Raw genomic sequence first — 56,144 nt, 5'->3', positions numbered from 1 at the left:
CATTGATCATCGCGTAAACCGTAGCGCCGCATCTGTTTCTCTCCCCCAAAACCGGGAAAACAGTCAGAACAGAGCAACAGAAAGTACAACCCTCACACAATACTCTCAGCGATTTACTGACGATACGCCGTAGTATTTCAACAATATAAAAAATATGATAACTCGATATATAAAATCAATTTTCGAATATGCCGTAAATTGTAACGTGGGGGATCGCATCGACCTTTCCGTATCTGGCGATTGCGCTCGGCACACATTCTTTATGGTAGAGGATAAAGCTTGCGGCGAAGTGGTTTGTCGACGTGACTGTATGGTGCCGCTCCTGTACAGAGGCCAGTTGCAAGACGGGGTTGATTTTTTGCTCATCTTCGGTGGATTGCGGGTGGCGATGCTACGTTCGACGAGCGCCTGTCTGGTCTGGTTGCTGTCGTAACTCCGGTCGCCAATGACCACTTCTGTCTCGTCGGGAAGGCTGCCAGCGGTATATCAGCCCCCCCCTTAAAGTCACTGACCGTTTGGAGGTGGCTAGATGCCGACGGGGGGGCGAATTGACCCTCGACGTCACACACGGCATGCTGACTGGTGTTCAGTCCCCCATTTGTGCACCCAATATGACGGGGAAAAGCCCTTATTGAGCGAAGAAGCTGCTTGCGATGAGCCTTGAGGCGTATTGCGTCAATCCTCGGGCACCTCTAGCGGTCAGCCTGTTCTGTCAGCGCTGTAAATATCCGGTCGAAAACACCTGGGAAGCTCCAGAGGAAAAGCCGTTGCATAAAATCTTGTGTGAGCCTCATCCTTTCCGGGCGTCTCTGCTGAAAATCGTCAGGGACCATATAACCGATCCCGTTCAAAACCCGTCTGTCGTCCACTCGTGACAGGCCATGTGCCAGAGGAAAATACGGCTTGATCAGATCCATCTGGCGTTCAGACAGCAAAAACAAATCACTCACAGGCCGTCCCGCCATCGGTAAGCCTGTGAGCCACAACACACAGCTCAGCTCAGCTCAATGAATTAACAGATCCTGAGCGTAGACTTGTTTGCCGAGAGAAAAATCGTCACGCGTATGCTATGAAGGCGACACTGTAAATAACAGTTTACTTATATGCCAATTCAACACAGAACGATATTATTTCAGAATATATTAATAGAGCAACAATATATAGCATGGCGCGCGATGCCTAACGATCTGTCACCGTGGACTGCGGTTTATCACCAATCCCGGCGCTGGATGGACGGAGGATGTTTCGAGGCTGTTGTCCACGATCTTCGGGCCGTGCCGCTTCTGGCTGAAAGAGAGCAAGCCGAGCCGAAAGCGGCGAATCGACAGCCGGACACTGCGTTCGACCGCTGAGAGTGGTTTGCGCGTTGGGTATGATGGTGCGAAAAGATGGCAGTCGGTGCTCTGGAGCATCTTTTGGCCCTGCACGTCATCCCGGCAAACAGGATGGCCAGGCAGAAGCCGGTCCGCTCGCGCAAGCCATTCAGCAGGCAACAGACGGTAGCGTGGAACTACCATGGGCTAATCAGGGCTACACCGGCTCAAAACCAGTGAAAGCGGCGAAAGAATAGGATGTAATTCTAGAATTTTCCAGTATAAATAACGAACAATGTGTTTTTCTTTGCAATGCGTATTCGTGCCGGGATATCTATCAAACGCTCCGATTCAGCTACAAGTTGAGTGGCAACGAATGGCAACAGGGCCCTACTCTTTAAATTCTGGAAATACGGATAGATTTTAGATCGCAGACGAGTGACCCATCCGCGGAGAGGCAAGTTTCCGTATCCTTTATATCGTGGCCTATATTGAAACGTATTTTAATACTTCCGTCTAATCTTTTAATGTCATTCATATCGAAAGTGCGGGATGTTAGCTCGCTACGTCCGCAATCTGCTGTGATCTTCAGAATTCCTGCACCCTTAAAACTGTGAGTATCGATGGTTAGTTCGACCTCATATAAACCTGACGTTAACCGAATGTAAGGGCCGTATAAAACGTTTTCCGATGCGAAGCATTCAATATAAAAAGACATATCTTTGCGTTTTACAGCAGTTTCAGAAATTTGAATTTCCTCATTTTTACTACAGTAATAATTATCGTGGTTTATTTTTGATACGGTATCTCTATTCAACTTAAGATTCATTTCCCTATTGTTTGTACTGAAAGATATACACTCGAATAAATCGTCCCACTCTTTGTCGTTTCCTCGCCATTCATTCGCTCCGTTCAGGAAGTGAGCCGAGCAAATATCGATCTCGTCAATAACGTTATGTTTACTCCCAACAAAAACATAGATATTCTCTCCTTGAGGGTATGCTTTAGAAATGGAGTGACAGACAGAAACGATATCCTCACGAGTAAACTGCCAGTCAATCGATCCATTGAGATATCTATCCCATGAACGCGGCTCCAGATCCGCGTTTCCAAAAATAAAAACCCGTTTTTTTTGTGTTTTAATGCTCTCATTTTTTCAAGTAGGTACGAGTATTTTGACCTTACATGCAAAATAATTTCATCAATACTTCTAACTACTCCAGTTTCTCGCGATAATCTTTCTGGTTCGTCATGAACAAACCATGTTCCCGTTTCAGGAATGTACGGAGCCTGAGATGAATGATTCTCTATTAAAATATCATATGATGAGATATTTTCTTCCAAAAAAACATATTTTTCAAAAAATTTTGATATACCTTGGGGATTTTGGTATATAAAACGAAAAAAAGAAGAAGTTTCAATCAAACTGCAACCGAATTTCTTCTCGAATCTATTTTTTAGACGAGCAATCTGATACCCGTTTATGCAAGAAACTCCTACAGGAACCACTGCAATTTCATCCGATATAAGCATGAATACCTACTGGAAAGTTATTACGCATTCATCATTAGACTGAATTCTTTACCCCGATGCTAATAGTCCAACAGTCAGCGTTGCGCCAGCCCCACGAGCCAATACACACCGCTTATTCGTTCCGGTGTCTAACAAAACCCTTGATTCCTAATAAACTTATTTTCATAATAATTTTATTTAATCTTTTCAGAAAATAAACACATTGTTCGAAGGCGCTCTAATGACCCTATGGATGTTGCCCAAGCGGAAATATGATGCGCGCATATTCAGGGATGCTCTACAGAAAAATCGTGGCCTAGTCTATCGCTGCCTCTGCTTATCGAACCCTGACTGTGGCCGCCGCTCCTCGTCCTTGAGCATCGACCACCGCAACATGCGCAAATCCCGGCCCGTCCGGTAACCATGAAGGCGTAACGCCAGATTCCACCGACAAAGTGCGACCGTTGATGATCCAGCGATAGGGTTGCGCCCCACCGGATGCTTCCAATCCGATCGGCGTCGCTGAACCATCGTCCGCAAAGCTCTCCACAACAGCGCCATCTGGTGGTGACACTATATGCGGTCCCTGCCGTTCCGGTAAAATCTCAAGAGATGGCGATAATTCACCCAAAGCTGGCAAGGGCGCGCCCATTTCTGTTGGCTCGATTGGCAAGGTATTCATGATCTGCACCATTAACGGAGCCGCAAGGCGAAGGCCTGTGATACCGGGGCTTGGAGCGCCGTCAGGCCTGCCGCCCCAAACGACCACGGTCCACCCGCCACACACGCCCGCAGCCCACGCATCGCGCTGCCCATATGACGTGCCAGTTTTGAACGCGAGGTCCCGATCCCGGGCATTGGCTAACCCGACAGGCATTGGCGCGCCGCGGAGAATGGACAAAATCTGCCGCGCCGCGCCGGTACTGAATAAGCGCGTGGGCTGGGATTTGGGCGCAGGCCATGAAATGGTGGGAGGAGAACTCAGACCCCCGCGAGCGAGCGCATTATACAGTTGCCCCAAATCGAGCATGCGCACGCCCGCGCCGCCGAGCGCTATGGCGAGACTGGGCGACGTTCCTCCGGGCAATCTTAAATCGACGCCGTTGTCATGCAGCGTCGCCGCAAAGTAGCGTGCGCCAATCAGGTCAAGCGCCCGTACCGCAGGAAGGTTGTAGGATTGCTGCAACGCCTTGCGGACTGTGATCGCTCCGTGGAAGACGCGATCGTAATTACGAGGCGTATAGTTCGAAAATCGTTCCGCGTTGTCGTGGACGATTGTGTCGGGAGTCAGAAGTCCCTGCTGAAACGCCAGACCATAAATGAACGGTTTCATTGTGGATCCGGGTGAACGCCACGCTGTAACCATATCTGCATCGCAGCCCGGGCACTCGTTGCCCGCATTGCCGACCCATGCCATGACGCTTCCATCACGACGGAGCACGAGGGCCGCCCATCCTCCGCGACGCGGCGGCGATACAGCGCGGAGGATACGTTGCACGGTCTCCTGCCGGGCGCGGTCAAGGCTCGTTCGCAAAACCCCACGGACACCGCCTCGCCACTCATGCGCGAGCAGGGAAGGGGAGTCATGCGGGATACGGGCAGCCTCAAGCCGCAGAGCCAGGACGCTTGGTGGGGCTGCGTTCACATTGGCGAGAACCCTGGCGGTCGCTCGTAACGCCGCGTCAGGATGCCGATCGGGACGCAGAGCTGTCGGACGGCGGGGCAGGGCTACGAGCAGAGCGGATTCAGCCAGACTGAGACGCTCCGGCTCATGCCCAAACCAGCGAAGGGAACCCGCACGCACGCCTTCAATAGAGCCTCCTTCGGGCGCGAGCGTCAGATATAAATCGAGTACGCCCGCATGACCGTAACGCCATTCGAGCTGGATCGCGCGGAAGGCGTCTTCAATTTTACCACGCCACGTATGGCGATGAGGCGTGAGCAGGCGCGCAGTTTGCATCGCCAGCGTCGATCCTCCGGACACGATATGGCCGCGCAAGGCAAGTTGCCACGCTGCACGCATGACAGAAAACGGGTCTACCCCAGGATGCCACCAAAAGCGTCGGTCTTCGGTTTTCAACAGCAGGGTGAGATATGCCGGATCGACGTCGACGCTTCGTGTCGTCAGTCTCCAGCTTCCATCTGCGCTGACACGTGCGTCAAGGTTTAAGCCGTTGCAGTCCCTGAGAATCAGGGCTTGCTGTTTCGCGCGCGACAGATCGGGCGGAAAGAAATAGTCCGCCGCCACGGCAAGCGTGCAAAGCGCGACGAACCCGGCGGCTGGAAAAAACAGGCCACGCCGTGATTTACTGAATCGCGCAAGCGTCGTGAACGCAACACGTCGGCCTCGCTGAACGAACGTCATCGCGTCGCTATATCGGTCGTCCCGGCGGCTGAGCGTGCGGTTAACGTCGGACGATAGCGGTCTTGCACGATCGTTTCCGGACGCAGGAAATGACCCGGCGTCACAGCCCTCACAATGTAAGCCAGTCGGAATTCCGACGCCTTCAGCGCACCCTCTTTGTTGGCGTTCGCCATTCTGTCTCCATGCAGATCGAATGCGGCGATAAAGCGATCATCCTGCAGCGAGACGGAACGCGTTACGCTTGTTTCGCCAAGAAACGAAAAACCACCGTTATCTTTGCTCTCGTCGCTGTCATCGTCATTTGACGCACCTTTTGCGAGGCCCTCGATCTCCCATCCCGCTGGCAACATGTCCGCGATGACACAGTGATGAAGGTCGTGATCGTCCGCGGCGCCCTCTATAACGACCAGAAATCGGTCGTTCTGTCGCAGGTGAGCGATATCAACCGGCTCCCCGCTCATCGTCCGCGAGGTGACAGTGAGCGTAAAGCCTTGCATTAAAGGTTTTGTCACCTCCTTGGGTGAACCCGTCGTCGTAACCGCCAACCAGAGCGGGGTCGAACCCGAGTTGGTGACTTTATAGCCCTGCAGCTCCGACGAGTTCGGCGTGAATGCGAGCGGCAACTGCAAAGGCGTCGGCTGGACCTGCCCGTTCACGGTTATGCTCCTGCCGGCGACGTCGCGGTTCATGGCGGCGGCGGTTTCCAGAAGGCCTGTCTTGGTCTGATCAGGTAGTTCGGCGGGGCTTAACGTCAGATCGGCAAATCGATCGGCGAGTTTCTGGGCAAGACCACCGTTACCGCTCTCCGCAGCAAGCGGGGTCAGGCCCGCCAGATCTCGAACGTAGGCCCAGTACGTCCAGTCGAACAATCCTGGGCGGCCGACGCGCGGCGGCCCCAATGCGTCTACAGCCATTCCGAAAACGTCGTCACTCGACTTACGCTGGCTGGACAAGGCAAGTCCGCCCGCAAGGTGACCTAACGCCAACGCATCGGCCTGCGTGGCCTCAGCCGCATCGCCCCCGCCCCAGAAAAGTCTTCGCGCGCCATGTCCTCCCACCGTGTCGACGTTGTCGTACAAGGCGCGCAGCGCGGGAGCGTCAAGGCGTCCTGCTCGCGCTAGAACGTAAAGCGCATAAGCTCGCGTATCGGGCGTAACGGAGTTGTCCCGTGCATTTTCACCATCTTCGGAGGCACGCCCCTGCGCCTGCTCCGTATCGAGCCAGTCCAGTGCATGCCTGAGCGCGTCGTCGGGCACAGCGTATCCTGCGACTTTCGCACGGGTTAGGAAATCGACCAGATAAATCTGCGTCCATGGCAAGGTTCCGCCGTCGTTCAAACGCCAGTCGCCGATCCGTCCACCTGCGTCCTCACGGTCCAGAAGCGTGGCGACAGCGTCGCGTATGCGTTTGTCCGGGCCGCCAGCTATGGTTTCCAGACCGAGCTGCTTGTGCCCCCTGAAGAGCAGCAGCGGTCGGGCCGCCGACGCCAGACTTTCCGAATCCCCCCACGCAAAACCTTCCAGAGATTGCAAGAGTCCGATCGTATCTACGCCACCGATACCCGAATAGCTCACTGTCACCGAAGCTCCGGGCTCGAAGGCGGCGAGCGCCGCAGGATCGACGGTATAGCTCTCGCCCGGCGCCTGCTTGCGCAGCATCGACTGCGTCAGGGGAAGGTGGCCCGAGCGGACCTGCATGTCCCAGTTACGGGTAAGCAGTACTTTTCCACCCACGTCGCGCAAGGTCGCCGTCATATGACCAACACCCGACGCGGTAGCAGTCAGAGTGGTCGAAAATCCCTGCCGCGCGCCTTGCGCAAGATCGGCCGAAAACTCGTGCGGCCCTGTGGCGACAACAGGCCCATCGGCCTTGATACTCACGGAATAACGCCCGGGCGCGCCATCCGTGTTCACAAGTGAAACCAGACTGACTGCAGCGTCGCCTGGCGCGAGGAACCGGGGTAACGTCAGATCGGCGAAAACGGGATCCCGGACGACGGTTTCCGCTTCTCCACCGCCGACGGCGTCGTCACGCCATGCCGTCGCCATAAGGCCCAGCGCGCCCTCAAAATCAGGCACGTCCAGAGTGACCGAAGCACGGCCGTTGGCGTCCGGCGTGACCTCCCCGGAGAACAAGGAGACGACCCGGGTTGAGGTCACGCCTAACCCCGTTGGGCCTCCGCCCTCATCGCCGCCTTCATGAATTGCGCCGACAGAACCCGTTGGCGACAGCAGTTGCGCGTAGGTGTCGGTGACGTCGACGGCCAGCTCCCTTCTCCCGTAGAGCGCCTTGAATACGTCGGGTTGCGTCCAGGCGGTCAGACCAAGAATTCCCTTGTCCACAGCAGAAAGCGTCAGATGAATCGGTCCAACGGCGCCACCATGAACCGTGACGGGCACAGTCAGCTTGCCTTGAGGTCGAATCACGCTCGGAGCGTCCAGCGTCACCGCCAACTTGTGCGCCGACTGATCCAGACCAACGTAGGTCAACCCCACGGCGCGCGTCGGCTCATGGGATCGTGCAGGAGCATTAAGCGGACGGTAGAGCGTCGCGAGGACATAGGCGCCCCCCGGCCAGTCGGCGCTAGCCTTTACAGGCACATCGACGCCGCCTTTTGGAACATCAACGTCGCGGACGCTTTCGATACGGTCGGTCGCCACGACAATCTGGGCCTTGCCGGCGAAAGGTGCGTCAATATGGACGGATGTAGCGCCCGTTTCGGGAAGGATCTTGTCCTTTGCGGTTACGACAAGGCGGTCGGGGGCGGTCGGTTTGTCATCTCCCGCGGACCACCACCCGACATAGAACTCGCGCGACGACGCCGCTCCGGTAGCCGGATCCGTGACGACCAGACGATATCGTGCCGGGGGCAGGGACTCCGACAGCGCGGCGTGACCATCTGCGCCGGTATCCGTGGCGCCATGCTGAACCGGTTCATCAAGAACATGTTCACGGAAACTCCAGCGTCCATCATCGTGAATCCAGTCATAAACTATATTCTCACGCACGACGCTCCAGGCCAGCCCCTTCACCGCGACAGGCTTGTTGTCAGGCCCGAAGGTTACGATTTCGGCCGGAACAGTTTGGGTGTCGCCATCGCCACCGCTGTCATGGGTCTTGACGCCGATGAGCGGCCGCGTACGCGCGAGAGGTAGCGTGAGCGTCTGGCCGACACTGCGACCGGCGGGATCTTGCATCGCTGCGTTGATCTCGACCTTAAGGGGCATGGTCAGTCCGGAGGGCACGTCCGGATGAACGGAAATCGTTGCATGCCCCTGCGGATCAGCATCCGGAACCGTCAGTTTTTGCTCGTCGCCTTGTACTTTTTGCGTGTTCAGCCCGAAGCTATAGTCGGACAAACCCTCAATCGGAGCATCATCCGCCACAATTTTCACTGTGCCGTCGCCATGTAGCCCTGCAGCGGGCGTCCCATATAGATACCGGCCGTCAAGCTTGACGTTCATCGGACCATCAACAGGGAATGTTTTTGAATCCGCAGATACAGTGACCGCCAGCGTCTGCGGCACAAAGTCCTGAACGTCGAAACTGGCAGAGCCAATCGGTGCGGAGGTTGGGTCTGCATATGCCTTGAGCGTCCATGATCCCAACGGCGCGCTGTCGGTCAATGCCTCGGTCGTCACAAATCCGCCGCCCGAACGCGCAGGCAGCGTGGCGCGGCGCGCTTCCACGCCGTCAGGGCGCGTCAACACAAGGATCAATGGTTGTGACGACAGGGCGTTGCCTCTGTGATCGCGCAGCAACGCGGTCACGTTAACCGTTTCTCCCGGGCGATAGATCCCTCTATCCGTAACCAGTTCAGCCTGTTGTTCACCGGGCATGGGCTGCCCATCGGCGCCACGATCGGAGAGATCGAACCAGGACTGGTTAACGCGAATCATCGCGAAGTCGCCGTCCGGCCCGTTGGCGGCGACTGACGTCGGCGTCTCCGCGCGCGCTCCACGCATCAGACCCGGCGCAAAAATTGCCTGACCCGTTTTATCGGTCCTCACGACGCCAAGCTCATCGCCGCCCTGGGCGGTCAGTGTAACAGTTACGCCGGAAAGCGGCGTCGCCGTAGCGAGTGAGCGCGCAAAGACATGTAGTCCGTCCTGCCCTCGTATGGCCGAGAGGCCAAGATCTGAAACATTGATCCAATGCGCCGCAAGCGAACCGTCATTCGCGCCCATCCCATCTTGTGACGCGTCGGGCGCGAGAAGACTACGCGAGGAAGGCGTCGCCGCATTCTCCGCAGTCACAAGGTAAAGCCCAGGCTTCTGCCCCTGGATAAGCCCGGCAAGCGGGAAAGCAGTGGTGACCGTTGCGTTGCGGCTATTGTCGACGTCCAGCACGCCCGACCAAATTTTGGTCAACTGGGAGTCTCGCAGACGCGTGAACTCCCACGAATTCATCGCACTTGTTGAGAGATCGACGCGGGGATAATCGTCGCTGCCGTTAGTCAGACGCAGGGACGACGCCTGCGACATGCGCCAGACCGCGACGCGCACATGATCCATGTTGACTGTCTGGACATCAACACCAGCCGCGGTCTTGCGTGGCAGAACATAGCCCCCACCGCCCAGCGCAAGTTGCGGCGTGCGGTCGCCCGTCGAAACTGTAACATGGACAGGCGCGGCGAGCCGTCCGCCGTCGGCGTCATGGACACCGCTGGACAATGCAATTTGGTAACGCGCGCCCCACGCGAGACCGCCAATACAAAGATCGTGGTCGTCAACCCGGACGTCGGGACGCAGGCTGGGCGTCAGCGTCAGATGGTCCGCATACTGTGGCGTTGCTGTGCTATCGAGAGGACGATCAAATTTCAGGCACACCTCAGGGCGAGCGCCGCCAGTGCTTAATGTCAGGCGCTGGAAATTCAGCACTGGCTTCACTGATTCCGCCTGAACGTTAGGCGCATCCGCGTAAAGCGGCGTCACGTAATAAATAGACGCAAGAGCAAAAAGGGCGAGGCGCTTGTCCATGTCTTAGGCGGTTCCCGTAGTGGGGGAGCGCGAATTCGACGACGCCCTCCAGTAAATATCGTGCAGGCAGAGTGCTATTATTTGAAAATAAAATCAATGACTGGATAGAATTATTGTGTAGCTGTAGATACGACGAGGCTTGGTCGACGCGGTTCCGGCAGCGTATTAAATAGCCAGCTTCATGGATATATGATTGAGGCGTCTTGTTTCGTCGATAGCGGCATGAGGGCAGGGCACGTTTACATTTTCACGTAGACTATCAATGCCTGCAGCACGAAAAATCGGTTAGCATCGAACGTCGCCTAGAATTTTTTACAATACTTTTGCGCCCAGGACGGTTTTGGCCGACTAAGGGCTCTCCGCAGAAGCACGCTTCTTATGGTACCTCACAGGCTACCAAGTCGCTCCGCCAGCAGGTAAGACGCAAAAGAGACAGTTTTCGCGCACGAACAGATTGGCCGTCCCAATCTGCATGAAGATGGCGCGGTGCTGCGGGGACGGAAAGGTAGGTAGCGCGGCTCACGCCGCCCATCCGTAAGCCGTGGCAGGTCTGAGATGAACACTCGGCGGGGCAGGGGGGGATTATCTTCTTGAAACGCATTGCACGCTGGTGTGATGCGCTGAAGGGGCATGGTCCGCGCCAGACGCTCTACGGTCGCTAAAAACGGCTATCTTCTGCGCGTGAGGACCACAAGACACCGCCCCTGAGTTGAGTTTGCAGATGACGGTGTCGCAACCGCCTATCAGATTGCGTCAAAATAATTTTCTTAATTCTCAAATTTCACCTAGAAATCTCTGACAGCGCACTGGCTGCAAAAGTGAGGACCTGGGTGAAATGGCGGACACGATACCTACTTCTGGCACTTATACCCTCAGCGTGGCCAAAATTGCCTCGGGCACATTCGGAACAGCCTTATCGCCAAGCGACGTGGTCACGACAGATGTCACATTTAATAATGGCGTTCTCACATACGTGGATTCAACAGGTAGCACCGTAACTTTAACTATAAATTATTCGTGGGGCGCAGATGGGGAAGAAGTTATCGTAGTTTCCGGCTCTGGTGGTGGGAATTACTATTACGCAATTTCGGACCCTTCCGTGGATTTATCCGATTACACCTATACTAATAATACGGGTTACGCCGCCAGCCAGTATAGTAAAATGAATTGGATCCTTACATCTTCCAGCGATTCTAACAACAAGGTCACACTGACGACAGATTCCAATCTAAACGCAAACGGCGATTGGACAGTATGCTTTCTCGCAGGAACCTTGATTCGTACCGCAAATGGCGATCTTCCTGTCGAGCAAATTTCTGTAGGCGACGAGGTGTTTGCCTACGAAGCGGGTGACGCTGTTAAACGCAAAGTAGTCTGGGTAGGGCGGGCTGAGACTAACGTAAAGCCATGGCTCCCTGATGATATGGCCGGCTATCCAATAAGAGTGCTTAGAGACGCTCTAGCGGAGGGAGTGCCCTATAAGGATATGTTAATAACGCCCGAGCATAGTTTATTTTTTGGTGATTTCTTCATACCCGTTCGCATGTTGGTCAACGGGCGTTCTATTATCTATGACAAGACTATCACCAGTTACGATTATTATCACGTTGAAACTGAACTTCATTCGGTCATCATGGCCGATGGTATTCTTACGGAAAGCTATCTGGACACTGGAAACAGAAAGAACTTTCGATGCGAAAACAACGTAAGCAAAGTAAACTTCACAAACAAAACTTGGACGCAGGACTCAGCAGCCCCATTGGTTAATGACAGGCTAACCGTAGAGTCTATTTTTCGATCCATTGAATCGAGGGCGGTGCAAGCTAATATTCGTGATGTCAGCGTAGTGAATCAGCTGATTAACGATGCGGATTTACAGATTGTGACACAAACGGGCGTCAATATTCGAAATATCGAGGAAAAAGACGGCTGGATATCCTACGTAATTCCCCCCGCAGTCGATTCAGTAAACTTGGTGACCCGCGCCTCTCGTCCGTCCGACGTTACTGGCCCTTTTGTCGATGACCGCAGGTATCTGGGCGTACTAGTCGGCGATATTACGTTGACAGAAGCAGGGAAAACTCAGGAAATCCGATCGCACCTGAACGAAGACACCGTCGCCGGATGGCATGCATTGGAATCTCCCGATTTTCGCTGGACCGACGGTAATGCGACGTTGCCCCTACCCAAGAGAGGATCAGGGAACGCCACACTCTCACTAAAAATTCTGGCTGGCGGTCCATATCTTGCCTCCGACCGGATTGAACCACGACCTGCGTTAAAGGCATAAAGCGCTCTACCCACAACCTGCCCATCGATGTTGCTACACGATGCGCATTGCAGCTCGACCAGCCCGAGGCGATGCTATGACAACGGCTAACCTCGGGCGTGATCTCAAGCCGGTCGCCCCAAGCCTTAACAGGGAGGAGCGCGATCAATCGTCGACATATTCAAGCGGTACGGCGCGATGTTCGCGGGATGGCATGATGGGTCGACGACATCATTATTCTTTGAGCGACCAGGCGGGGTCCTGAGGGTGGTAACGCGCTTGGCCAAAAAAAAGAGAGATACCAGGACAAGGAGATACAGGTTCCGCTGTCCGCGTCCAACGAAGAACTCGGTCTGGCCATTTGTGAGGCGCTCTCGCGGTGCGAGGTTCCGGGATGGCAGAAAATCAACTGACCGAAGTCAGAGTGACTACGAACATAACGCCTGTCTCTGCCAGGGACGATAGGGTTTTAAACAAGCGATGAACCTACGATCTGGGGTTTGAGCGTGTGCTCCTCCGGCTCCATTCGGTTTTGTGCCTATATTAGGCGCCTGTTCTGCTGCACATTCTTTGAGGACAATCAGCGAGCGAACTCGGGATTGTAGGCTTTTCATTCGAAACCGTACCTTCCACTTACCCATCAAAGTGACCAATCAGCGAGCTTCGAGAGATCGCCCCTCCGATTGGTTGAGCCGTGCAGATCCGGCCCATAAACATAGCCAGCTGATCATCGCATCCATCATCGCCGACGCCGGCAGCGTCATCTGGCTGCACTGCTACTCCGAGCCACAACGTGTACACGGCCGCCGCGTCCTCAGGGCCCTGGCTGCGGCGCCTCTTCAAAACGGATCTTTGAACGACCGGCACTACGTCCTCATAACTGTCGCGAATAATGTCGTCGGCCCGGCGCCCCTGCACCATGGTTTTCCTCGTCATTGATCGTAAGTCACGCGCCTTGGAACAAACCCGCTGTTGCCTTGCCTAATTGCGATGCGACTACGTCCAATAGCTTCACAATTCCCGAATAGTTCTGACTGCGACAATGTGGCGGCCGCTGTCAGGAATTTTTATGATCTCGCGCACGACTACGGATAAGGTCGATAAAAAAACGCAATTTCGCAGGGATGTGCCGGCGGCCAGAATAGTAAAGACACAAGGGGGGCTCGTGCGGCATCCAGGCGGTCAATAGACGGCAGAGACGCCCTTCCTTAACGTGGCGAGTGACAGTGTCTTCCGCCAAGTAAGCCAGTCCCATTCCTTCCAGTGCGGCGTCAAGCATCAAGCCGCTGTCATCGAGGACAAGGCGGCCAGGCACGTCCAGTGCGATGCGTTCGTCTCCTCGGACAAACTCCCAGAGGTAGATGCCCCCGCTACTCCGGCGATAGCGGATGCAATCATGCCGCAGAAGATCATGTGGAACCAGGGGTAATGCGTCGCGATGCAAATAGGCTGGCGAAGCCACGACTACCATACGCACCTCCGGGATGATCGGAACCGCGATCATGTCGGGGGGAACCTGGTCCAGCAACCGCACTCCCGCGTCGAACCCCTTGCCCACGATATCTACTAACGCTGCTTCGGTGACAATCTCCACCCTCATCCGGGCATACCGCTCAAGATATTCGCGGATCAGCGGCACCATTACGAAGCGCACTGCCCCGGGCGCCATGTTCAGTCGCAATACGCCAGAGGGTTCACCGAGATGCTCCCCCGCATTTTCGATCGCGCTATCAATCGCAGCCAAGGCCGGAAGGACTTCATCCAGAAACTGAGATCCCGCTTCCGTCAACACGACACTACGGGTCGTGCGGTTGAACAGCCGCACGCTCATGCGTTCTTCCAATGCTGCAATTGCGTGGCTCAGGCCGGAAGATGAAACCCCTAACTCACGAGCGGCAGCGCGAAAGCCACCCGTGCGTGCGACAGTGGCGAAAGCGTCCAGTTCGGCAAGGCTGGCCTTCGGCATTGCGCGATTTTCCTCACCATACTGTACTTTATTGCGCTTCTTATCAGATCAGAAGGTGGGCGCCATATCCTCGATCAAGAACGGAGACGACAATGCGCAACATCGACAGAATCTATATCGACGGCGCCTTCGTGGCGCCGCACGGCACTGAGCACTTCGACCTGTTCAACCCGGCAACGGAAGCGAAGATAGGCGCCGTGCGTCTGGGCGACGCCGAGGATCTGCGAATGGCGGTAGCGGCAGCCAAGCGGGCCTTCCCGGCTATGGCAGCTACCTCGAAGACAGAGAGGATCGCCATGCTTCACCGCCTGCGCGACGCGGTGGAAGCTCGTACCGCCGATCTCGTGGCCGCGATGACTGAGGAATACGGCGCGCCGGCCTATTTCACCAACTTCTCAGTAAAAAACACGGCGTCAATCTTCGACGTGATGGCCGCTTCGGTCGAGAATTACGCCTTCGAGCGCACCGCCGGCTCCAGCGCCGTAACGATGCTACCACTGGGTGTCGTCGGAGCAATTACGCCATGGAATAGCAACTTTGGCTTCATAGCCACCAAACTGGCCCATGCGATCGGTTCGGGGTCCAGCATCGTCATCAAGCCTGCCGAGCAGAGCGCCATCCAGACGCAATTACTGTTGGAATGTCTGCATGATGCCCGGTTGCCTGCGGGCGTGCTCAATGTCGTGAACGGTACTGGCCCTGAGGTCGGCTCAGCTCTGACCACGCACCCCGATGTGGCATTGATATCATTCACCGGATCAACGCGGGCGGCCAAGCTTGTCCAACGCGACGCTATAGAAACGATGAAACGACTGGTTCTGGAACTGGGTGGCAAGAGCCCTACGATTATCCTTGACGACGCCAATCTCGACACCGCCATCCCAGCCGCGTTGATGAGCGGTTTCGCCAACAGTGGTCAGGCTTGCGTCTCCGGGTCTCGCATCCTGGTCCCACGGTCCCGTCAGGTTGAAATCTCAGCGCGACTGAAACTGGAAGCGGAACGGCTGAAGGTTGGCGCAGCAACTGATCACGGCGTACACATCGGGCCACTGGCCAACGCCGCCCAATGGGAGCGTGTGCAGCATTATATCCGGCTTGGGCAGGAAGACGGCGCCACACTCCTGACCGGTGGCGAGGGACGACCTGAGAGGCAGGGTAGGGGCTGGTTCGCAAAGCCGACAATATTCGTGGATGTAACGAACTCCATGCGCATCGCTCGTGAGGAAATCTTCGGGCCCGTCCTGTGCGTCATCGCCTATGACAACGAAGCAGATGCTGTGTCGATCGCCAACGATTCCGACTTTGGATTGCAGGCTTACGTCTTGTCCTCAGATGAAGATCGCGCGGTGCGGGTTGCTCGGCAGCTCGTCGCTGGTCGCGTCGTCATTAACGGCGCGCCGCACGATCCCTACGCGCCATTTGGCGGCTTCAGGCAATCCGGCCTTGGGCGCGAGATTGGAGCCTACGGCCTCGACAGATTCCTTGAGCCGCGAGCGATCCTGAAGCCGATCAGATGAATATTTCTTAATTTTCCGAAAACCCCACCAACCGATTTGCGCTAAAGTGCGACCCGTGATCAGTGTTGAAAACCTCCGGGGCGCCAACGTGTGCCGGGCATCCATCATGTCAGAGCAGTATTTCGCGCGTGCTTGGGTCGTGATCGCCACCTGATGGAGAATACCCTTACGTATTGACATGCCGATGATATCGAATCACCAGATGGTCGGGTTTGTTAATGATTCGATCTCGCAACAGATAAAGCTAACACCAGCAGGCAGAATGCGGAGCCGTCTTTCTCGGCACCTGATGAGTCACCGGTTAGTTCCGGCGTCTTCGGCCTCTCAGAAACCGCGCGCCAATCAGGCGCAGGATGAAAAAATCCGCGTCTCTTTCTGGCCTACTAACGGCGGTAACAGACCGCAAACCTGCAACCGCCGTATCTGATTACGTTCAGCCGAAGTGGGGCATTGTACAAAAAATTCTACCCGCAACGACATGTTTGTCAGGCCGCGTTCGCTGTCTAAGGAGCATAGGAACGGCGTTTACAAGGGTTTGTACGAAAAGCGCATATCCCAAATGGAAGCCGCGCCTATTCCAGGTGGCGCACTCGACACGCCATCGCCTCAGCCGGCAGATCAATCAAGGCGCGTAATGCGTAAAAACGTAATCTCGCTCCCTCACATGCCCGCTGTGACAGGCAAAGCAGGTCGCTTGCTGTGCCTCTGGGGCCGGAATCCCATTGGCGAAACGTCCGTAACCCCACCCCCCGGAGGCGGCATAGCGCCTGGAATCCTTGACCATGACCTGCACTGTCGTGGCCGCTGCCGGGATCGTGGCGGGCGCGAAATCGGGTGATTGCGCTCTTTTCCACGCTAGTTTCACCAAAATGGAACCGTTCGGAAACGGCAGTTTTCCAGATTTGTAGGCATTGATTGCGACTTTATTGCCGACGATCACGCGTAATTCATTCAAGGGAGCCGCTTCCAAAGATGGCCCCACCAATTCCCAACTACGATAGCCGTCTGGAATGGTGACGCCATAGATCGGTGATGCTGGGCCCATCGGGGCCGCCAAGGCGGCGTGGTCGATGATGCGCCACCAAATGCCGCCTGCGCCAGCGGCAGCAGCGAGAGAAAATGCGATCCAACGAAGGCTGGTGAGAAAAGGGAGGGGCATGGCTCGGGTCCTCTCGTAGTGACGGATCAGCCGAATGTGACGGAAGGGGCGTCGGCGCCGGGCTCGCCTAAGCGGATATCGAACGATCGATCCATGAAGGCTCCAGTCCGCGGGACAAGCTGATAGAGGCGCCAATTCGTGATCACATCGTGCCCGTCGGCATCCGTATTCACCCCATGATCGGCAACCCGTGACATGCCGTCGATCAGAACCGCGGTGATAGGGCATGTGCCGGACCCGATGACGCCGGTCGCGGCCATGATGGACGCCACGAGACCAATCCGGCAGCGAAGGCGACGCAACGTATCTAACATTATGTTCTTCTCTTTCGATTTTGTGGGGTCAGGCAGCCACGTCACGCACGGCGGCGGCGAAAGCGTGCGGCGCTTCCTGCGGCAGGTTGTGGCCGATGCCGCCGCGAATCAGGCGATGCTCGTATCGACCTCCAAAACGGGCGCGATACGTGTCCGGCGCCGGGTGGGGTGCGCCGTTTGCGTCACCTTCCATGGTGATCGTCGGCGCTGTGATGACCGGGCCCGCCGCGAGGCGGGCTTCGAGGGCATCGTATTGTCGCTCGCCATCGGCCAGACCAAGACGCCAGCGGTAATTATGGATGACGATGGCAACATGATCGGGGTTGTCGAAGGACTGCGCTGAACGAGCGTAGGTCGCGTCGCTGAATTGCCAGCGCGGCGAGGCGTTCTGCCAAATCAGCCGGTTGAACGCCTTTGTGTTTTCCATGTAGCCCAAACGGCCACGCTCGGTCGCGAAATAAAACTGATACCACCACTGGTATTCCGCCGCCGCCAAGAGAGGCTTGGCATTGCCCTTCTGCGTGCCGATAAGATAGCCACTGACAGATACGAGACCGGCGCAACGCTCCGGCCAGAGCGACGCCACGACATCGGCCGTGCGCGCGCCCCAATCGAACCCCGCAAAGATGGCGCGCTTGATTCCCAAAGCATCGAGAAAGTCGATCGCATCCTTGCCCAGCGCCGCCTGCTGCGCGTTGCGCATGGTCGAGGCTGAACGGAAAGTGGTGGCGCCATAGCCGCGCACATAGGGCACCAGCACGCGAAAGCCGCTGGCCGCCAGCACGGGGGCCACCGCGTCGAAGGCATGGATGTCATAGGGCCAACCATGCAGGAGCAGGACGGCCGGGCCGTTCTCCGGTCCCATCTCCATGTAGCCGACGCGCAATGGGCCAGCATCGACATAGCGCAAGGGCGGCAATAGTGCGTCGAGAGAGGCTGCCCTCGCTCCGGTTAGACCGATCAGACCCGACAACTCCAGGGCGGTGGTGGACGCGGCGGCAAAGCCGAGAAAGTTGCGGCGGTTCGGGGCGCCCAGAATGCTGTGCGGCATGGTCAGGTTTCCTTTCGGTTAAAATGTGGGCCGTGGATGCTGTTAAGAGAGCGTCTCAAGGACGGGTCCGCCCGGCTGTCGGGCGGGGCAGGGCGTCGCCGATCTTGATCGAGGGGGCGACGTCTATCTCGGGGTCTGACGTGATTCGCCGTGGCGGCGAGACGGATAGCGTCGGTGAAGCCTGCGCGGAAAAGCTGTTCGGGGTTGGTGCCGGGACCGTGTGACCCGGCGAGCGAAAGACCGGTCTCGATACGACGATCGTCGCTGACAGAAATGCCATCACGACCGCCATTGGTGTGGGCGCCGCGGGTGCAGAGAGCCGTCAGAAAAGGAACACACATCGCCAACCTTCACATAAATCGTATACGATTTAATCGGATACGATTACAATAATGACACAAATCCCCGTGTCAACACTTCCGATTAAATCGGATACGATTTATGTGAAGCCACAGGATCATGAGAAGGAGAGTCCCGTCATGGGTGTCTCAGCGCCCACTGTCGCATACCCGAAGCTGGCCGATTTTATGTGCTTTGCCATCTACTCGACGAATTTGGCCTATGGCCGCGCCTACAGGCCGATCCTGGAGGAATTGGGGGTGACCTACACGCAATGGATTGCGATCGTGGCGTTGTGGGAGGAAGACAACCAGACCGTCGGCAGTTTGGGGGAGAAGCTGTTCCTCGAATCGAATACGCTTACGCCGATCCTCAAGAAACTCGAAACCCTGGGTTTCCTTCGTCGCGGGCGCGATCCGAAGGACGAGCGGCAGGTGATCATCAGTCTGACCGACGCGGGTCGCGCGTTGAGGGAAAAGGGCGCGCAACGTACGCTGGTCAAAGCGAGCGGACTCAACCAGGACGAATTTCGGGCCTTGCAGCGATCGATCACTACTCTGCGCGACAACCTCGTGCGGCATGCCACGAACGACAACGAAAATAGTCTTTGATCGAACGGTCCGTAACGGTCATGTATCCCGGCACAGCCAAGCGGGCCCGATCACGAGACCGGCTGGGAGGTCTATGTGCCTCCCAAAATCTTTTCGATCACTCAGGGACGTTCGCCGAACGTGGGCACTCTCGTCGCGTTTTTCGCAAGGTTGGGCCTCGACCTGCATGATGGGCGCCAGTTTGACCATCGACGGCGAGTTCATCTTGTAATCCGGCCTTAGACGCACCCGATTAGAAACTGGCATCCTTGCACTACTTGACTTAATAAAGAATTTTTTAGAATCGATCCGAAGCATAATTACGACGCGGCAAATTCCGCCTCGAGCTTTAAACGGGCTTCATTTTCATGCACATCGCCCGCAGCAAGGACTTTGCGGGGATAGTGCCGTGACTCCACCCTGTCGCACCACGTTTATGGTCGAGACAAAGCAGATTTCAGGCCCGCAACGTCCTTCTTCACTTCAAAAGCTGGGCCGCCGGACTGAAACATGACCGAACTGGCGAGGTCGCCCGTAACGACCGGATCAAATCCCGCCGCACTCACAAGCCCCGAGACACTGTCTACAGCTGCAGAATCATCCCCGGCGATCGGAACCGCAAGCCTGGGCTCTGCACGATGCGCTTCGGACCGCAGAACGCTCATATCAATCGAGTTGAACCCGCGTACAACATGTGCGCCGGGGAAATACCGCTGGGTTGTTGGGCCAGCGCCATCGTGGGCGGCAGTTTCGGCAATCGCTCCATCACGAAAGGGGTAGAAGTTGCTTGGATCGAGCAAAGTCTTTCCCTTCACCATCGTAGCCAACTGCTGACCCAACGCGGGAATAGCGCGATACGGCACAGCCAGCACAACGACGTCGCCAAACTTCGCCGCCTGCTCAGGTGTGCCAGCAGATGCCAGGGGACCGAGTTGCCCAGCCGCCTGTTTCGCCTCATCAAGCGAGCGGGCCGAAAGCATTACGGGATATCCAGACCCGACCCACAGGCGCGCAAGCGTCGTACCCACCTGTCCGGCCCCGATAATACCAATCTTTAGGCGAGAAGCCTCTGCATACCCTTGATATGCGAAAGCAAGAAGGGCCGGGGTCAATATCATGCTGAGCGCGGTACGGCGCTTTATTGAATTCATTAGTATTTCCATAATCTGCTGACTGCACCGCCGGTCCCCTGTACGGGGTCCGACGAAGGAAAAGGCAAACTTGCCAAACGGGTCCGCTGGTCGCCGTCAGGCGCTTGCCTGACAATGTCGAACTCCTGACCCGGAGGGTAGGCGCCCACAACCTCGAAGGCCGCATCAGACGCAAGATTCATATGCCCGACGCCCGCGGGCAAGACAACGATATCCCCCGCCTGCACTTGCACTTCACGGGCGTCTGGTCCGCCAAGCATGAGTCTGGCCGATCCCCCCGAGAACCCCAAAACTTCATGGCCTAGCGTGTGATAATGGTGAAAAGAATAGACGCCATTTCGCCACCGAGGCGGCCATCCGTTAGCCTGAAACAACGCCTCGAATGCGGCTGCAGGATCCTCCCCACCCACCGACAAGGCGTTACGATACATAATGACCGGCAATGCTGGATTGTTCGGCACCCAATCATTCGCGTGTAGAACAAAACTCTCCACGTTCGCCGGTGTCGCCCCGGCGGTCGGTCTGACATACCCGCCGCCAAGGGAAAGGCCCAGACCCGCCAGAACCGAGTTGAAGGCGCGTCGCTCCATGGCTCATGCTCCTTGCTTGACTCCCGCAGTATTATTCGTTTTCCCGGCGAATTCAACACATGCAGTCAGTGCTTATCCCGGTTAGAGCGTCGTCACGTACAATGAGGCGTCATAGTTCTATAGAATGAGCCGAGATTCATGCCTTGCGTGAAGCGCCATACTCACCTGAATCTAACCACAAAGCCGAAAATTCACCTTCACTTCGGGAAGGTCGCGAATGTACCTTATAAAAAACAAACCACCCAGAAATCCTAATTACCACGCCGTCGGCCCGCGCTTAGCCCACTGGATAGTGCCGCCGCGCTCTTCGCCTCACAATGCCGGATTGCGGGCGTGCGCCGTATAAGCGCAATTAGCATCACAGCACCGATACAGCACGATAACGCGCGGATTTTATCGAGACCGCTGTCAGTCTATGATGTGTAGCAACTACTTTAATCGGATGCTTATTTGACCTCACGGGCATACAGTGGAATGTTCCGTATCGGTTTAAACGGAGTTCAGTGTGAAGAATATTTTTCTTGTCGCCGCCATAATCTCTCTTCCTGCATGTACTGAGCGGTCTGCCGTAAATGAACATAACAAAGCGTACGCGGAGTGTGACAGAATTCAGAATAATATTCAAGAAAATTACTATTCTCATGCAAAATGCCTTAATAATGCAGATAATATTATGGCGACGAAAACTGGCTACGATCAATCCGTGATTACGTCTATAAACTCGTCGAGAAACGTTATTGCAAAAAAATTAGATTCTGGAACGATCGGGAAAGAACAGGCTCAGGCCGAATTTCAAAAATCGGTGTCCGAGGCGAAGGCTCATGCTGCTTCGGGTGACGCCGAACAGAGCAAGCAGAGCGCGGAAGTGACAATCGGCGTCAACTCGAACCTTTCCAAGAGGCATAATATGGCAGGCGACGCTGGCAAAGTTGCCGCCACTCCCGGAGGCGGTGTCGCAGGTGAAGCAGACCAGAATGGCGGCGGCTGACCAGGCTCAATCGGGTGTAATCCCCGTATCTTCCTCCAGTGCAATCGAAGTCCTTCTGGTTGGCTTTCATTAAGGAATGCCGGGAAAGTGGGGGCCACGATCGTCAGTGATTCCGCACCTGCTGCGCTAGTACGTCGCGGCCGCGAAAAATCCAAGCCTCGTCTGCAAGCTCCGGCTGCACGTCGCGCTTGGGACGTTTCGTCTCTGTCATCGGCTTCCGAGACCCTGAGTGCTGGGTGGGACATCACCTGACGGCGCAGGGACCGGCATTGCCCATTCGCTGATTGTGTGACGCGGTCCGCGGGCTAGGCCTGATGCCGTGGATGTTGGACGTGCACTGGCAGCAGCTCTTTTGCACTGCCGAGGGGTGCGACGGGAAGTATCGGCGCGCGAATATCATGCGCTTGCGCGTTCTATGGGGCTGGCGCATACGACCGAGGTAGTACTTCTTCCTTCGACCTCAACCCGCTATCGCCAATCCTGCTCACCACGCTGGATGAAGAGAAAAGCGACCCGGACCCGCCTGCCTCGCTGCGGCAGCACCCGGGCGTTGTGGCGACCCTGCGTCGAATATGGTCGACCTGACATTCCGGCTCGATGTTAACCCGGTCGTCTGATCGTCCCGGTCGAAGAGCGTGAGGAACGACGCGACCGACAAACTGACTCAGCTCGAATCCGCAGCATGCGGTCTTGGGGGAATGAAGTGGGCGGCTGTTTGACGCTTTCGCGTGGACACATTGCAAGAGGTCTGTCGCACGTTATGAGGCGTCGACGGGACGGCAAATGCGCTGACCGATACCACGACGCTCTGCATGACGGTCCGGCACAGGTTCCATGAGTCTGCACCATGGCTGACCTTTACGCGCGACAGTCGGCGGCGCGAGCGGCAAATTGCGTCCCGGCGAACCGGCGTCCGACTGGTCGCAGCACCTGGGTGCGGAATGATGTTTACAGCTGGCCGGCCGCGCTTCGAGGACGGAGTAACCGGATATCTCCTCTTCTCGACTGATCCGTGGTTTGCCTTTATAGTTTGGGACGCTCCACGCATGCCGCTGCATGGGAGATCTTATAATCGCATGATAGGAAGGCGAGTTTTTTAATCAGATTTAACAGGCCTCCGAAAAGGCAAAGCCACCCATTCGCTCGAAAGAGGGCAGGAACACGACCCGAGAAGCTAGCGTCACTTGTAACCGAGAGTAAGGTATTTTTAGAATATTACGAATAGATCAATTCCGGTAAAATATTTCCGCGACCTGCCTAACGATATACCGTAGAAATATTGCTTTTCCCCAGTTTAAATTGCCACATCATAATTTTTCCTAACTGATGACACGTTTGCAGCTTAGCGCACCCCAATAGCCTCCTTCTCTTCAAACCTGAAGACAACCACCAGTGCGCACAAAAGTAGTGCTGTTGCTGTCCATGGAATAGCGGTCGCGCCGACATAGTTGATGAGAATTCCCCCGATAATCCCGCCGCCGGCGATAGCCGCGTTCCACCCGGTCACGATCATCGACTGGGCGATATCGGCGCCTTCACCCGCCCTGCGTGCGGAAGCCGTTTGGAACAGCGTAGCTGCGCCACCAAAGGACAGACCCCACAGAACGGCGCCAGCGTAGATCACAGGCGGGTTGGTCCCAGCGAAACCTAAAATGCATCCCGCGCAGATAAAAAAAACGATGCTCATCAGGATCAATGTCCACAGCCAGTGATCGATAAGGACGCCCACGATCCAGATCCCGACCAGAGCAGTCAGACCGAATACAAACAGAACCGTATGAACCTGTCCGCTCATTCCGGCCTGAAGCAGGAAAGGTGCTATATATGTGTAGAGAATATTGTGAGCAAGAACGAACAATGATGTGGTGGACAGCACTGCCCGTACGCCCGCCATTGAGAACACAGAGACGAGCGTCAGGCGCTGTTCCTGAGGTTGCCCCGGAAAATCCGGCACAACTGTCAGGATCCAGCCAATCAGTAAGACAGTCAGGGCGGTCATGATGCCGAAAGTATAGCGCCAACTCATGACCGTCCCCAGAAAGGCGCCAAGAGGGACACCAAACGACAGGGCGAGCGGCGTCCCGACCATTGCGACAGCAATTGCTCGTCCTTGCAAGTCGGACTCCACCATTCGGCGGGCATAGCCCGCCAGAAGCGCCCATAACAATCCAGCTGACACGCCCGCAAGAAAACGGGCGACGAGAGTCAGGATATAGCTGGTTGAGATCGCCGTGATCGTATTGACGAAAGCAAAACCACCGATTGCCAGAAGCAGCAATCTGCGCCGTCGCCACCCTTGCGTAGCGCTGGTCAGAGGGATGGCCGCGACAAGGGAGCCTATTGCGTAAAAGGTGACAAGCTGCCCAACCATCGCATCCGAGACGTTCAGGCTAACGCCCATCTGAGGCAACAAGCCCGCAGGCAGGGCTTCGGTGAGAATGGTGATGAACCCTGCAGTGGCCAGAGCCAGAAGGCTTCTCAGTGGCAAGCGTCCCGGCGTGGACAGGCCACACTCGATCGTTTTTGAAGTCATGGAGCCGTCCATTTCAAAGCGTGCCATGGCGCAAAGCTGTCGGTGCTTCGCCGCCCTTTGTTGTCCGCACCATAAGATGGTTCTCACTCAGGATTAATCAGGCTAGAGTTCCGTACACAACCGACATAAATGTCCGCAATAATTGGACCGAGCAATGGATAGTCTGGGCGCTCTTCCCGTTTTCATACAGGTTGCGGAAACACGCAGCTTCACGGCCGCCGGCCGGCACCTGGGTATATCCGCCTCTGCCGTCGGCAAGGCGATTGCACGTCTTGAAGATCGCCTCGGCGCCAGACTATTTCATCGCAGCACGCGGACGATTACACTAACCCACGAAGGGCGCCTCTTTCTTGCGCGCTGCCATCGGATCCTAGGAGAGGTCGAGGCAGCGAAACAGGAACTGGCTGATACGCACGCCAAACCATCGGGACGCCTCCGTGTGAGCCTCCCCATGGTCGGAATGCTGCTGATGCCTGCTGTCAACGCCTTTATCCAGACCTACCCGGAGATCGAACCTGATCTCGATTTCACAGACCGCCTGGTCGATGTCATCGGCGAAGGTTTCGATGTTGTTATCCGCAGCGGAGATGTTGCGGACTCACGCCTGATGACCCGCGTCGTCGGCATGTTCCATCACTTGCTTGTTGCAAGTCCCGCTTACCTCGACCGACGTGGTACACCGACCAAACCTGCTGATCTGGCGCAGCACGCCTGCCTACGGCATAGATACCCAACGACCGGAAAGCTGGAAGCATGGCCTTTGCGACAGCCGCAGCACGTGTCTGGAGCGATCGAGCCGCCGGCAACCGTTGTTGCTTCGGCCATTGAACCTCTGATCAGCATGGCCGAAGCCGGTCTAGGCATCGTCAGTCTGCCGGACTTTGCGCTTCGGGAACATCTCAAGTCCGGGCGCCTCACTCAGGTGTTGTCCGACTGTACCGAGCATTCCGGGGTTTTCCGTCTCCTGTGGCCGTCGAGCGATTACCTCCCATCAAAGCTTAGGGTGTTCGTCGAGTTTATGGCGAAAAATCTCTTTTCATCTTGAAATTTCAAGATACACGACCCCAGTAAATTCGCCGATCCTAAAAACTGCCGCAGTAACGCTTAAGCTGAGGTTCCATTCTCACGAGGTTTCGGTGCGCGCCGGATGATCCTCAACTCCAAAGAAGTTCGGCTGATTCAGGATCCAATCTCTTATCGCACGAGAAAATAGCATCGAGAAAAATAGTAAAAACCATTAATATATTAGAAGATTCTAGACTTTTCCCGTTAGATGAAGAAAATTCAACTTACGAGTTTGTAATCTTTGATAGACAGATTCGAGTCCCTCAATAAGAACGCAGATGTATTCATCGGGGGGTATTGTGGGTTCGTTCGAATTACCGACGCACGCTCTACGGCAGCGCTCGCATGCATTTTCTGCTGTATTAGCAGCTGCGACTTCGCTTTCAGTGTTGCTGCCGCTACAGCACGCGCATGCACGGAGTGTGAAGAGGTCGGTAATACCGAATTCTCACCCTGCGGCGAACGCGGACGCCGGTAAACGTAAACCCGGTGTGACGTCGAGAGTTGGCGAGGCATATAGCGTTTCTGCGTCACGAACGACATCGCATGGGTCCGAACAGAAAATCACAAAAGAAGCTCTGGATCACTTTGTACCAGGGACGAATCCTTTGAAGATGCTCGAGCAGGTCCCGGGAGTAAGCTTCAGTTCAGCAGATCCTTTGGGGGTAAACACCTGGGGTGCGAGCCTTTATCTTCGTGGATTTTTCATGAGCCAACTGGCCGTGACGCTCGATGATATTCCACTCGATAGTCAGCAGTTTGGCATGTTGAGTGGAATAAATGTAAACGGTCTCGTCATTCCCGATGATCTCGAGCAGGTGTCGGTGTCTCAGGGAGGGGGCTCCGAGGAGACACCGTCCGCAAGCAATCTCGGTGGATCGCTGCAGTATCGGACCAGTGATCCCGATCATCGTTTGGGCGCCCGAGTCACCCAGACATTTGGTAGTTATGGAACGTTCCGAACGTATGGCCGTATAGACAGCGGCGACCTCAATCACGCAGGTACACGATTTTTCGCATCATATGCCCGTACAGATGAAGGAAAATGGAAGGGGACTGGAACACAATTCGCTCAGCAGATCGACGCAAAGCTGATCCAGCCAATTGGCCAATCGAGTCAATTGACCGCGTTTTTCAACAGGAGTTCGGCGCAGCAACAGGATTTTGGCGATTTGACTCTTGCGACATATAAAACCCTGGGCGGTAGTATTGATTCTTTCTATCCGAACTATGCTGAGGCGTACGCAGTTGCAGCCGGAACTTACGTGCCACCTGGTTACGGGTCGGTATCAGGCGTCGATCCCAAGGGGATAAGCTTTTACGACTCCAGTCACAGAAATAATGATTACGTGGGCGGTTTAAGTCTCGACGCTACACTGACGAGTCGTTTGCGGTTGAAAAGCACATTTTACGGCTATAGTGATTCCTTTCTTGGCACGTACGGCGATCCTTTTTTGCCGTCTCCCAATGGCGCGCCCCTCTCGGAGCAGGTCGCCAGACGTCAATTGCGGAGCTTTGGAGTCAGGACAGATTTTCTGTACCATCTTCCAAAGCACGATTTTGATGCCGGAGTGTGGTACGCGAACCAAAAACAAGGCGGCAATCAGTTTCAATATACTGAACCGCTTTTAGGTGAGGGGGAGCCTCTTTACGCGCCGAACGGCCCCTTTACCTTGTATGGGCCTCCCTTCCAAAAAAATTATGGCTTTGAGTTAAACACCAATATTTTTCAATTTCACTTGATGGATACCTTTCACTTAACTCCTAGTTTAACGCTCCACGCTGGATTCAAATCGCTCTTGGCTACGACGTCAGGCGGTGCGAATTACGTAAATCAGAGCTACGAAGGCGTATCGGCGCTGCCCAATGGGAGTCTCACCAGCGCCGCCGCTGCTCTTCCCCATTTCAGTATCAATTGGCGTCCTTTTCGGGGGCATGAATTTTACGTCGACATCGCTAAAAATATGAGAGCTTACGACGTCGGCACGACCGGGTCCGCGTCGCCATGGGGCGTGTCTGACCAGGCGACATTCAAGAGTCTACAGAAGACAATTCGTCCGGAAAAAGATTGGATTTATCAAATTGGGTATCGCTATACCGAAAAATTGGTCACTACCTCATTAAGTGTATATCATGCTGATATACTTCATCGGCTGCAGTCTGCCTCGATAGGCACGTTGACGCAGGCCGTGTCTACCCTGGTGGACAGCGGCGATATGTCGATGTATGGCGTTGACGCCGCCCTGATCGTTCGTCCAGTCAAGGGCCTGTCTATCTTCAATTCTGTCAGCTATAACCATTCAACGTATGGCGCGGATATCCCCGGGGCTGGGATGACCTATGCGACAAGGGGAAAGAAGCTCGTCAATTATCCCCAATTCATGTTCAAATCTTCAATATCTTATCAATACAAAGGCCTTTCTGGCGCGTTTCACGCTAATTATTACTCAAAGAGATATTTTAGCTACGTCAACGACACGTCAATTCCTGCATACTGGTTGACGGACGTAACAGCAACGTATGATTTTGGACGTTATGGAATAATTCGCGATATGACTTTGTCGTTTAGCGTTTATAACCTTTTCAACCACTCGTACATTGCAATGATGGGAGAGAACGGAAATCCGATGTCGGGCGACTATCAGTCTCTGGAAGTCGGTGCGCCTCGAACTTTTTTTGGTACGCTGAGTGCGCGTTTCTGATCGAATGCCTCGGATTCTAAGGTGCTGTCGCGCTAATTGTATCGGTGTACTCGGATTACTTTTCGGGCGAGGATATCAGTTTCGTCATCCCGATGGGAGAAACCCCAGATACAATAGCTGTGGCGACAAAGAGCATTCCTGACAGAGGCGGGCGGAATAAGCAGTTTGCGTACAGCAACAAAGACAGCGAGGAGGCGCCGACACCCCGTCGGAGGGCGAAGCGTCTACATGACGCACTCGTATTTTCTCCGAAATATATTCGAATTTTATACAGTTTTTCTTAGATTTTTATGAGAACATTATCCCATGCGCAGCATGACCTGGTAGCTTCGCTGCGCCGTATAATTTCGGCAAGTCAGTAATTATGCGCTCCGGTCTGACACCCTACTTCTTGAAAAGGCCACATCAACAGCCGTCTCACCGCTTTCTTGTTGCCCCGTGTTAGCAGAATTTCATCCAGAATGTTGCTCGATCGCGTGCCACAACAAGTGAAATCAGCCATGGATCACGATCCTCACCTCTTCCAGATGTCAGACGTCGCCTGGAGCAGCGCTCTTGCGACCCAATCTACATGCAAATGCCGTCCCAAATTTCAGCTCCAGCGGCGGATCGCTTCATACCAGACAAGAACAGCGCGCTCGAGCAACATCTGTTAAAGCTCCGTGGAAAGAGAAAGTGCAGCCTCACAGCATATGCAATCACCTCACACGGAAAACAAAGACGTTTGTAGATTACAGGCCGCTTACTCGTCACCGCCACCTAACACGTCCGAATAATGCGACATTACCGGGGGAGGGTGGCAAAGAGACCGCCTCAAAGCCGAAGAGTTTCTGGAACTCTCTATCTAGTAATTAGTTTTTCCAGCCAAATCTCTGGTCGTAGGTGGCGGCCGATATCGGATTGCTTGAAGCAAACGCTGCATCTTCGGTAGTCATAGTCTGAGGTCTAATGTCTGAGCAGGCTGCGCAGAACGAACAAACGAGAGATAGGAGCGCCAAGACGGCATTCGTTTGATATCTGCTCCGAGAAATGGTCATATATCTTCTCCAGGGGATACATATTTGTCGAATCATCGCAAAATTCTAGGCCATGTCGCAATTTGATCTCGTTAGGGTCCTTCTGGTGTAGCAAGGGACCAACCGTGAACATGAGAGTGCAGGCATTTGGGTAAAGCACGAAAAAGACTGCATTGAAAATTCGAGCACGCCGCTCCTCAAGGTACGAAAGTGCTTCCCACGACTACGGAAAGTCTTGCTAGAGATACGCTCAGATTAAATATCTTCCGCGAAAATAAATGCGGTTTGTACAGGTGTCATCGGTCAGCGCGTTACGATTGCCATGAAGAGGGTTTCATGATTCATCGGCAAGAGTGGTTGCTGGCGAGCCTCTAGCTCATTCGTCACCCAACCAATCACTCATCACAAGACTCGTAACGAAGTTAGAGTGAAAATCTTCCTCGAAAACCGCTGATGCTTGCATCGATCAGGCAGCGAGGTCGCCCCCTGTCTTCACAAGATTAGAGGTAAGAAAATTTACAATTGCCTCCACTGCAGGGGGGCCATCATAAGTACCTACAAGCATGCCGTCACCCAATTCTACATTGAACGATGGCCTCTTGATAGGGACACAGAAGCGGCTAGTTCTAACCCGGCTAATCAGCTTGATATTCGGCACCTTTGCAGTGATCAGACTCAATGACTGCTCGTAGGCCGATGAAACAGGCCTGTTGTCGAGGGCTATATCGATAACGATGACTCGCCCCTTGAGAAACTTTGCCAGCAAGGAGAGTTCATTTCCCGTTTTTCCCAACATGTTTCCGTCTCCCTTCTGACGATTTGATATTGAATGTATTTTGTTTTCTGTGAATATTGTGAGATTAAAGTTCGGAATTCATCGCGAAGCGAGGTCGATTTGCTCGAAAATCGTCGTGAAAGCGCTTGCCGCCATACCGCTGTGTGAAACCTTCTTGACGGCGCCCTCGTTCCGGATATCCCCGACAATGACGACGCCAACCATTCCTATCATGTAATGAGGACCACATTTATAGCCGTATATTCCCGGTTTCTGAAAAGTCACCGTCAAATCCTCACTCGCGTTACTCGAAAACGCTTGCGCACCTTCAGGAACCATATTCGGTATAGATTGTACTGTGTGCCCTGGACTGCTCGCAACGAAATGAACGCTGTCACCTGGGGCGATCCGAACGATATCGGGGCTAAAACCCGGTCCTCCGTCCGATGAAGTGTTGACCATCTGAACGTCGACCGTACCAGCGAAGGCCGCTGCCGGCGACGCACACAGGCACGCCGACAGAGCAATTGCGATTTTCATCCTGTTTCTCCTGCAAACCCGCCGTCGGTCCGGCGGCGGGGTATTGCGGTCTGCCTCAGTGCTGAAGATCGAAGCGATCAAGCGTCATGACCTTGGTCCACGCCTTGACGAAATCGCTATAGAACTTCTGCTGTGAGTCTGCGGAAGCATAGACTTCGGCCGTCGCGCGCAGTTCGGAATTCGCACCGAACACCAGATCGACATCCGTCGCCGTCCAGCGCTTCGTGCCGGTCTTTCGATCAAATCCTTCATAAACACCTGGCTGATCAGCCGCCTTTTCCCAGCGCGTGTCCATGCTCAGAACATTGACGAGGAAGTCGTTGCTCAATTGGCCTGGGCGGTTGGTGAGAACCCCGTTTGGAGAGTGGCCTGTATTGACGTCGAGTGAGCGCATGCCTCCGAGGAGAACCGTCATCTCCGGGATCGTGAGGTCTAACGTGCTGGCACGGTCAACCAGCGCGTCAGTGGGCGACTTCCCATCCGGCACGCTGCGGTAATAGTTACGAAACGCGTCCGCCGTCGGTTCAAGCACGGCAAAAGAAGCGACATCTGTCTGCGCCTGCGTGGCATCAACGCGGCCAGGGGCGAAGGGTATGTGGATAGTCACGCCAGCCTGATGCGCCGCCGCTTCGAGGCCGACATTGCCCGCCAGGACGATCACGTCGGCCAGAGAAACTTTATGTCCGCCATGCTGACCCGCGTTGAAGTGATCCTTTACTGTTTTGAGTGTCGCCAGAACGCCCTTCAGTTCTTCTGGATCGTTCACCGCCCAGTTGTCTTGGGGCTCCAGAGCAATGCGGGCGCCATTGACGCCGCCGCGATGATCCGTCGTGCGATGAGAAGCTGCAGCCGCCCATGCTGTCTTGATCATCTCTCGGTTCGACAGGCCGGAAGCGGCGATCGCAGACTTCAGGATCGTAACATCAGCTTGACTGATCTGCCCGTATTCCGCTTTCGGCAAAGGATCCTGCCAGAGGAACGTCTGCGTCGGCACTTCGGACCCGAAATAGCGCGACTTCGGCCCCATGTCGCGAACAACGAGCTTGAACCAGGCGCGAGCGAACGCATCGGCGAACTCATTCGGGTTCTTGGCCCAGCGCTCAATAATGGCGCGATAGGCCGGATCAGTCTTCAGAGCGATGTCGGTCGTAAACATCATCAGCGGGTGCAATTTTGCGCGGTTGGTTGGTTCACTCGCATCTGGAACAACGTTCGCCGCATCCGTGGGCACCCACTGCGTGGCCCCAGCCGGACTTTTTGTCTGGACCCACTCATGACCCAAAAGATTATCAAGATACTGACTGGTGAAGTGAATCGGATCGGACGACCATGCGCCTTCGAGGCCACTGGTGACTGCGTCCGTCGCCTTCAGCGGGCCCTTAACGCAACTATTTTTCCAACCGAGACCCTGCTGCTCAACGGATGCGCCCTCCGGCGCGGCTCCGATGCAGCGTGCCGAGGCCGCGCCGTGGGCTTTACCAAAGGTGTGACCGCCAGCGATCAACGCGACCGTCTCTTCGTCATTCATCGCCATTCGACCGAACGCAAGACGGATCATCTTGGCCGCCCCTGCGGGGTCTGGAACGCCACCTGGCCCTTCCGGATTGACGTAGATCAGGCCTTTATTCGTTGCGCCGAGCGGCTTTTCGAGGTGTGCCGCGCCCTGCGCGTCGAACTTGCCCTGAATGGCAGATTTGTCCGGGAAGAACTTCGTCCCGGGCCCCCAGTAGACCTGCTCCGACTGCCAATCATCTGGGCGGCCTCCAACGAATCCGAGGGTCTTAAAGCCCATGGACGTCAGCGCGACATCACCCGTCAGAACAATCAGATCGCCCCAGGAAAGCTTTTCGCCATATTTCTGCTTCACTGGCCACAACAGGCGCCGCGCCTTGTCCAGGCTCGCATTATCGGGCCAACTGTTGAGTTCGGCGAAACGCTGCTGTGCGCCTTCCTCTCCACCTCGACCATCCAGGACGCGGTAGGTCCCTGCATTATGCCACGCCATACGGATGAAGAACGGCCCATAATTACCATAATCCGCAGGCCACCAATCTTGGGAAGTGGTTATAACCTTCAGGATATCCGAGCGAACGTCGGCGAGATTTAGCGTCGAGAACTTCTTCTGATAATCACGCGCGTAGTCAGATCCGTAAGGATCTGACTCAATATTGTGAAACCGGAGCGGGCCCAGATCGAGGGAGGTAGGCCAGTAAAACTGGTTCGATTTTTCAACTCCGTCTGCGCGTGCGTAGGAGTTCATCGAACCGCAAATCGTTCCGCATAATATAAATGCGATAAATTTTTTCTTTTTTGTCATTACAGGGCTCCCAAGCCTAGACGTGACGCCCTCGTCTCTTAATCGATGGCGCCTTTCGGGCTATAGCCATATCCAATAGTCTGACGCTTTGATATCAGGTTTGTTTTATGCCTCTGATCGGTTTTGCCTATTCTAATACTCATTATTATTTCGAAATTAATTGGACTCCTTGGCGCGCGACAAAAAATGGCAATCGTGCCTTGATAATAGTACACGCGATTAGATAGAATCCGGACTTTATTAATAATGGCGGCATGCTCATTGCTTACTCATGAAGGGTAGCCTATCCGAACTCATCAAGTGAGGGGTCCGATTGAATCACGTGTTAAGGTTCATACATCAGAATCCGGCACTCCCATGTTCAGTGGTGAATATCGTCCTACAATCAGCTCTAACGGCCCCGTCCTCCCGCACGATCACTATCTGATCCAGCAGAGAGCCGCACTTGATCATGAGATCATTGCTGACCGTCAGTCCCGTGCTAAGGGGGGGACGTTTGGTCGCTTTGATCTTGCTCATGGCGTCAGTCGTTATATGTCTGCGGATTTACTTTGAATTCTTACGGGCGGATAACAGTGCTTCGTCCTCGCTTTCCATTCATGACGCAGATTAGCGATTGAAATATTCCGCTCTTTTGTACGACAATCGAATATCGTCGCAAAGAACCATCAAGACGTGCATGGTGAGCTGAATTAGGACACTGCAGAATCAATCAAATATTCTTCGATCGATCACGATTGCAGATTTGTAATCGCAAAGTAATGGCCCGCAGACTCGGGCACTGCGACGGATGTGTCTCACAGGAGCCGAATCCGCGGTGACGGTAAAACATATTGAGAGAATTCGTATAGAGTCCTCACCGACAAATGTCGAAATTTAGACAGTTAGAATCGCCTTATGAACTTTGGTTCTCGGCTCCCGATGCGGGATTTGCGTCGGGAGCGCCACTTTCGGAAGAAGAGGAATTTTGCTTTTCAGAAAATGAATCCGCCGACATTCCGAAATTGGCGAGGGCGGTAAGCTGGGAAAGCAGAGCCGTGCTGACGGTGAGTGGCTTCAGGCTCTTATCAAACCGGTCCCCAAAGTCCATGAGACTTTCACCATTATGTTTCTTGAAGATGCCTAGTAAATTATTATTGTCCTTCGGGTTCATTTCGAGTGCGGCGCCGCCTTCTTCCGCAACTTCCCCTGCGCCATCGGCCAGAGTCGTTAGCGGATGCACGGGTGTTGCAAGCCCACTCTCCGTGCGATGTTCATGCGATCCTGTCAATAAAGGACGTGGCAGTTCGAATCCTTCACCTTCGTTCCCCGCCGGGGCCGACGTTCTGGCAGAATGAAATGATTCGAGAGATGCAGAGCTGTTGCTTCGATGAATGCTACTGGTCATTGTGATCTCCCGCTGATGTGATTCTGTCTATCAACATGATTGTTTATTTGGGCAACGCAAATTGCAATTTCTTCCTCGATGGATATGACACGTCAGGCTGTCGATAACCTGACTTGAGCATCATAATGGAGAGGCTGAAATTCGCAGCGCCTTGGGTGTTTGGAAAATCAGGCTTCACCGAACTCAACGTAGTACGTTGCCGATGAATCCTGCTCCATCGTCATAGGATTTTTTTCCGTTGCATTCCGATCGTCGTCAGGATGGATGTAAGCGGCGCCAGTTCCGCCAAGCTTGTCCTGTATGTAGGCGCCCCCTGCCTGCATCGCTTGGGTGCTGCCATCGTACCATCCCGTTATAGTCGGAAGTCCCCCAGAGTCGCGTGAGACGATATCGGATGGCGCAGAGAATGCCATGCTCTGGGTTTCCCCAGCGAAACGACCGTGCCCGTCATTGACGGAAATCGCAGCATTGTCCCCGTCGATATAGCTGACGTCGTCGTTATTCATGCCCTTGCTGTCCGCGTAGAACTCCAGGCGACTGGCGGTAGGTTGGAATTGTCCAGAGGAATTGGCCTCGGCATCGAAGCCACCTTCTCCGTTCTGGTATCGCAATGTGCCTGTCTGGCCCGGCTTGAGGTCTATTTCGGCCGCGGGTTGGGTGATAGAGCCACCATTTAGGAATTGGCCAATTTTTTCATCATGATTGCTAGTGTTTGTAATGACCATGGCATTATTGCCCGAGCCCGCCGAGGTACAGGAGGCCCCAGCGTCTGACGATCCGGCGGTTAGCGCCGAATTGGCCAGGGTCGTCTTGTCGAAAGGCGATAGTGGCAAAGCAACCTGCACCATCGCAGGTGGTGTCGCGTTCAGGGGCGTCGCCGCCAAACCGGCGGGGGACGGAGCCGGTGTATTGACAGGTGTCTTGCTGATATCTGCAAATGGTGCAACTGCGCCTAATCCCTTCGCCAGGGATGATTCTGCGGGGTCACCGCCATTTCCGGTCTTTTGACCACCTTCCTTGGCAAGAATTTCCTCAAAGAGTTCGGTCAATTCCTGTATTTCCCGTAGAAGACTCTGTGTGTCATTGGAGTTCTTGTCTGAAATGGCCGTGTCGGCGATGCGCGCGAGCGCCACACCATTTGTCATATTGTCGATCATGGAACCTGCGTCTTCCGACAAGTAGCCCGAGAAACGACCCGACTTTGTCGGGATTGTGCCGAACAGTAATCTGCTTAACTGATTTCATCCTGACCGCCGCGACTGCTAGATATGCTCACGGCGGGGGTGTTGTCTGAATCACCCGGGCGACGGATGTGAAGTACGCTTGTGTGATGGTCATACCGGGCTTGAACTCACGAGCCAGATTCTGTGCCAATTCCTGATCCCAGCAGATCGGTGTGCGATTTTCATGGGCGATCCGCCGAAAATCAGCAGATCGTGCGGCTCGTCCGATGCACACGATCCGTGGGACCGATGTTTCGCCAGGCTTGTAGCGCAGTCCCACGCTCAGATCCGGGCAGCAGATCATCAAAGTTGCGCGGGCCGGACCGATACGGGCCGGATTCCGTCGATTTTCTGCAGCAAGTCGATGTCGCTGACGCTTGATCTGGGGGTTGCCCGTCATGTCCTTGCGTTCGTTTTTCGCTTCAGTCTGCGTCATGCGCATTTCCTTGAGAAAAAGCGCACGTTTGATCAGCATGTCGACGATTCCGAAAACAAGGTAGCAGCCGCAAGCCGGTCCAATCATCGGAAGCAGCATATCGTGCAGGACGCTCGGTAATCCGGCAAGCGGAAGTTCCGGAACGCGCATCAGATCGTCAACAGTGTGCAGTCCAATGACGATCAGGGCCGCGCCGAATAGAAAGGCCTTCAGCACGGCCATACCGAGATCGACAAAATTATTGATTTTAAAAAGATTCTTGAAGCCCGTCAGGGGATTGATCTTGTCGGGCGTGGGAACGACCGGCGTGAGGGCGAAAATGAAGCCTCGGTTGTTAATGAAACCTGCCAAGAAGGCGGCAACAAAGGCAATCGACAACGGCAGAAGGGCAAAGTGTAGCAGGAGCGTACGTGAAGAAATCAGTATCGTATTGATGGCTACCGGGAATTCTAATTGCAGGGCCTGCCCTGTCGTTTGAAACAGATCCTGGGCCGCCTTGCTTAGTGACGGGGCTGTCGATACTAGCCATCCCATCAGGGTGATCGAGACGATGGCCGATTGCATCTCTGGGGCTCTGGCGACATGGCCTTTTTTGCGTTGATTAGCAAGCTTCCTGGCTGAGGCTGGGAGCGATTTCTCTTCGCTGCTGGCGACGCTCATGGCGTGAGGATCGTCCTGAGCAGCTCGATGATATGATGCTCGCCCCCCATGCCTCGACGCGCATAGGCAAGTAACCAGCCTGAATACAGCATCATCATCATGACGAATGCGAGGTTTCTCAAGGTCGGCGCAATATCGTAAAGATGCAGTTTGGGAATCGCGCGCATCAGGAGGATCACACAGGCGTCGCACAAGATCATGGCTAACATGATCGGAGCAGCGACGGTCAGCGAGGTCCGTGTCAATCCGTCAAGCAGTCCCAAAAGCGACATGCCGAAGCCGGGTTGCGGGATTAGGGTCAGGGAAAGAGGTGGCCACAACAGCTCGGATTCGATCAGCGTCCGATTCAGTAAGCCCAGCCCGTTTTCCATGACGAACAACGCGATGGCCATCATTGACAGCAGCACTGCGGAGAGGGATTCCTGCCCACCAGTGCCGGATTCCGAGGTCTGACCCTGCGTCGCGCTGCGCTGGGTATCAATAAACTCGCCAATGCTCTGAATGGCCCAGATCGGCAGGCCGACGACCAGACCGACCATCAGTCCGATGACCATCTCCCTGGCGGTCATAAGGGCCAGGGCGGGCGTCGATTGTGGCGTGACCATCAACGATTCATAGATGCCTGGCGCTGCGGGCAAACAGAGCGCGAAGGCAAAAGCCCCCCGGATCGGGCCGCCGAGCTGCGCGCGGGTGAAGATTGGCAGGACCAGTGCGGCGCCGGTCGGACGTGCCATGGCCAGGGTAAGTGCAGCGAGAAGATCTTCCCAAGTCGAGGAAAGCATAGCCTCAAAACTTGGTCATGGCCGGAAAATCATCAAACATATTCTCAGTAAATGTTAGAAGTGGTGGAAAGAGCGACGTTGCCATAATCAAAAGCGTCGCGCAGACGGCGACGACCTTGAAGGTCAGCGGCATTGTCTGATCTTGAAGCTGGGTGACAGCCTGCAACAGGCCAATGATCAACCCGACAACGACGGCAACGGCCAGCGGCGGACCCGCGATAGAGGCAAAAAGAAACAGCGCGTCCGAAAGCTGCTGCGTGAGGGTGCTGTCATCCATCGACGACGCCCATTGCGATACCCCTAGACATAGCTGAGTACGAGTCCGTGAAGCAGCCGGGACCAGCCACCGGCCAGGACAAACAGCAGGAGCTTCAGCGGCGTCGCGATCGTGTTGGGCTGCACCTGTGACATGCCCATGGCAATGAGAATGGTGGTGACGACCAGATCGATAACGATGAAGGGCAGGTAGATCAGAAAGCCGATTTCGAAGGCGCGCCTCAATTCCGCTGTCAGATACGCTGGGACCAGGACGGGAAGGGAGTCCGCATTCAGGCCGGATCGCATGTCCTCGGGCCACAAACGTTCTGTCGCATTCAGGAAGAATGCACGCTCCCGCGGCTGGGTATAGTGCAGCAGGCGCTGGGTGAGGGGAGCCTGCGCACGGTTATAGGCATCGAGATAATCGGTGACGGTTTCGTATTTCCGATCTGTTTCCGAGATTGCTTGATAAATATCGCGTCCCATGGGGGCGGAGATAAAGACGGTCAGGATCAAGGCAATCGAATACAGCACGACATTGGGCGGAGACTGCTGGATTCCCAGAGCGGTGCGTAGCAGGAACAAGACGACAGAGATCTTGACGAAAGCTGTGACGGAAATTACCGCAAGCGTCAGGATAGCAAAGGCAAATGTCAGAGCGAGAGCCGTGACCAGATTAGCGGATGCAATCATCTCGCGACGATCCGTGTCAGCCGGACGGCCAGAGATTGCCCGATCTCGACCAGTTCGCCCTCACCGACGCGGTGACCATTGGCGAGGACCGTCACGATGTGATCGCCCAGCGGGCCTATATCGACAAGGTGTCCGATACCGATGCCCTCCAGTTCGGACAGTGTGACATATCTGCGGCCGACCTCGAATGTCAGGGTCACGCGAAGCTCCGACAGGATCGTCGTCTCCACTCCGTCGTCATGGCTGGGCTGATCGGAGGCTGGTTCTGCCGTCATGTCATTGTCTTCCGTCGCCTTGAGCAGGCGAAAAGGGGTCGTGCAGGTAAGGTTTCCGCTGTTTGTCTCGATACGGGCGTATAAAGCCTCGCCCGCGACGAGCATGGTGTGCCGGGGCGGGTTTGCCCCGATGACGACTGCCCACCCAGGGCCCAGGCGGCGGAAATCGGCGGCGTCGAGCGCGACCTCCGCCAGACGTACCGCCAGCTTGACAGGCGGTACGGGCAAACGTTGCGTCAGAGGCGGAGCTAGCGTGACAACATGGCTCATGAGACCTGACGGCAGTGACAACAGAAAATCGAAATGATCACAATCGTTGACGCTAGCATGCACGCCCACCGTTACTCCGAAAACGGCGCCGGGATCCTGCTCGTGAACGGCGGGATCGGTCACGGTGATCCGGCGTTGTAAACGATATTCAAGCTGGGTCAGCGGCGTATCGAACAACATTTCCAGCAACAAGATGGCCACCGGCGTGTCCAACTGCGATCGTGGATGCGGCTCAGCCAGGCGCAACAGCAGATGCACAAAATCGCAAGGTAGGACGCATAAGCCCAACTCGTCCCCGACCGTAAAAGTTATGCGCAGGTAGTCACCCGTGGGCTGAAACGGAGCGATGAAGCGCAGGCTCAGAGATTCTCGGGCGCCCGTGGCGTCTAGCGGCAAAGAGACGGCCTGCCGACCTAGAAGGGGCGCGATGATCGGACTGAAGGGCCATCGCGACGGGCGCCAGAGCGTGACGGCGGGCGCTGGGTCAGACGGTCGTAGAATGTTTGGCACAGCGATCATGACCCGTTCATGCCGGGTCGTGACAGGCAGCTGCGCGCGAGCGTCAGATCTTCCTGCTCGTGCTCCTCCATGGCGTCACGCTCGGTTTCCCGGGCCAAGAGCGCGTGGTTCAGCAGATCCTGGGCCTGATTACGGCGCTGCTCGGTCACAGTGGACAAAGTGAGGGCCTCCCTCTGCTTCCGGAGGGCATCGTGCAGGTCCCGTTCTTTCTCCCGCAGAGTGTCGTTAAGACGAGCGGCTTCATCGGCCATGACGTCGAGCCGGGTCCGGGTGCTTTGCAGGGCATGGGCCGCGACGATCTGTTCCGTCAGCTTGCGCGCATGACTGGCTTCTGCGTCCTGCCACGTTGCGCAATGCGAGGCCGCATGCTGTTCGGCCTCCCACGCAGCCTGCTCGGTCGCCATGGTTTGGCGGCGCGCCGCCACGGCTGCCTGCGCAACATTCTGTAGACGCAGGTTGCGCAGGCGGAGCAGCCGTTCGGCGAGGTCGGGCGTCAAGCCAGAAGGTGCGCCATGCATGCCCGCATTTCCTCGAACGACACACGGTCGTCGTTACCCTGGCTCAGGAACGCACGCATGGCGTCGATCTTCGCAATGGCCTCATCGGCTAACGGGTCGCCCCCCGGCTTGTATTCCCCGACCTGAAGCAGGAACGCCACGTCCTGATAGCGGGCCCACAAGCTGCGCAACCGGGCGGCCTCAGCCTGATGGGCCGCGTCACTGACCATGTTCATGACGCGAGAACGACTGGCCAGGATGTCGATGGCTGGATAGTGCCCGGATGCGGCCAGCGCGCGCGACAGGATGATGTGACCGTCCAGAATGCCACGCGTTTCCTCGGCGATCGGGTCGCCCTGTCCGTCCTCGACCAGCACGGCGTAAAATGCCGTGATGGAGCCACGCGCGCCCATTCCGGCGCGCTCCAAAAGCTGCGGCAAGGCCGTGAACACCGATGGCGGAAAACCACGCCGCGTCGGAGGTTCGCCAGCGGCAAGCCCAATCTCACGCAGGGCCCGAGCAAAGCGGGTCACGTTGTCGACAAACAGCAAGACACGCAGGCCCTGGTCGCGAAAATTCTCCGCGATAGCGGTCCCGGCCTGGGCGCAGGCGACGCGTTCTGCAGCCGGTCGGTCGGCGGTGGCGACGACGACGACCGAGCGCGCCAGTCCTTCCGCACCAAGGTTATGTTCGACAAACTCACGCACTTCGCGTCCCCGTTCGCCGACCAGCGCCACCACGGCTACGTCGGCGGCGCTACCTTTGACGATGGCTGACATCAACGTGGATTTTCCGGCGCCAGCTTCGCCGTAGATACCGAGGCGCTGGCCCTCGCCACATGTCAGTAGGCCGTCGATCGCCCGAACTCCGATGGGAAGCGGACGATTGATCATTTGCCGGGTCATCGCCGGGGGCGGCGATGCTTGAAGGGGAGCGGATGGCCCCGGCGGCAGGGGGCCGAGACCATCCATCGGTTCTCCCCGGGCATCCAACACACGGCCCAGCAAGCGCTCACCCACGGGGAACAGGCGGCGCGTGCCGGTCGGAATGACAAGTGTGTCGGCGGAAATGCCATCGAGCCCTCCCATGGGAGAAAGCAGGACCTCACGACCGGTCAGGCCGACCACTTCGGCATTCATGCTCCAGCCTCGTTCGGCGTCGCGCAGGATGCATAAGTCACCGATCGGCACATTGGGCAGGATCGCACGGATGATCGTGCCCGTCGCGGCGACGACGCGGCCGTGTAGTGGGTGAGTATCGATACGGGTCGCGGCGGCATGCAAGCGCGGCACGGTAGCCCGCAGGCGCTCAGCGATCGTGCCCGGCGTGTCACAAAGGGAGTTGGCCGGACGGGGCGGTTCCTGCCAGGATTCTGTATGCGTATCGAGGTTATCAGGCGGCGCAACGCACTCGGAGCGCTGGGCTGGACGAAGAAAGGCGGGGTGGCGGTGGCGTTGCGCATCCCGGTCGGCTGCCGAGACGGGGGTAGCGGGCGCGTCGAACGGTGCGACGCCGGATCGCGCGGAAGCGCCAGCTTTCTGGCCGTGGCGGGGTGACGCAGGTTCGATGGGACCACGGCCCATGGACACGGGTGAACGCGATGCGGAGATTGCTGTCGGGTTGACTGTCTGCGGCGCGCCCAGGATCGCAGTCGATTCAAATCTTGTCATGCCTTTCGCCGCAGAAACAGGTGCGCGCTCCGTGTCTTCGGACTGACCGAGTGCGGCGGCGAGCTTTCGCGAGGATCGGGAGGAGATCGTGCCCATGAGTCAGCGCTCCCCCGAAACGGTAAGGGGCGCCATGAGCCGCTCTCGCAGCACTCGCATTTGGGCCTCCAACCCCAACTCCGCCGTCCCGAATTCACTTTCGAGGACACAACGCCCTGGACCCAGTGTCGGATCGACGTCTACACGAAGGACGCTTCCGCCATCGTGCAATTCCGCGAGCATGGTTTTCAGAAGGGGGGCGCAATCCGGCGACAGACGGAGCGTAACCTCGGTCCCCCGCCGAACCCTCGCCACGCCGTGCCGAATTGCTATGGGCAGCACTTCCGAGAGGTCAACCTGACCCAGCATTTCCTGAACGACGTCGCCAACGAGTGTCGGCAGACTTTCCTCGATGACGCGCAAGGCAGAAGCGGCCGCATGTGCCGTTGCCAGAATGTGATGGGCGATCTCAGCTTTGGCCTGTTCCATCCCCTCGGCATAGCCCCGCTTCCGTGCCGCTTCACATTGAATGGCGACTTCCCGCCGAAGGGCCGCAGCGTCCTGCCGGGCGATCCTCCAGGCTGTTTCCGCATCGCACCAACGCGTGAGTTCCTCAGGGGACAGGATGGGTGCGTTCGGGAGAGGTTTATCGACACTGTCAGTCATCAGAAAGAAGGATATCGATTGTATATGCTATCAGGGCGTCAAACGCTCCAGAAGCCGCAATTGGAAGGCCCTTGGCCGGCAGGCGCAGCGTTGCTGCGGCCCGAAACGGTTCCGACACACGATTGCGCCAGCGAACCAGACAGCGCCAGCCATACTCGGCGGTTGCGGTGCGCAGGTCGGCGAGGGTTTCCGGGGACGGCACCTGCGGCAGTCGATCCTTCATGCGCGCCGCCTGCCGGATCCCATACAGGCGCGCGTCTCTGCCGATGTCCTGATCGAGGACCGCAACGTCCGTCGCGTCGATCTGGCGCGCCAGATGCAGACCGAAGACCAGCGCGCCCATATGTCGGCCCGCCCGCGCCACGCGGTGATGAGATTGCATGGCTAGAGCGTCAAACGCACCCTGTGGCATTGTCGGGTTGAGGGAGGTGGACGGCAACCGCAGATGCTGCGCCAGCCGCTCAGTCAGGCGGCAGCACCCTTGCAGTCGCAGGATCGTCTGCTTTTGCAACATCGGCACCACGCGTTGAAGGTGCGATGGATGCAGCCCCTCTAGCGATGGAGAGTGGTCCGGTAACATCATGCGGCTCGATCGGATACGACAGCTGTCAATGTCGCCGCAGCCGGTTTGCCCAAAGGTTTGCGATATCGCCGCCAAAGCAACCATCCGCTTCCGACCGCAGGCCAGAGCAGGGCCAGCCCCCACCCGAGGATCAACCATGGACTTGGCGCAGGGGCGGGATGGGGAGCCGCAGGCGCAGGCGGGGCGACCGGCAGGAGAATGACCGACACCCGATCATAAGACAGCTCCTGGACTGCGTTTGCCACCAGAAGCTTTATCTTCGGCAGCAGTTCGTCCATTGCGACCCCGGAATCGTAACGTAAGACAACAGCGGCTGTCGCCAGTTTTTCAGCGCCGGTGACGGGGTCGCTAACAGAAGGCGCGATATGCACGCGGGCATCAACGACACCATCGATGTCATTGAGCGTGTGTTCAAGTTCCTGACTGATGCCGAAATAAAGCTTTGCGCGCTCGGCTCCCGGCGAACTGATCAAGCCCCGTTGCTGAAACAGTTTGCTCATGCTGGCATATTCATTACGCGGATAATGGGCCGCCCGCAGGACGGAGACGGCTTCGGCCACCTGACTGTCGCTGACATCGACGGCGCTGCTGCCGTCCTTGCTAATGATTCGGTTGGCCGGAATGCCGCTTTGCCGCAGGATAGCGACCATCGCCATGGCGTCGCGCTCTGAAAGGCCGGTGTAGAGTTCGGTCTGGCACGCGGCGAGGCTGAGCAGGAGGGCGGCGCCAACGGCTCTGGTGGCGCGACGCCGCATTGTCTCAGCCACCTTCACTCAGCAGACTCTTAAGGGTAGACGACATGTTCTGTGACGCCACGGTAATGACATGCGTTTCAAATTCGGCGTTTGCAAACTGGACCTGCAGCTCAATTGAACGTCTATACATTTCCGCCCCCTGCTGCACGACTGATTTCAAAGCTCCGTCGAAATATAGGCCATCTTTATCATGAGACCCGGAAAGTCCGGAGGCCCCGCCCGCAGGCAGGCCAAGAGACGGGTTTTCGCCCGTACTAGTGGTGCTTCGCTCGGGTCCTGTTGCTGCACCGGTAGAGGAAGGAACGGAGTTCGGCGAGAGAATCTGGGGAGCCAGAGCATCGAGTTTGCCGAAACTGCTGCCGATCTTGCACAGGCCGGCAAGAACGCGATCTCCAAGCGAAAGTGAGTTGTCGATCTGCGCGGCGCGCGATGTCGCTTCGCTTGGAATCCGCATTACGAACGAAGCGGCGTCCCTCAGATTGGCTTCGGGCGGCGCCTGGACAGGCAACGGAGAGTCCAGCTGAAACGTGGCGTCGGAGGTCGTGCTAGATTCGATATCAGGCTGAGACCGGACCGACGGAGTGACATCAGCAGGCGCTGCTATGGCAGCGAGACCGGTTAGTGCCGGCATGGTCATCATCCTCCAACAACTCGTGTCCGAATTGCATCAGAACGACAATGCGGAAGCATAACCGTAACAGCGGTTACTGACCTTAACCTGACCGCATCTGTGAGCGCTTGGCAGACCTTGTTCGTACCTGTAACGCTCTCGCCACGATCCCCTTGCGGCAGGTCTGAACGGGACGACGACAAGGTGGCGGCGGCGCCGCACGAGGACGGGCGTTATCATGAATTTTAGAGCGATTCTGACTTTTTTCTGTTTTGCGACCGGTTCCGTCCTTCCCGTGCTTGAGGTGCAAGCTGCGCCACTCAATCTGCCGGCGGAGGGACGATTCACGGTCCTGAATGGGACAGTCACGGATGCACTACACCAATTCTGTGCGGCGCTCCGCCTGCGTGTGGATGTGGATCACAACCTGTCACAAAATATTCGCAGAGGATTTACTGCTGACACGCCACGAGCATTCCTCGACACATTAGCGGCCGCCTACAATTTTGACTGGTATTTTGACGGTCAGGTCCTTCACGTGACACCAGAGCAATTGACGCGCGATCAGGATCTGCCCCTGGATGGGGGCGCCTACGACGTGCTTGTGCGCGACCTCGCCGCGCAGAAAATTTCAGATTCGCGTTATCCGATCCATCTGTCTGGCGACGGCAAACATGTTCATGTGTTTGGTCCGCCACGTCTGATCGAGATCGTGACGCAGGAGCTTGCATCGCTAGAGCGTACGCATGACAAGAGCGTTACGATCTACCGAGCCGACTCTGTCGAGCACGTTTCCGTCCCCTAAGCATCACTGTGGCAGGTGCGCAGGATAATGTTTTTTTCTATAAAACATTTGTAAAAAACAAAAATATATTACATTTTTTCTAAAATTAATCCATTGAGCTAAAGGGACGTTCTTTTGTCCGAACATTCTATTCTTTCGTGTCAGGTTTTGGTCAGTTTGATGCGTTAACCTCCGCTCATTCGCCGTCGAATAACGCGGATTGGATGACTTGATCGTATTGTCAGAAACGCAGGGCATTGCTCCAGAGTGTGGAACGAACCTTGCCTTTGGGGATTAGGTAGAATGAGCAGTTCAGCAGGCGGAGTTTTGGACGGCGGTTTGTCGTATTCCGATCTTTATGCGGCTAATCCCACGAATTCGTCGCCTGATGGAACGGACTTCGTGTCCTCCTTATCTCAATTCACGGCGGCTTCCCAGTCAGCGACGAGCAACAATGCCCCGCTGGAAACTTTGGCCTCCGAAATCGCTGCGACGCTGTCTCAGGCCTATGCGCAAATGGCAAAGTCGGGCGCTTCCAGCCAGGGAAGCGCCACGTCGGCGCCGACGCAATCGGGTGGAGCCGGAACGCCTGTCGGTAACACCGGCCTGACTCTATCCGGCAACCTGAACCAGGACATGCAAACGCTGCAGCAACTGGTGAACGGCGTTGGGACCAACGGAAACACCCTGCAGCAATACGCCTATTCCGTTGCGGAGGAAGCCCAGAAACAAGGGCGCGGACTGGATGGTAATGTTGCGCATAATATTGGAGCCAGCCTGTCTGACGGAACATACAGCCAGCAGGGCAGTTCCAATGCAATCACCGCGGCTTTGCAAGGGCAGGGCGTAGACGCGCTGACCAACAATGTCGGCGTGATCATGAATCAGTTGAAATCCGGTCAGTCCAATCAATCAATCGCCAACAATCTAAACAGCCTCGCTAAAGAGGCCTCTAATGCCGGGAACAGTGGATTGGCTAGTCTGGCCAGTCAACTCGCCCGTCAGGCGAATGCGGGTACACTCGACAACAATAGAGCGGCGTCTTCGCTTCAAGCCTACGGGGCGTCAAACGGTGGCGTGCAGGTTGCCGGCATCGCTCTGACAGGTAATCTGCAGCAAGATATGCAGACGTTGCAGCAGTTGGTGAATGGAACGGGGACCAACGGCAATACCCTGCAGCGATATGCGCAGGTCGTGGCCCAGGAGGCGCAGCAGGCCGGTAATGGCGTTGACGCAAATGCCGCGTCAAACGTCGCTGCCAGTCTTGCGAACGGGACCTACAATCAGCAGGGTTCAGGCGCTGCGATTGAAGCTGCCGAGCAAGGGCAAAGCGTAAATCCAATACAGAACAATATCAATGCAATCATTCTGCAGCTGGCATCGGGGCAGTCCACCCAATCGATTGCCAATAATCTGAATGCACTGTCGCAAGAGGCTCAGCAGAGCGGTAACAGCATGGTCTCGGACGCAGCAAATGACCTTCTGAGCGATCTGAGTAGAGGTTATGTCGATCCTGGCATTGCCGCGGCGCAGTTGCAGATGGCGCTGAGCGCTTCGAACGATGCGCCGACGAACTTCTCCGCGGGATCAGGTGTTAACCCCGGTCTGGGGGACGTATCTTCCAACAATGCCAACCTGAAGCAGATGGCGGGGCAACTTTCTGCGACCCTGCAGCAGGTCGGTCTGGAACTGGGTGCGAGCCAGAGCGCCTAGCGCTTTCGCAAAGGCTTCACACAGGTAGGCACTTTGTTCGCCTTAGATAAAATCGTTTAATCACAAAGAAAGGTACATATAATGAGTAGCTCTATCTCCGGTTTGGATGCAACGATGTCGTCGATCATGCAGCAGTCGCAGGCTATGGAAGACCAGAACCTGCAGGCACAGTTCGAGATGTCGAAAATCTCCAATGCACAGGCCTTGGCCAACAACTTTGAACAGACGATGGCCAGCAATGCAAAGCAGGCTTTCTCCAAGGACTGATGTGCCTATAAGCCGGGTGCTGCCCAGATGTGGCGGCGCCCGGTTCGTCGGCTGAAGAGACATGTCATTACTTGCGCTGCCACACTCTGGACGGTGTCGTCTCCGCGTTCTGACGGGGGTCCACATCGATGCAGATTGTTGGATCGATGAGCGCCCACTCACGCTGGGCTCTGGCGGATCGTCAAATATTTTTTTTGCTGACGACGGCGTGGCGGTCGAGCATCTATCTTTTGATCGCGATAGTGACGGTCTGCTAAGTGTGCGCGCGCTTGCTGATGGAGTCACCGTGGAGGGCAAGGCGCTTGCCGCGGGACAGAAGCAGGCGCTTTCGATTCCTGCCATCATATCTATCGGATCCGTCGAACTGGCGGTCGCTATGGATATCGTGCCGGAGCAGGCGCAAAGCGCGCTTCATGCGCCATCGGCGCGAACCACCTCCGCCTTCCTCAAGAGTGGCCGTTATACGCTCCCCTTGATCGTCGGGATCGTTGGGGCGGCACTCTCGTTGAGTGTAATCAAAAATTCCACAAAAAAAAATCAAACGCAGAATCTTGGCTATCACCACGCTGCAGCACCAAGTGAAATGTTGACTGCCGCGAAATCCTATTACGTAAAAAAAGCATTTTCAGAAAAAGAACTTGTCGAAAGCCTTTCCGATCGCGTCAAGGCCATGGGTATCGGAGGCGTTCGTGTTTCGGCGTCTGCAGGGGTCGTCAGGATCGATGGCAATGTGTCAGATGCAGATCTTGTTACACTAAGAAATATAGAGATATGGTTTGATACAGAGTTCAAGGGGCGCTATGTCCTGATTTCGCGAATCAATGTGCGGAACCCGGAGGCGGTCACGCTACCGATTCAATCAGTTTGGGAAGGGGAGAACCCGAGCATAACAATCCACGATCAAACCTATTTCATTGGGGCCGAAGTCCTTCCCGGCACACGTATCGTGGCCATATCACCCCATCAAATTACGGCGCGACGTGACAAGGAAATTCTAATTTTCAAATATTGATAAAAATACGAGGCATATTTTGTCTGCAATAACGGATCAGTCATCTGTACGTTTGGACCATGCTATCGCAAGAGAGCTGGCAGAGTCCCGAGATGCAGTCGCCGCTGCTGATCTAGGTCACTTCTACGCTGCCATTTCTACGCGCGATGTGTCGGTGAACACCGCGCAAGGTATCGAGCCTCCGACGCTGATCGGGGCCTTGTTCGTGCATATTATGCCGCGGGTCAGTAATTCCAGAATTCTACGCACATCGGAGCGACAAGCATTGTTGCGTCGACTGGAGGCCCGCATGACGACGCGCCTCGATGAGGCGCCTGCCGTACCTGGAAGTTTAGAAGCAATCCGTCTTGAACTGAGAAATCTCGAAGCCATGTTGGCGCAGAAAGACAGTCTGATAGACGGTTAGCGTCATGGACAGCGCTCAGCGGGATCTGCTGCTCTCGATCGCCTATCTTTATACGTGCCGCGACCGAGCGTGGCGGGCTCTGCCTCTACTACTACTGGTCACGGCGGAAAGCCCCGACGACTGCGTGTGTTTGCGTCTTCTTGCCCACGTCTACACGACTATCGGGCGGGCTGAATTGGCTCTGATTGTTCTCGACCGTATCGACAGAATGCCAGATATGAAGCAGCCGGGTGATTTGTTGATGCGCGCACGAGCCGTGCATGGCCTGGGGCGGATTCATGAAGCCCGCAAATGCTTCCTCGCCTATATTCAATCGGCTGGAGTCCAGCCGTCATGAAACCGATACTGGATTTTTTTCGGACGGTAAGTGGACGGCAGGATCTAGCCCTGGTCGCTGTGCTGGTGCTGACTGTCGCCATGCTGATCATGCCGATGCCAGCCGCATTGGCCGATATTCTGATCGGATGCAATCTTTCGCTCTCAGTCTTGCTCCTGATGGTGGCTGTTTACCTGAAATCACCGCTGGATCTGACGTCTCTGCCGGGGATCATCTTGGTTTCAACCGTATTTCGCCTGGCATTGGAAGTGACTGTCACCCGATTTATTCTCACCACCGGAGATGCAGGATCCATAGTTGAAACATTCGGCGAGCTCGTGATCGGTGGGAACGTCGTCGTTGGGCTTGTCGTTTTCGCCATTGTGACCACGGTGCAGTTTATCGTTGTCACAAAAGGCACGGAACGCGTTGCTGAAGTGGGTGCGCGCTTCACGCTGGACGCCATGCCCGGAAAGCAGATGGCGATCGATAGCGATGTGCGGTCGGGGGACATAGACCAGACGGAAGCCCGACGCAGAAGGCAGGAAATCGACAGCGAGAGCGCCCTGCATGGTGCGATGGATGGCGCGCTGAAATTCGTCAAAGGAGACGCAATCGCGGGGCTGATCATCATCATCGTCAATCTGGTGGGGGGTATCAGTATCGGAATGGGCCAGAACGGGATGTCCGCGAGACAAGCCATGCAGACTTATACCCTGTTGACGGTTGGCGATGCTCTGGTCGCGCATATACCCGCGCTGCTGCTGTCCATCACAGCGGCAATCGTGGTCACCCGTGTTGGTGGGCATGGATTAGACGTCGGCCGTGCGATGGTCGGTCAATTGACGGCCAGCCGAAGGGCTTTGGCGGTTGCATCGGGCACGCTGCTCTGCATGGCGTTGGTCCCCGGATTTCCGAAGCCTGTTTTCTTATGTCTAGCTCTGGCTTTCTTTTTGGGCAGTCGTCCAGATTGGTGGAAGCTACGGCAGTATTTTCATGCCGATAAAGTAAAATCAAAAACAGAAACATACTGTGATAATATCGTGGAAACCAGGACCATTGATCCGATGTCTCCTCACATGGTGACGCCCCTCGTCGCGGTTACATTAGCGGAAAAACTTTATAGCTCCCTCGATATCACACGCCTGGAGCGCTATTTGGCGATAACGTCGGGGGAAATTGAAGCTGAACTTGGACTGTTTTGCCCGAAACCATATATCCGCGTGGGACATGCCGGAGCGGATACCCGATTTTCGATCGATCTGGAAGACGTCCCTGCTGAAGAGCACGATCTGAAGCCGGACTATTTGCTGCTGCACGACGATCCTGTTCATCTTGATCTGGTGGGTGTGGAAGGCGAGAGCGGATTGCCGCTGCTGAGCAACGAACAATCGGTCTGGATTGCAAAGACACACGAAGCGCGCCTTCGATCCGCCGGGATCGGATACTTGGACGCCGTCGGCGCCATCGCATACCGATTTCGAATGGAGTTGCGGAAGAATGCATACAGACTCATAGGCCTGCAAGAAACAAAGCGGATTATTCAACGTCTGGAACCGGATTATGAAGACCTGGTGCGCGAAGCGACCCGTATTGTCCCGATTCAACGCATTTCAGATATCTTGAGGCGTTTGGCGGAGGAAGGTGTTTCACTTAAAAATACACGCCTCATTCTCGAAACACTTATCGAGTGGGGAGAAAATGAGAATCGTTCCCTCATGTTGGTCGAACATGTCCGGCACGCATTGTCGAGACAGTTTTGCCATCACTATGCTGGAAGTCAAAAGGCAATCTCAGCGCTGGTAGTGACGCAGGACACAGAGCAGATTCTAAGGCAGGCTTTGCGCGAAACACAGGGGGGCACATACTTGGCCCTGGATGCCGATATGTCGCAAAAGCTCCTTCATATATTCAGAAAAAACTACAAACTGAAAAAAATGATGAATATATAAAGCCAGTTATAATTACATCACTCGATGTTCGTCGCTTCTTGCGTGGATTTCTGACGCGCAATGGCCTTGATTGTGGTGTGCTGTCTTATCAGGATCTTGCTGCCGATTTTCCGGTTCATCCGATTGGTCCAATCGGATTTGAACCGGGAGCCATTCCGGCAAGCGCTCTTCAGTCATAATCAGTCGTGTGACCACGGAATGTCGCGGGAGTTCTCGTTTTCATCGAAAACGGTATCCGGCAAGGGGCTAAAATCATGAGACACATGGTTGTTCATCAGGATAGCAATCATTCTAGAAAAATTGTTCATGTTTTGGAATCCTCCGGGTATGGAGTCGATTATTTCAACACCCTTGCCGAAGCAGGTGAAGCTCTTCGGGCTAATCATTATGATTTGATTCTAATGGGACGAACTCAGTTGGACGGCAATTCCATCGAATGGGTAAAGCGACAGACCGGTCGTGGTCAGGTTGCTGAAAGCTCCTTTGTGATCGTGATGGCCGAACATTCTGTAGATCGGATCGAAGCTCTGGAGGTGGGAGCGGACGATAGCGTCTCGCCGGATATTAATGCGCGCGAACTGATCGCCCGCGTGCGGGCGCTGCTGAGGCGGCCGCATGAATGTCGCCCGCAATGCTACGAATTTTTTGGCCTTGAACTCTGCAGGCTGACTCGCGAGGTCCGAATCGGAGGCGTTGTAATTTCCATGCAACGCCGTGAAACTGCTATATTGGAGTCGTTGATGCGGCGCGCGGGGCGGGTGGTTCCGCGTGCCAGTCTGGAGCATGACGTATATGGCGCATGGGGGGGATATTGTCCAAACTCTCTCGAGGTACGTATTAGCCGCATCCGTCGACAACTTCTTAATTTCAAAACGTCTTTAACGATACAGACGATCAGGGGCGTGGGATACAGGCTCGCCCCGTGCGATGAAAATAAGGCCCCGTCACAGACCCGTTTGCCGTCGAGAACCGACCGGCAACGTGTTTCAGTTTCGTGTTGTGAAAACAGATCATGATAACAAGTGTTTAGATAAAATACCGCTTTTTTTGTTTCATTTTGATTTACCTTATCAAATTGAAAATTTGGAAAATAAATGACATTTCAAAAAAAACTTCTATATTTTTATTTCTTTTCTACGGCATGGTACTTTCTGCAATTGATTCTGCCAACAGGCCGGCGCATGCGCAGAACCAGCCCAACGAAGAGCAATCAGGCGTTCTGACGTCTCACTCGCGTGGCCCACGCTCTACGGATACAGCCCGTCCCGGAGGGTCTTTGGTATTGCGCGTCGGCGGTAGCGACTTGCTGCATCTGTCTGCTCCAGCCGAAAATATCATGATCGCGGACCCTGCGATCATGGATATTCAGTATGTCGGACATGACATGCTTTATGCGTTCGGGAAGAAGCCTGGGCACACAACACTCGTCGTTCTGGATGATGCAGGCAGGCCCGTGCTTTCGCGTAATGTCACGGTCACGCCGGACATGACCGCCATGAACGATATTGTTTCCGCTGAAGGCGCGCGGATCGTCAGGATGCAGCCTTCACCGCAAGGTGTGGTCGTGTCGGGGAGGGTCCCCGACGCCAGGGCAGCGGCGCGGATTGACCAACTGGCCCATCAATACGCCGGCCCGAACGGTCAGGTCGTGAATCGTCTTGCCATCGCGGCCCCAGTGCAAGTCAGCCTGCGTGTGCGCGTAGCCGAGGTGCAGCGCAGTGTCTCACAAGAGCTCGGCTTTGACTGGAGCACGGTATTCAGCAATGTTGGATCGTTCGCATTGGGGGCGGCGACCGGAGGGCTTAGCGGCGCGCCCAATGTTATTTCCCAAGCGGAAAACAGTTACAATACGCTGTCTGGCAGTTATACCAATGGGCGCGGTTCTGTCGCTGGGACGCTTGACGCCATGGCGTCGGAAGGTCTGGCCACGATGCTGGCCGAACCGAATCTGACGACGATGTCCGGAGAGTCCGCAACCTTCCTGTCAGGCGGGCAATTCCCCGTGCCGATCCCGCAGGGATTTGGCACGGTGGGCATTTCTTATCAGAATTACGGGGTCAGTATCGCTTTCACCCCGACGGTTCTCTCGGACGGTACAATATCCATGCATGTAGCGCCTGAAGTTAGTAACGTTACGACAGCTACGGCCGATGGCGCCTATTCCCTTCCGGGAACATCAGGTTCAAGTGTACCTGCCATTCGAACCAATCGTGCGGAGACGACAATACAGCTCGCCTCCGGGCAAAGTTTTGCAATCGGTGGCCTGATATCCAATAACGCCCAGAATTCGATATCCAAGGTGCCGGGACTGGGGGATCTGCCCGTTTTGGGCGCGTTGTTTCGGTCGACATCATTCCAGAGAAATGAAAGCGAACTGATTATTGTCGTGACGGCCTATGTCGTACATCCGTCCGATCATGTGCCCCAATTACCGACGGATTACATTCGTCCGACCTCCGCGCTGGAATCACTGTTGCTGAATCGGGTATCGGCGGCCAGTAAGGCGGCAATCGATCCGGAACGTGCCCCCAGACTTTATGGCGCTGGCGGGTTCATTTACCCATGAAGGTAAAGTCTACGCGCCGTGCGGTCTGGGGCCTCCCTTGTTTGCTGTTTGTCGCATCGTGCAATGAAAATCAGGCTATCCAGAAAGCTGCATCGCCGCCTTTGGGGTTAAGCGTGAAAGAACGTCGGCTGGACCTTTACCCAGGAATGCTGAATGCGGGCGTCAACGAGGCTGTCGGGCAGTTCAGTCGTGTCGGGAGGCTCCACGCCTTGATCGCTAGCGACGACATCAGAGTGTCCGGGCGCATCGAGCAGGTTTTGATCGAAGATGGTGTCGATCCGGCGCGCATTACGACAGTGCGAGACACTGCGGGCATGCTGGTCTTGATAGAATACACGCTCGTCGCACCCGATTGCGACACCGCGTTGCGTCGCTCTTGGTTTGGTGACGTGACGAATAGCTTGTCCGCTTTGGGACATTGCACCCAAAGCCGTGCCTTGGGTGAAGAACTGGATAATCCGGGTGATCTGGTCAACCCGGCACACCTTGGTCCGGCAAACGGTGCACGTTTCGCCAAGGTCGTGCAGCTCTGGGAGGCGGGTCTGGATCAGGACAATCACCAGAGACGCACACCTGTGGAAACAGGGTCGCCGGGAGGTGGGGCCGGAAGCATGACGGCTCCGGCAGATGCCTCTTCGGCGGTCACGCGGGGCCCGAATAGGGGAGTAGGTCCTCAGTCGGACAACGCGGGGGCGGAATCGCTGGAGGACGGAGCCAAAAGCGAGTAAAAACGAGTATTCTCCCGAACGCCGTTCGGATCGTTGCTCACGCTTAGACCGCTCCGCCGGGCCTTCTGCAAATCTCCCTGCAGGGCGTAAATAATGGCCATGTTTACCATCGATCGTTGAGATATCCGTCTGCGGCATTCCCCGTTCTACAGCGGTATTGCGCAGACGCTGCAAGGATCGCAAGGCCTCATCCTGCTGACCCGCCAGGCCCTGTGACAAAGCTCGGTTGTTCTGTGCGGCGAGATTGTCAGTATCCCTCCGCAGTGCTTGCGCATAGGCCGCTTGCGCCCCCAGGAAATCATTGCTGAGATCCAGCGCGATGCCGAGACCGATCTGCAGATCTGCACGATCAGGATAGCGTGCGATCTGTGAATTGAGGAGTACAACGGCTTCCTGTGAGCGACCGGACTGGCAATAAAGCCGCGCCAGGAGCAGCGTCAGGCGCACCTGCCGCTCATCGGTGATATCTGCCAAGGCCATTCGCGCAGCCGCGATGGCGTCATCCATACGGCCATTGGCGGCAAGTGTCTCTGCGTAAGGAGCGACGAATGACACATCATGCGGGCGCAGACTGACGGCTCGGGCATAGAAGCTGCTCGCGGTGCGTAGGTCGTTCTGCGCGCGCGCGGCCGCGCCAATCCTAGCCATCGCGCCGGGATCCTGGGCCACCTGCTGCTCCCGCGTCGCATCAACTACGCTTTGCGACACGACCGTCTGACACCCTCCGAGAGCGCAGGCCGCAAGCAGACCCGCAAAAAAGGTCAGTCGGAGAATCAGGTCGTGCAACCTGAATGCTAGGGGGAAAGAACGAACAGCATGCCAACATCGTGACGTTTGGGTGCTCATGAAAAGCTGCGATCCTTTTTAGCAAGATTCCGCGCATCATCGCTTGCGCAGCGTATTAGCGCAGCTGGCGTCAGTCAAAACAGAAGGCAGAAGTCGTCTGTGTTAAATGTTCGTCAGGTTTGCGTCAGCGTTAGCCTCTAACCTGCCCCGCTATGGCTTCGCGGAATGCTCAGGGTCTGCCTTTGGCCGGTTTCTGACGCGGAGAACGACGCGGCAACCTGAGGAACCCGTGAGGCAGCATGAAAATCGATACGGCACTCGGAACTTCGGGCATGGTTGCGCAGGATAGTGCTGCTGCCATACAGTCCGGGAAAACGAACAAAAACGCCGCCTACAATAGAAATCTTGAGCAAGGCTTGGACACCTTGCAGCATGACGACCCCAAATTGTTTGCCGAAATTATGACAGACGGGCAGTCCGGCAATGGCAACAAGCTGGTCGAGGACGAACTGAAGGCGTACAAAGAACGGGTCCTGACGAAGGATCAGGCTATTGCTGCGGTATCTGGCGCCCAATCGCTGGCAAATCAGAATGGCGGAGGCAAGGTCAACGGACACGTCCGTGACGACGCCGAGGATGCTCTTGGGGGGACATACATCAAAGGCGGGCAGACGCGGGCCACACATGGCTTTCTGAAATTCATCGAATCTTCTTCACCGCTCTGGCAGATGGTCAAGGGAATCAAGTCGAAGACATCCGACGGCATGGCAAAGGAAAACATTCTCCAGGCCGGGCAGGGGGCGCTGCAGTCCGGTGTGCAGCAGGCGATGTCGGATCTCGATAGAACAGATCCAGAAGCTGCAGAACAGTTCGCCAAGGATGCCAGATCTAAGGATGGCAATGCCATGGCGGAGGATCTGGTTGCACTTGGCCAGGAAGAGCAGCAGTATGGTGATGGAAGTTTTTCTGACGCCGACGCAGCCATGCTCGGTAGCCAGATAGGCGGCATAGGAGAAGGTAAAGTATCCAGTAAAGATAATCAAACTTTCGAGGCTGAGTATGGACAAGGAACGATCGATCGTGGCAGCACATCCGCTTCTAAGGGATGGAGCAAGTTCGAGGCTGATGTTGCCAATTTCATGGGATCTCTTGTTTCGCCTCTTACAAATGGCGTAGGTGCAATAGACCAGTTTGCCAAGGGGAATGCGAAAGCCGGGCTATGTGACCTAGGGGGGGTGCTGAC

At 55.8% G+C, this 56,144-nt stretch carries 46 protein-coding genes (1 of these 46 cut by a window edge); 17 read left to right on the top strand and 29 right to left on the bottom strand.

The window, feature by feature from the left end:
- Nucleotides 1–692: 692 nt before the first annotated feature.
- Nucleotides 693–950 carry a hypothetical protein gene (locus tag J2D73_RS11800; protein ID WP_207881762.1) on the bottom strand — a complete coding sequence of 86 codons (258 nt, stop codon included), beginning with the start codon at nt 948–950 and terminating at the stop codon, nt 693–695.
- A 225-nt stretch (nt 951–1,175) separates the two neighbouring features.
- Between J2D73_RS11800 and J2D73_RS11795 the strand changes: the two genes are divergently transcribed.
- Entirely contained in the window at nt 1,176–1,352 is a 177-nt protein-coding gene (locus J2D73_RS11795; RefSeq protein ID WP_207881748.1) for a hypothetical protein, read from the top strand.
- Between the two features lie 873 nt (nt 1,353–2,225).
- On the opposite strand, the gene J2D73_RS11790 is transcribed toward J2D73_RS11795, so the two are convergent.
- From J2D73_RS11790 to J2D73_RS11780, 3 genes are all read right to left on the bottom strand, one after another.
- On the bottom strand, nt 2,226–2,846 hold the full coding sequence (locus J2D73_RS11790) for a hypothetical protein (RefSeq protein WP_207881747.1): 621 nt from the start codon (nt 2,844–2,846) through the stop codon (nt 2,226–2,228).
- 316 nt (nt 2,847–3,162) lie between these two features.
- Entirely contained in the window at nt 3,163–5,190 is a 2,028-nt protein-coding gene (pbpC, locus tag J2D73_RS11785) for a penicillin-binding protein 1C (protein WP_207881746.1), read from the bottom strand.
- On the bottom strand, nt 5,187–10,169 hold the full coding sequence (locus J2D73_RS11780; RefSeq protein ID WP_207881745.1) for an alpha-2-macroglobulin family protein: 4,983 nt from the start codon (nt 10,167–10,169) through the stop codon (nt 5,187–5,189). The genes pbpC and J2D73_RS11780 overlap by 4 nt, the downstream gene beginning before the upstream one ends.
- A gap of 835 nt (nt 10,170–11,004) precedes the next feature.
- Between J2D73_RS11780 and J2D73_RS11775 the strand changes: the two genes are divergently transcribed.
- Nucleotides 11,005–12,459 (top strand): Hint domain-containing protein, encoded by a 1,455-nt coding sequence (locus tag J2D73_RS11775; RefSeq protein ID WP_207881744.1) that lies wholly within the window; start codon nt 11,005–11,007, stop codon nt 12,457–12,459.
- A gap of 1,036 nt (nt 12,460–13,495) precedes the next feature.
- Here J2D73_RS11775 and J2D73_RS11770 read toward each other — a convergent pair.
- Nucleotides 13,496–14,404: a LysR family transcriptional regulator gene (locus J2D73_RS11770; protein WP_207881743.1), complete on the bottom strand. Its 909-nt coding sequence runs from the start codon at nt 14,402–14,404 to the stop codon at nt 13,496–13,498.
- Between the two features lie 92 nt (nt 14,405–14,496).
- On the opposite strand from J2D73_RS11770, the gene J2D73_RS11765 reads away from it, so the two are divergent.
- Nucleotides 14,497–15,921 carry an aldehyde dehydrogenase family protein gene (locus tag J2D73_RS11765; protein ID WP_207881742.1) on the top strand — a complete coding sequence of 475 codons (1,425 nt, stop codon included), beginning with the start codon at nt 14,497–14,499 and terminating at the stop codon, nt 15,919–15,921.
- 622 nt (nt 15,922–16,543) lie between these two features.
- Here the strand turns inward: J2D73_RS11765 and J2D73_RS11760 are convergent.
- Genes J2D73_RS11760 through J2D73_RS11745 form a run of 4 tightly spaced genes read right to left on the bottom strand, consistent with a single transcriptional unit; the run spans nt 16,544 to nt 18,786 of the window.
- Nucleotides 16,544–17,080: a cytochrome P460 family protein gene (locus J2D73_RS11760; protein WP_207881741.1), complete on the bottom strand. Its 537-nt coding sequence runs from the start codon at nt 17,078–17,080 to the stop codon at nt 16,544–16,546.
- Between the two features lie 26 nt (nt 17,081–17,106).
- The gene (locus J2D73_RS11755; RefSeq protein WP_207881740.1) at nt 17,107–17,394 is read right to left on the bottom strand and encodes a hypothetical protein; all 288 of its coding nucleotides are present in this window, start codon (nt 17,392–17,394) and stop codon (nt 17,107–17,109) included.
- A gap of 28 nt (nt 17,395–17,422) precedes the next feature.
- Nucleotides 17,423–18,445 (bottom strand): alpha/beta fold hydrolase, encoded by a 1,023-nt coding sequence (locus J2D73_RS11750; RefSeq protein WP_207881739.1) that lies wholly within the window; start codon nt 18,443–18,445, stop codon nt 17,423–17,425.
- Nucleotides 18,446–18,447: 2 nt separating this feature from the next.
- Nucleotides 18,448–18,786 carry an OsmC family protein gene (locus J2D73_RS11745; RefSeq protein ID WP_207881738.1) on the bottom strand — a complete coding sequence of 113 codons (339 nt, stop codon included), beginning with the start codon at nt 18,784–18,786 and terminating at the stop codon, nt 18,448–18,450.
- A gap of 138 nt (nt 18,787–18,924) precedes the next feature.
- On the opposite strand from J2D73_RS11745, the gene J2D73_RS11740 reads away from it, so the two are divergent.
- A complete protein-coding gene (locus J2D73_RS11740) occupies nt 18,925–19,395 on the top strand; it encodes a MarR family winged helix-turn-helix transcriptional regulator (protein ID WP_207881737.1) in 471 nt (156 codons plus the stop codon).
- A gap of 413 nt (nt 19,396–19,808) precedes the next feature.
- On the opposite strand, the gene J2D73_RS11735 is transcribed toward J2D73_RS11740, so the two are convergent.
- Nucleotides 19,809–20,525 (bottom strand): NADPH-dependent F420 reductase, encoded by a 717-nt coding sequence (locus tag J2D73_RS11735; protein WP_341535079.1) that lies wholly within the window; start codon nt 20,523–20,525, stop codon nt 19,809–19,811.
- The gene (locus J2D73_RS11730) at nt 20,525–21,115 is read right to left on the bottom strand and encodes a cupin (RefSeq protein ID WP_207881736.1); all 591 of its coding nucleotides are present in this window, start codon (nt 21,113–21,115) and stop codon (nt 20,525–20,527) included. Before J2D73_RS11730 ends, J2D73_RS11735 begins: the two co-directional genes overlap by 1 nt.
- 505 nt (nt 21,116–21,620) lie before the next feature.
- On the opposite strand from J2D73_RS11730, the gene J2D73_RS11725 reads away from it, so the two are divergent.
- Nucleotides 21,621–22,103 carry a hypothetical protein gene (locus J2D73_RS11725; protein WP_207881735.1) on the top strand — a complete coding sequence of 161 codons (483 nt, stop codon included), beginning with the start codon at nt 21,621–21,623 and terminating at the stop codon, nt 22,101–22,103.
- Nucleotides 22,104–23,445: 1,342 nt separating this feature from the next.
- Here J2D73_RS11725 and J2D73_RS11720 read toward each other — a convergent pair.
- Nucleotides 23,446–24,636, bottom strand: coding sequence for an MFS transporter (locus J2D73_RS11720; RefSeq protein ID WP_207881734.1), 1,191 nt, complete (start codon nt 24,634–24,636; stop codon nt 23,446–23,448).
- Nucleotides 24,637–24,790: 154 nt separating this feature from the next.
- Here J2D73_RS11720 and J2D73_RS11715 point away from each other — a divergent pair, with 154 nt between their 5' ends.
- Nucleotides 24,791–25,681: a LysR family transcriptional regulator gene (locus J2D73_RS11715; protein WP_207881733.1), complete on the top strand. Its 891-nt coding sequence runs from the start codon at nt 24,791–24,793 to the stop codon at nt 25,679–25,681.
- Nucleotides 25,682–25,979: 298 nt separating this feature from the next.
- Nucleotides 25,980–28,403, top strand: a complete 2,424-nt coding sequence (locus J2D73_RS11710) for a TonB-dependent receptor (protein ID WP_207881732.1) — start codon at nt 25,980–25,982, stop codon at nt 28,401–28,403.
- A 1,482-nt stretch (nt 28,404–29,885) separates the two neighbouring features.
- On the opposite strand, the gene J2D73_RS11705 is transcribed toward J2D73_RS11710, so the two are convergent.
- The 3 genes from J2D73_RS11705 to katG all read right to left on the bottom strand — a co-directional run bounded on the left by J2D73_RS11705 (nt 29,886) and on the right by katG (nt 32,994).
- Complete coding sequence (locus J2D73_RS11705; protein ID WP_207881731.1) at nt 29,886–30,215, bottom strand: hypothetical protein; 330 nt, start codon at nt 30,213–30,215, stop codon at nt 29,886–29,888.
- A 78-nt stretch (nt 30,216–30,293) separates the two neighbouring features.
- Nucleotides 30,294–30,734: a pseudoazurin gene (locus J2D73_RS11700; protein WP_207881730.1), complete on the bottom strand. Its 441-nt coding sequence runs from the start codon at nt 30,732–30,734 to the stop codon at nt 30,294–30,296.
- Nucleotides 30,735–30,789: 55 nt separating this feature from the next.
- Nucleotides 30,790–32,994: a catalase/peroxidase HPI gene (katG, locus tag J2D73_RS11695; protein WP_207881729.1), complete on the bottom strand. Its 2,205-nt coding sequence runs from the start codon at nt 32,992–32,994 to the stop codon at nt 30,790–30,792.
- A 357-nt stretch (nt 32,995–33,351) separates the two neighbouring features.
- Between katG and J2D73_RS21265 the strand changes: the two genes are divergently transcribed.
- Nucleotides 33,352–33,606 (top strand): catalase, encoded by a 255-nt coding sequence (locus J2D73_RS21265; protein ID WP_369334004.1) that lies wholly within the window; start codon nt 33,352–33,354, stop codon nt 33,604–33,606.
- Nucleotides 33,607–33,946: 340 nt separating this feature from the next.
- On the opposite strand, the gene J2D73_RS11685 is transcribed toward J2D73_RS21265, so the two are convergent.
- From J2D73_RS11685 to J2D73_RS11625, 13 genes are all read right to left on the bottom strand, one after another.
- Nucleotides 33,947–34,438: a hypothetical protein gene (locus J2D73_RS11685; protein ID WP_207881727.1), complete on the bottom strand. Its 492-nt coding sequence runs from the start codon at nt 34,436–34,438 to the stop codon at nt 33,947–33,949.
- Between the two features lie 167 nt (nt 34,439–34,605).
- Nucleotides 34,606–35,595, bottom strand: a complete 990-nt coding sequence (locus tag J2D73_RS11680; protein WP_207881726.1) for a hypothetical protein — start codon at nt 35,593–35,595, stop codon at nt 34,606–34,608.
- Nucleotides 35,596–35,710: 115 nt separating this feature from the next.
- The gene (locus tag J2D73_RS11675) at nt 35,711–36,757 is read right to left on the bottom strand and encodes an EscU/YscU/HrcU family type III secretion system export apparatus switch protein (RefSeq protein ID WP_207881725.1); all 1,047 of its coding nucleotides are present in this window, start codon (nt 36,755–36,757) and stop codon (nt 35,711–35,713) included.
- Nucleotides 36,754–37,539: a type III secretion system export apparatus subunit SctT gene (sctT, locus tag J2D73_RS11670; RefSeq protein WP_207881724.1), complete on the bottom strand. Its 786-nt coding sequence runs from the start codon at nt 37,537–37,539 to the stop codon at nt 36,754–36,756. Before sctT ends, J2D73_RS11675 begins: the two co-directional genes overlap by 4 nt.
- 4 nt (nt 37,540–37,543) lie before the next feature.
- The gene (locus J2D73_RS11665) at nt 37,544–37,816 is read right to left on the bottom strand and encodes an EscS/YscS/HrcS family type III secretion system export apparatus protein (RefSeq protein ID WP_207881723.1); all 273 of its coding nucleotides are present in this window, start codon (nt 37,814–37,816) and stop codon (nt 37,544–37,546) included.
- A 23-nt stretch (nt 37,817–37,839) separates the two neighbouring features.
- Nucleotides 37,840–38,490, bottom strand: a complete 651-nt coding sequence (sctR, locus tag J2D73_RS11660; protein WP_207881722.1) for a type III secretion system export apparatus subunit SctR — start codon at nt 38,488–38,490, stop codon at nt 37,840–37,842.
- Nucleotides 38,487–39,554, bottom strand: a complete 1,068-nt coding sequence (locus tag J2D73_RS11655; RefSeq protein WP_207881721.1) for a FliM/FliN family flagellar motor switch protein — start codon at nt 39,552–39,554, stop codon at nt 38,487–38,489. Before J2D73_RS11655 ends, sctR begins: the two co-directional genes overlap by 4 nt.
- The gene (locus tag J2D73_RS11650; protein WP_207881720.1) at nt 39,551–40,072 is read right to left on the bottom strand and encodes a hypothetical protein; all 522 of its coding nucleotides are present in this window, start codon (nt 40,070–40,072) and stop codon (nt 39,551–39,553) included. Before J2D73_RS11650 ends, J2D73_RS11655 begins: the two co-directional genes overlap by 4 nt.
- The gene (locus tag J2D73_RS11645; protein WP_243429887.1) at nt 40,048–41,817 is read right to left on the bottom strand and encodes a FliI/YscN family ATPase; all 1,770 of its coding nucleotides are present in this window, start codon (nt 41,815–41,817) and stop codon (nt 40,048–40,050) included. Before J2D73_RS11645 ends, J2D73_RS11650 begins: the two co-directional genes overlap by 25 nt.
- Nucleotides 41,818–41,820: 3 nt before the next feature.
- Nucleotides 41,821–42,423, bottom strand: coding sequence for a type III secretion system stator protein SctL (gene sctL, locus J2D73_RS11640; RefSeq protein ID WP_207881719.1), 603 nt, complete (start codon nt 42,421–42,423; stop codon nt 41,821–41,823).
- Complete coding sequence (locus J2D73_RS11635) at nt 42,416–43,006, bottom strand: hypothetical protein (protein ID WP_207881718.1); 591 nt, start codon at nt 43,004–43,006, stop codon at nt 42,416–42,418. Before J2D73_RS11635 ends, sctL begins: the two co-directional genes overlap by 8 nt.
- On the bottom strand, nt 43,003–43,761 hold the full coding sequence (gene sctJ / locus J2D73_RS11630; RefSeq protein ID WP_207881717.1) for a type III secretion system inner membrane ring lipoprotein SctJ: 759 nt from the start codon (nt 43,759–43,761) through the stop codon (nt 43,003–43,005). The genes J2D73_RS11635 and sctJ overlap by 4 nt, the downstream gene beginning before the upstream one ends.
- 4 nt (nt 43,762–43,765) lie before the next feature.
- Nucleotides 43,766–44,392, bottom strand: coding sequence for a hypothetical protein (locus J2D73_RS11625; RefSeq protein ID WP_207881716.1), 627 nt, complete (start codon nt 44,390–44,392; stop codon nt 43,766–43,768).
- A 217-nt stretch (nt 44,393–44,609) separates the two neighbouring features.
- Between J2D73_RS11625 and J2D73_RS11620 the strand changes: the two genes are divergently transcribed.
- The 8 genes from J2D73_RS11620 (at nt 44,610) to J2D73_RS11585 (ending at nt 53,387) form a co-directional block, all read left to right on the top strand.
- The gene (locus J2D73_RS11620; RefSeq protein WP_207881715.1) at nt 44,610–45,176 is read left to right on the top strand and encodes a hypothetical protein; all 567 of its coding nucleotides are present in this window, start codon (nt 44,610–44,612) and stop codon (nt 45,174–45,176) included.
- A gap of 282 nt (nt 45,177–45,458) precedes the next feature.
- Nucleotides 45,459–46,868 carry a hypothetical protein gene (locus tag J2D73_RS11615; RefSeq protein WP_207881714.1) on the top strand — a complete coding sequence of 470 codons (1,410 nt, stop codon included), beginning with the start codon at nt 45,459–45,461 and terminating at the stop codon, nt 46,866–46,868.
- Between the two features lie 81 nt (nt 46,869–46,949).
- Complete coding sequence (locus J2D73_RS11610; RefSeq protein WP_207881713.1) at nt 46,950–47,135, top strand: hypothetical protein; 186 nt, start codon at nt 46,950–46,952, stop codon at nt 47,133–47,135.
- Nucleotides 47,136–47,196: 61 nt separating this feature from the next.
- The gene (locus tag J2D73_RS11605) at nt 47,197–48,147 is read left to right on the top strand and encodes a SctD/MshK family protein (RefSeq protein ID WP_207881712.1); all 951 of its coding nucleotides are present in this window, start codon (nt 47,197–47,199) and stop codon (nt 48,145–48,147) included.
- A gap of 410 nt (nt 48,148–48,557) precedes the next feature.
- Nucleotides 48,558–48,890: a hypothetical protein gene (locus tag J2D73_RS11600; protein ID WP_207881711.1), complete on the top strand. Its 333-nt coding sequence runs from the start codon at nt 48,558–48,560 to the stop codon at nt 48,888–48,890.
- The gene (gene sctV / locus J2D73_RS11595) at nt 48,887–50,821 is read left to right on the top strand and encodes a type III secretion system export apparatus subunit SctV (protein WP_207881710.1); all 1,935 of its coding nucleotides are present in this window, start codon (nt 48,887–48,889) and stop codon (nt 50,819–50,821) included. Before J2D73_RS11600 ends, sctV begins: the two co-directional genes overlap by 4 nt.
- A gap of 254 nt (nt 50,822–51,075) precedes the next feature.
- On the top strand, nt 51,076–51,837 hold the full coding sequence (locus J2D73_RS11590) for a response regulator transcription factor (protein WP_207881709.1): 762 nt from the start codon (nt 51,076–51,078) through the stop codon (nt 51,835–51,837).
- 41 nt (nt 51,838–51,878) lie between these two features.
- Nucleotides 51,879–53,387, top strand: a complete 1,509-nt coding sequence (locus J2D73_RS11585) for a type II and III secretion system protein family protein (RefSeq protein WP_207881708.1) — start codon at nt 51,879–51,881, stop codon at nt 53,385–53,387.
- Between the two features lie 107 nt (nt 53,388–53,494).
- Here the strand turns inward: J2D73_RS11585 and J2D73_RS11580 are convergent, their stop codons facing one another.
- Complete coding sequence (locus tag J2D73_RS11580; RefSeq protein ID WP_207881707.1) at nt 53,495–54,961, bottom strand: tetratricopeptide repeat protein; 1,467 nt, start codon at nt 54,959–54,961, stop codon at nt 53,495–53,497.
- Nucleotides 54,962–55,200: 239 nt separating this feature from the next.
- Between J2D73_RS11580 and J2D73_RS11575 the strand changes: the two genes are divergently transcribed.
- Nucleotides 55,201–56,144: the 5' portion of a hypothetical protein gene (locus J2D73_RS11575; protein ID WP_207881706.1), read on the top strand. 247 nt of this gene lie beyond the right edge of the window; 944 of the gene's 1,191 nt are visible here — the first part of the coding sequence; the start codon lies at nt 55,201–55,203; the stop codon falls past the right edge of the window.

Origin of the sequence: Acetobacter sacchari (assembly GCF_017377715.1) — a bacterium.
GTDB lineage: Bacteria > Pseudomonadota > Alphaproteobacteria > Acetobacterales > Acetobacteraceae > Acetobacter > Acetobacter sacchari.
This window is presented reverse-complemented; position numbering and strand designations above follow the sequence as displayed.

What these genes read in the sequence shown, in the direction of transcription:
- J2D73_RS11675 (WP_207881725.1), bottom strand. Translation starts at nt 36,757, where the DNA reads ATGAGCGTCGCCAGCAGCGAAGAGAAATCGCTCCCAGCCTCAGCCAGG.
- J2D73_RS11685 (WP_207881727.1), bottom strand. Translation starts at nt 34,438, where the DNA reads ATGACCAGTAGCATTCATCGAAGCAACAGCTCTGCATCTCTCGAATCA.
- J2D73_RS11665 (WP_207881723.1), bottom strand. Translation starts at nt 37,816, where the DNA reads ATGGATGACAGCACCCTCACGCAGCAGCTTTCGGACGCGCTGTTTCTT.
- J2D73_RS11760 (WP_207881741.1), bottom strand. Translation starts at nt 17,080, where the DNA reads ATGCCCCTCCCTTTTCTCACCAGCCTTCGTTGGATCGCATTTTCTCTC.
- J2D73_RS11655 (WP_207881721.1), bottom strand. Translation starts at nt 39,554, where the DNA reads ATGATCGCTGTGCCAAACATTCTACGACCGTCTGACCCAGCGCCCGCC.
- J2D73_RS11790 (WP_207881747.1), bottom strand. Translation starts at nt 2,846, where the DNA reads ATGCTTATATCGGATGAAATTGCAGTGGTTCCTGTAGGAGTTTCTTGC.
- J2D73_RS11755 (WP_207881740.1), bottom strand. Translation starts at nt 17,394, where the DNA reads ATGTTAGATACGTTGCGTCGCCTTCGCTGCCGGATTGGTCTCGTGGCG.
- J2D73_RS11650 (WP_207881720.1), bottom strand. Translation starts at nt 40,072, where the DNA reads ATGCATGGCGCACCTTCTGGCTTGACGCCCGACCTCGCCGAACGGCTG.
- J2D73_RS11745 (WP_207881738.1), bottom strand. Translation starts at nt 18,786, where the DNA reads ATGTGTGTTCCTTTTCTGACGGCTCTCTGCACCCGCGGCGCCCACACC.
- J2D73_RS11605 (WP_207881712.1), top strand. Translation starts at nt 47,197, where the DNA reads ATGTCATTACTTGCGCTGCCACACTCTGGACGGTGTCGTCTCCGCGTT.
- J2D73_RS11765 (WP_207881742.1), top strand. Translation starts at nt 14,497, where the DNA reads ATGCGCAACATCGACAGAATCTATATCGACGGCGCCTTCGTGGCGCCG.
- J2D73_RS11590 (WP_207881709.1), top strand. Translation starts at nt 51,076, where the DNA reads ATGAGACACATGGTTGTTCATCAGGATAGCAATCATTCTAGAAAAATT.
- sctR (WP_207881722.1), bottom strand. Translation starts at nt 38,490, where the DNA reads ATGATTGCATCCGCTAATCTGGTCACGGCTCTCGCTCTGACATTTGCC.
- J2D73_RS11750 (WP_207881739.1), bottom strand. Translation starts at nt 18,445, where the DNA reads ATGCCGCACAGCATTCTGGGCGCCCCGAACCGCCGCAACTTTCTCGGC.
- J2D73_RS11625 (WP_207881716.1), bottom strand. Translation starts at nt 44,392, where the DNA reads ATGCCGGCACTAACCGGTCTCGCTGCCATAGCAGCGCCTGCTGATGTC.
- J2D73_RS11770 (WP_207881743.1), bottom strand. Translation starts at nt 14,404, where the DNA reads ATGCCGAAGGCCAGCCTTGCCGAACTGGACGCTTTCGCCACTGTCGCA.
- J2D73_RS11740 (WP_207881737.1), top strand. Translation starts at nt 18,925, where the DNA reads ATGGGTGTCTCAGCGCCCACTGTCGCATACCCGAAGCTGGCCGATTTT.
- J2D73_RS11615 (WP_207881714.1), top strand. Translation starts at nt 45,459, where the DNA reads ATGAGCAGTTCAGCAGGCGGAGTTTTGGACGGCGGTTTGTCGTATTCC.
- J2D73_RS11635 (WP_207881718.1), bottom strand. Translation starts at nt 43,006, where the DNA reads ATGATGTTACCGGACCACTCTCCATCGCTAGAGGGGCTGCATCCATCG.
- J2D73_RS11620 (WP_207881715.1), top strand. Translation starts at nt 44,610, where the DNA reads ATGAATTTTAGAGCGATTCTGACTTTTTTCTGTTTTGCGACCGGTTCC.
- J2D73_RS11700 (WP_207881730.1), bottom strand. Translation starts at nt 30,734, where the DNA reads ATGAAAATCGCAATTGCTCTGTCGGCGTGCCTGTGTGCGTCGCCGGCA.
- J2D73_RS11715 (WP_207881733.1), top strand. Translation starts at nt 24,791, where the DNA reads ATGGATAGTCTGGGCGCTCTTCCCGTTTTCATACAGGTTGCGGAAACA.
- J2D73_RS11735 (WP_341535079.1), bottom strand. Translation starts at nt 20,525, where the DNA reads ATGAATTCAATAAAGCGCCGTACCGCGCTCAGCATGATATTGACCCCG.
- J2D73_RS11610 (WP_207881713.1), top strand. Translation starts at nt 46,950, where the DNA reads ATGAGTAGCTCTATCTCCGGTTTGGATGCAACGATGTCGTCGATCATG.
- J2D73_RS11580 (WP_207881707.1), bottom strand. Translation starts at nt 54,961, where the DNA reads ATGAGCACCCAAACGTCACGATGTTGGCATGCTGTTCGTTCTTTCCCC.
- J2D73_RS11795 (WP_207881748.1), top strand. Translation starts at nt 1,176, where the DNA reads ATGCCTAACGATCTGTCACCGTGGACTGCGGTTTATCACCAATCCCGG.
- J2D73_RS11720 (WP_207881734.1), bottom strand. Translation starts at nt 24,636, where the DNA reads ATGACTTCAAAAACGATCGAGTGTGGCCTGTCCACGCCGGGACGCTTG.
- sctL (WP_207881719.1), bottom strand. Translation starts at nt 42,423, where the DNA reads ATGACTGACAGTGTCGATAAACCTCTCCCGAACGCACCCATCCTGTCC.
- J2D73_RS11600 (WP_207881711.1), top strand. Translation starts at nt 48,558, where the DNA reads ATGGACAGCGCTCAGCGGGATCTGCTGCTCTCGATCGCCTATCTTTAT.
- J2D73_RS11705 (WP_207881731.1), bottom strand. Translation starts at nt 30,215, where the DNA reads ATGTTGGGAAAAACGGGAAATGAACTCTCCTTGCTGGCAAAGTTTCTC.
- sctJ (WP_207881717.1), bottom strand. Translation starts at nt 43,761, where the DNA reads ATGCGGCGTCGCGCCACCAGAGCCGTTGGCGCCGCCCTCCTGCTCAGC.
- katG (WP_207881729.1), bottom strand. Translation starts at nt 32,994, where the DNA reads ATGAACTCCTACGCACGCGCAGACGGAGTTGAAAAATCGAACCAGTTT.
- J2D73_RS11775 (WP_207881744.1), top strand. Translation starts at nt 11,005, where the DNA reads ATGGCGGACACGATACCTACTTCTGGCACTTATACCCTCAGCGTGGCC.
- J2D73_RS11645 (WP_243429887.1), bottom strand. Translation starts at nt 41,817, where the DNA reads ATGGGCACGATCTCCTCCCGATCCTCGCGAAAGCTCGCCGCCGCACTC.
- J2D73_RS11780 (WP_207881745.1), bottom strand. Translation starts at nt 10,169, where the DNA reads ATGGACAAGCGCCTCGCCCTTTTTGCTCTTGCGTCTATTTATTACGTG.
- J2D73_RS11710 (WP_207881732.1), top strand. Translation starts at nt 25,980, where the DNA reads ATGTATTCATCGGGGGGTATTGTGGGTTCGTTCGAATTACCGACGCAC.
- pbpC (WP_207881746.1), bottom strand. Translation starts at nt 5,190, where the DNA reads ATGACGTTCGTTCAGCGAGGCCGACGTGTTGCGTTCACGACGCTTGCG.
- sctT (WP_207881724.1), bottom strand. Translation starts at nt 37,539, where the DNA reads ATGCTTTCCTCGACTTGGGAAGATCTTCTCGCTGCACTTACCCTGGCC.
- J2D73_RS11680 (WP_207881726.1), bottom strand. Translation starts at nt 35,595, where the DNA reads ATGATCGACAATATGACAAATGGTGTGGCGCTCGCGCGCATCGCCGAC.
- J2D73_RS11730 (WP_207881736.1), bottom strand. Translation starts at nt 21,115, where the DNA reads ATGGAGCGACGCGCCTTCAACTCGGTTCTGGCGGGTCTGGGCCTTTCC.
- sctV (WP_207881710.1), top strand. Translation starts at nt 48,887, where the DNA reads ATGAAACCGATACTGGATTTTTTTCGGACGGTAAGTGGACGGCAGGAT.